General features: G+C 61.7%; 55 protein-coding genes and 2 tRNA genes (2 of these 57 cut by a window edge). 31 read left to right on the forward strand and 26 right to left on the reverse strand.

The genetic code is table 11. The features are described 5' to 3' along the window. The 4 genes from ACE3TQ_RS10010 to ACE3TQ_RS10025 all read left to right on the forward strand — a co-directional run. Positions 1-55: transfer RNA gene (locus tag ACE3TQ_RS10010), tRNA-Met, on the forward strand (it extends 122 nt beyond the left edge of the window). 24 nt (positions 56-79) lie between these two features. Then, positions 80-156 (forward strand) — tRNA-Met (locus ACE3TQ_RS10015). 62 nt (positions 157-218) lie between these two features. Then, the gene (locus ACE3TQ_RS10020; RefSeq protein WP_374581989.1) at positions 219-854 is read left to right on the forward strand and encodes an energy transducer TonB; all 636 of its coding nucleotides are present in this window, start codon (positions 219-221) and stop codon (positions 852-854) included. A gap of 68 nt (positions 855-922) precedes the next feature. Continuing rightward, positions 923-1168: a hypothetical protein gene (locus tag ACE3TQ_RS10025; protein ID WP_374581990.1), complete on the forward strand. Its 246-nt coding sequence runs from the start codon at positions 923-925 to the stop codon at positions 1166-1168. Here the strand turns inward: ACE3TQ_RS10025 and ACE3TQ_RS10030 are convergent. From ACE3TQ_RS10030 to ACE3TQ_RS10045, 4 genes are read right to left on the reverse strand one after another with little or no spacing between them, the layout of a single operon-like run. Further along, complete coding sequence (locus tag ACE3TQ_RS10030) at positions 1165-1488, reverse strand: thioredoxin family protein (RefSeq protein ID WP_374582057.1); 324 nt, start codon at positions 1486-1488, stop codon at positions 1165-1167. The two genes, ACE3TQ_RS10025 and ACE3TQ_RS10030, sit on opposite strands and share 4 nt — an antisense overlap. 31 nt (positions 1489-1519) lie before the next feature. After that, the gene (locus ACE3TQ_RS10035) at positions 1520-3097 is read right to left on the reverse strand and encodes an aldehyde dehydrogenase (NADP(+)) (RefSeq protein ID WP_374581991.1); all 1578 of its coding nucleotides are present in this window, start codon (positions 3095-3097) and stop codon (positions 1520-1522) included. Positions 3098-3139: 42 nt separating this feature from the next. Then, positions 3140-3958, reverse strand: coding sequence for a ChaN family lipoprotein (locus tag ACE3TQ_RS10040; RefSeq protein ID WP_374581992.1), 819 nt, complete (start codon positions 3956-3958; stop codon positions 3140-3142). 22 nt (positions 3959-3980) lie between these two features. Next, positions 3981-4910: a LysR family transcriptional regulator gene (locus tag ACE3TQ_RS10045; RefSeq protein ID WP_374581993.1), complete on the reverse strand. Its 930-nt coding sequence runs from the start codon at positions 4908-4910 to the stop codon at positions 3981-3983. A gap of 100 nt (positions 4911-5010) precedes the next feature. Here ACE3TQ_RS10045 and ACE3TQ_RS10050 point away from each other — a divergent pair, with 100 nt between their 5' ends. Next, on the forward strand, positions 5011-5742 hold the full coding sequence (locus tag ACE3TQ_RS10050) for an SDR family NAD(P)-dependent oxidoreductase (protein ID WP_374581994.1): 732 nt from the start codon (positions 5011-5013) through the stop codon (positions 5740-5742). A gap of 10 nt (positions 5743-5752) precedes the next feature. Beyond that, positions 5753-5962 carry a 4-oxalocrotonate tautomerase family protein gene (locus tag ACE3TQ_RS10055; protein ID WP_374581995.1) on the forward strand — a complete coding sequence of 70 codons (210 nt, stop codon included), beginning with the start codon at positions 5753-5755 and terminating at the stop codon, positions 5960-5962. Position 5963: 1 nt separating this feature from the next. On the opposite strand, the gene ACE3TQ_RS10060 is transcribed toward ACE3TQ_RS10055, so the two are convergent. The 3 genes from ACE3TQ_RS10060 to ACE3TQ_RS10070 form a co-directional block, all read right to left on the reverse strand. Next, entirely contained in the window at positions 5964-6137 is a 174-nt protein-coding gene (locus ACE3TQ_RS10060; RefSeq protein ID WP_374581997.1) for a hypothetical protein, read from the reverse strand. A gap of 91 nt (positions 6138-6228) precedes the next feature. Beyond that, on the reverse strand, positions 6229-6774 hold the full coding sequence (locus tag ACE3TQ_RS10065; RefSeq protein WP_374581999.1) for a DUF1697 domain-containing protein: 546 nt from the start codon (positions 6772-6774) through the stop codon (positions 6229-6231). A 53-nt stretch (positions 6775-6827) separates the two neighbouring features. Beyond that, the gene (locus ACE3TQ_RS10070) at positions 6828-8423 is read right to left on the reverse strand and encodes a sensor histidine kinase (protein WP_374582001.1); all 1596 of its coding nucleotides are present in this window, start codon (positions 8421-8423) and stop codon (positions 6828-6830) included. A 121-nt stretch (positions 8424-8544) separates the two neighbouring features. Between ACE3TQ_RS10070 and ACE3TQ_RS10075 the strand changes: the two genes are divergently transcribed. Together ACE3TQ_RS10075 and ACE3TQ_RS10080 are read left to right on the forward strand one after the other, a co-directional pair. Further along, positions 8545-8883 (forward strand): hypothetical protein, encoded by a 339-nt coding sequence (locus ACE3TQ_RS10075; protein ID WP_374582002.1) that lies wholly within the window; start codon positions 8545-8547, stop codon positions 8881-8883. After that, the gene (locus ACE3TQ_RS10080; protein WP_374582003.1) at positions 8880-9725 is read left to right on the forward strand and encodes an HDOD domain-containing protein; all 846 of its coding nucleotides are present in this window, start codon (positions 8880-8882) and stop codon (positions 9723-9725) included. The genes ACE3TQ_RS10075 and ACE3TQ_RS10080 overlap by 4 nt, the downstream gene beginning before the upstream one ends. A gap of 15 nt (positions 9726-9740) precedes the next feature. Here the strand turns inward: ACE3TQ_RS10080 and ACE3TQ_RS10085 are convergent, their stop codons facing one another. Then, positions 9741-10085, reverse strand: coding sequence for a hypothetical protein (locus ACE3TQ_RS10085; RefSeq protein ID WP_374582004.1), 345 nt, complete (start codon positions 10083-10085; stop codon positions 9741-9743). Positions 10086-10288: 203 nt separating this feature from the next. Then, positions 10289-10594 (reverse strand): hypothetical protein, encoded by a 306-nt coding sequence (locus ACE3TQ_RS10090; protein WP_374582005.1) that lies wholly within the window; start codon positions 10592-10594, stop codon positions 10289-10291. 93 nt (positions 10595-10687) lie between these two features. Between ACE3TQ_RS10090 and miaB the strand changes: the two genes are divergently transcribed. From miaB to ACE3TQ_RS10160, 14 genes are all read left to right on the forward strand, one after another. Continuing rightward, a complete protein-coding gene (gene miaB, locus ACE3TQ_RS10095) occupies positions 10688-12022 on the forward strand; it encodes a tRNA (N6-isopentenyl adenosine(37)-C2)-methylthiotransferase MiaB (RefSeq protein ID WP_374582006.1) in 1335 nt (444 codons plus the stop codon). Next, the gene (locus ACE3TQ_RS10100; RefSeq protein ID WP_374582007.1) at positions 12019-13089 is read left to right on the forward strand and encodes a PhoH family protein; all 1071 of its coding nucleotides are present in this window, start codon (positions 12019-12021) and stop codon (positions 13087-13089) included. The genes miaB and ACE3TQ_RS10100 overlap by 4 nt, the downstream gene beginning before the upstream one ends. After that, entirely contained in the window at positions 13073-13531 is a 459-nt protein-coding gene (gene ybeY / locus ACE3TQ_RS10105) for an rRNA maturation RNase YbeY (RefSeq protein WP_374582008.1), read from the forward strand. The genes ACE3TQ_RS10100 and ybeY overlap by 17 nt, the downstream gene beginning before the upstream one ends. 92 nt (positions 13532-13623) lie before the next feature. Further along, complete coding sequence (locus tag ACE3TQ_RS10110; RefSeq protein WP_374582009.1) at positions 13624-16869, forward strand: type VI secretion system Vgr family protein; 3246 nt, start codon at positions 13624-13626, stop codon at positions 16867-16869. Continuing rightward, positions 16866-20144 carry a phospholipase D-like domain-containing protein gene (locus ACE3TQ_RS10115; RefSeq protein WP_374582010.1) on the forward strand — a complete coding sequence of 1093 codons (3279 nt, stop codon included), beginning with the start codon at positions 16866-16868 and terminating at the stop codon, positions 20142-20144. Before ACE3TQ_RS10110 ends, ACE3TQ_RS10115 begins: the two co-directional genes overlap by 4 nt. 268 nt (positions 20145-20412) lie before the next feature. Further along, positions 20413-21468: a T6SS immunity protein Tli4 family protein gene (locus ACE3TQ_RS10120; RefSeq protein ID WP_374582011.1), complete on the forward strand. Its 1056-nt coding sequence runs from the start codon at positions 20413-20415 to the stop codon at positions 21466-21468. Positions 21469-21811: 343 nt separating this feature from the next. Next, positions 21812-22204, forward strand: coding sequence for a DUF3304 domain-containing protein (locus ACE3TQ_RS10125; RefSeq protein ID WP_374582012.1), 393 nt, complete (start codon positions 21812-21814; stop codon positions 22202-22204). After that, the gene (locus ACE3TQ_RS10130; RefSeq protein ID WP_374582013.1) at positions 22201-22824 is read left to right on the forward strand and encodes a contractile injection system protein, VgrG/Pvc8 family; all 624 of its coding nucleotides are present in this window, start codon (positions 22201-22203) and stop codon (positions 22822-22824) included. Before ACE3TQ_RS10125 ends, ACE3TQ_RS10130 begins: the two co-directional genes overlap by 4 nt. Positions 22825-22842: 18 nt before the next feature. After that, the gene (locus ACE3TQ_RS10135; RefSeq protein WP_374582014.1) at positions 22843-23388 is read left to right on the forward strand and encodes a DUF3304 domain-containing protein; all 546 of its coding nucleotides are present in this window, start codon (positions 22843-22845) and stop codon (positions 23386-23388) included. Positions 23389-23745: 357 nt separating this feature from the next. Then, entirely contained in the window at positions 23746-25185 is a 1440-nt protein-coding gene (locus tag ACE3TQ_RS10140) for a hypothetical protein (protein ID WP_374582015.1), read from the forward strand. 121 nt (positions 25186-25306) lie between these two features. Beyond that, entirely contained in the window at positions 25307-25552 is a 246-nt protein-coding gene (locus tag ACE3TQ_RS10145) for a hypothetical protein (RefSeq protein ID WP_374582016.1), read from the forward strand. A 70-nt stretch (positions 25553-25622) separates the two neighbouring features. Continuing rightward, on the forward strand, positions 25623-26720 hold the full coding sequence (locus tag ACE3TQ_RS10150; RefSeq protein WP_374582018.1) for a T6SS immunity protein Tli4 family protein: 1098 nt from the start codon (positions 25623-25625) through the stop codon (positions 26718-26720). A 389-nt stretch (positions 26721-27109) separates the two neighbouring features. Then, positions 27110-28549 (forward strand): hypothetical protein, encoded by a 1440-nt coding sequence (locus ACE3TQ_RS10155; RefSeq protein WP_374582019.1) that lies wholly within the window; start codon positions 27110-27112, stop codon positions 28547-28549. A 141-nt stretch (positions 28550-28690) separates the two neighbouring features. Next, complete coding sequence (locus tag ACE3TQ_RS10160) at positions 28691-29125, forward strand: DUF3304 domain-containing protein (RefSeq protein WP_374582020.1); 435 nt, start codon at positions 28691-28693, stop codon at positions 29123-29125. 667 nt (positions 29126-29792) lie between these two features. On the opposite strand, the gene ACE3TQ_RS10165 is transcribed toward ACE3TQ_RS10160, so the two are convergent. Next, positions 29793-30809: a transporter gene (locus ACE3TQ_RS10165; protein ID WP_374582021.1), complete on the reverse strand. Its 1017-nt coding sequence runs from the start codon at positions 30807-30809 to the stop codon at positions 29793-29795. An 85-nt stretch (positions 30810-30894) separates the two neighbouring features. On the opposite strand from ACE3TQ_RS10165, the gene ACE3TQ_RS10170 reads away from it, so the two are divergent. Together ACE3TQ_RS10170 and lnt are read left to right on the forward strand one after the other, a co-directional pair. Beyond that, the gene (locus tag ACE3TQ_RS10170; protein ID WP_374582058.1) at positions 30895-31773 is read left to right on the forward strand and encodes an HlyC/CorC family transporter; all 879 of its coding nucleotides are present in this window, start codon (positions 30895-30897) and stop codon (positions 31771-31773) included. Further along, positions 31773-33311 carry an apolipoprotein N-acyltransferase gene (gene lnt, locus ACE3TQ_RS10175; RefSeq protein WP_374582022.1) on the forward strand — a complete coding sequence of 513 codons (1539 nt, stop codon included), beginning with the start codon at positions 31773-31775 and terminating at the stop codon, positions 33309-33311. Before ACE3TQ_RS10170 ends, lnt begins: the two co-directional genes overlap by 1 nt. 59 nt (positions 33312-33370) lie before the next feature. Here the strand turns inward: lnt and ACE3TQ_RS10180 are convergent, their stop codons facing one another. Both ACE3TQ_RS10180 and ACE3TQ_RS10185 read right to left on the reverse strand, forming a co-directional pair. Then, the gene (locus tag ACE3TQ_RS10180; RefSeq protein WP_374582023.1) at positions 33371-33625 is read right to left on the reverse strand and encodes a hypothetical protein; all 255 of its coding nucleotides are present in this window, start codon (positions 33623-33625) and stop codon (positions 33371-33373) included. Further along, on the reverse strand, positions 33622-34671 hold the full coding sequence (locus ACE3TQ_RS10185) for a hypothetical protein (RefSeq protein WP_374582024.1): 1050 nt from the start codon (positions 34669-34671) through the stop codon (positions 33622-33624). Before ACE3TQ_RS10185 ends, ACE3TQ_RS10180 begins: the two co-directional genes overlap by 4 nt. Positions 34672-34843: 172 nt before the next feature. On the opposite strand from ACE3TQ_RS10185, the gene glyQ reads away from it, so the two are divergent. The 6 genes from glyQ (at position 34844) to ACE3TQ_RS10215 (ending at position 40818) form a co-directional block, all read left to right on the forward strand. Then, positions 34844-35740, forward strand: coding sequence for a glycine--tRNA ligase subunit alpha (glyQ, locus tag ACE3TQ_RS10190; RefSeq protein WP_374582025.1), 897 nt, complete (start codon positions 34844-34846; stop codon positions 35738-35740). Between the two features lie 13 nt (positions 35741-35753). Next, a complete protein-coding gene (gene glyS / locus ACE3TQ_RS10195) occupies positions 35754-37856 on the forward strand; it encodes a glycine--tRNA ligase subunit beta (RefSeq protein ID WP_374582026.1) in 2103 nt (700 codons plus the stop codon). Position 37857: 1 nt separating this feature from the next. Then, a complete protein-coding gene (gene gmhB / locus ACE3TQ_RS10200; protein ID WP_374582027.1) occupies positions 37858-38415 on the forward strand; it encodes a D-glycero-beta-D-manno-heptose 1,7-bisphosphate 7-phosphatase in 558 nt (185 codons plus the stop codon). A 68-nt stretch (positions 38416-38483) separates the two neighbouring features. Further along, entirely contained in the window at positions 38484-39224 is a 741-nt protein-coding gene (locus tag ACE3TQ_RS10205; protein WP_374582028.1) for a lysophospholipid acyltransferase family protein, read from the forward strand. 83 nt (positions 39225-39307) lie between these two features. Then, positions 39308-40108: a M48 family metallopeptidase gene (locus ACE3TQ_RS10210; RefSeq protein ID WP_374582029.1), complete on the forward strand. Its 801-nt coding sequence runs from the start codon at positions 39308-39310 to the stop codon at positions 40106-40108. 14 nt (positions 40109-40122) lie between these two features. Then, positions 40123-40818: a phosphodiester glycosidase family protein gene (locus ACE3TQ_RS10215; protein ID WP_374582031.1), complete on the forward strand. Its 696-nt coding sequence runs from the start codon at positions 40123-40125 to the stop codon at positions 40816-40818. Here the strand turns inward: ACE3TQ_RS10215 and ACE3TQ_RS10220 are convergent. From ACE3TQ_RS10220 to rfbB, 12 genes are all read right to left on the reverse strand, one after another. Then, on the reverse strand, positions 40815-41420 hold the full coding sequence (locus tag ACE3TQ_RS10220; protein ID WP_374582032.1) for a response regulator: 606 nt from the start codon (positions 41418-41420) through the stop codon (positions 40815-40817). The genes ACE3TQ_RS10215 and ACE3TQ_RS10220 overlap by 4 nt on opposite strands. After that, the gene (locus ACE3TQ_RS10225) at positions 41417-42523 is read right to left on the reverse strand and encodes a sensor histidine kinase (RefSeq protein WP_374582033.1); all 1107 of its coding nucleotides are present in this window, start codon (positions 42521-42523) and stop codon (positions 41417-41419) included. Before ACE3TQ_RS10225 ends, ACE3TQ_RS10220 begins: the two co-directional genes overlap by 4 nt. 10 nt (positions 42524-42533) lie before the next feature. Then, complete coding sequence (locus ACE3TQ_RS10230; RefSeq protein WP_374582034.1) at positions 42534-44330, reverse strand: CIA30 family protein; 1797 nt, start codon at positions 44328-44330, stop codon at positions 42534-42536. A gap of 89 nt (positions 44331-44419) precedes the next feature. Next, a complete protein-coding gene (gene waaA, locus ACE3TQ_RS10235) occupies positions 44420-45703 on the reverse strand; it encodes a lipid IV(A) 3-deoxy-D-manno-octulosonic acid transferase (RefSeq protein ID WP_374582035.1) in 1284 nt (427 codons plus the stop codon). A gap of 2 nt (positions 45704-45705) precedes the next feature. Then, positions 45706-46671, reverse strand: coding sequence for a lipopolysaccharide heptosyltransferase I (waaC, locus tag ACE3TQ_RS10240; protein WP_374582036.1), 966 nt, complete (start codon positions 46669-46671; stop codon positions 45706-45708). Beyond that, positions 46671-48050, reverse strand: a complete 1380-nt coding sequence (locus ACE3TQ_RS10245; RefSeq protein ID WP_374582037.1) for a phosphomannomutase/phosphoglucomutase — start codon at positions 48048-48050, stop codon at positions 46671-46673. Before ACE3TQ_RS10245 ends, waaC begins: the two co-directional genes overlap by 1 nt. Before the next feature lie 36 nt (positions 48051-48086). After that, on the reverse strand, positions 48087-48401 hold the full coding sequence (locus ACE3TQ_RS10250) for an H-NS family nucleoid-associated regulatory protein (protein ID WP_161025524.1): 315 nt from the start codon (positions 48399-48401) through the stop codon (positions 48087-48089). A 50-nt stretch (positions 48402-48451) separates the two neighbouring features. Then, on the reverse strand, positions 48452-49549 hold the full coding sequence (locus ACE3TQ_RS10255; RefSeq protein ID WP_374582038.1) for a glycosyltransferase: 1098 nt from the start codon (positions 49547-49549) through the stop codon (positions 48452-48454). A gap of 174 nt (positions 49550-49723) precedes the next feature. Next, positions 49724-50584 carry a dTDP-4-dehydrorhamnose reductase gene (rfbD, locus tag ACE3TQ_RS10260; protein WP_374582039.1) on the reverse strand — a complete coding sequence of 287 codons (861 nt, stop codon included), beginning with the start codon at positions 50582-50584 and terminating at the stop codon, positions 49724-49726. Further along, complete coding sequence (gene rfbC / locus ACE3TQ_RS10265; RefSeq protein WP_374582040.1) at positions 50581-51126, reverse strand: dTDP-4-dehydrorhamnose 3,5-epimerase; 546 nt, start codon at positions 51124-51126, stop codon at positions 50581-50583. Before rfbC ends, rfbD begins: the two co-directional genes overlap by 4 nt. Beyond that, a complete protein-coding gene (rfbA, locus tag ACE3TQ_RS10270) occupies positions 51123-52022 on the reverse strand; it encodes a glucose-1-phosphate thymidylyltransferase RfbA (RefSeq protein WP_374582041.1) in 900 nt (299 codons plus the stop codon). Before rfbA ends, rfbC begins: the two co-directional genes overlap by 4 nt. Further along, on the reverse strand, positions 52022-53089 hold the full coding sequence (rfbB, locus tag ACE3TQ_RS10275) for a dTDP-glucose 4,6-dehydratase (RefSeq protein ID WP_374582042.1): 1068 nt from the start codon (positions 53087-53089) through the stop codon (positions 52022-52024). Before rfbB ends, rfbA begins: the two co-directional genes overlap by 1 nt. 50 nt (positions 53090-53139) lie before the next feature. Between rfbB and ACE3TQ_RS10280 the strand changes: the two genes are divergently transcribed. Continuing rightward, positions 53140-53994, forward strand: coding sequence for a symmetrical bis(5'-nucleosyl)-tetraphosphatase (locus ACE3TQ_RS10280; RefSeq protein WP_374582043.1), 855 nt, complete (start codon positions 53140-53142; stop codon positions 53992-53994). Positions 53995-54000: 6 nt separating this feature from the next. Here ACE3TQ_RS10280 and ACE3TQ_RS10285 read toward each other — a convergent pair whose 3' ends face one another. Together ACE3TQ_RS10285 and ACE3TQ_RS10290 are read right to left on the reverse strand one after the other, a co-directional pair. Then, the gene (locus ACE3TQ_RS10285) at positions 54001-54480 is read right to left on the reverse strand and encodes a hypothetical protein (protein WP_374582044.1); all 480 of its coding nucleotides are present in this window, start codon (positions 54478-54480) and stop codon (positions 54001-54003) included. Then, positions 54477-55044, reverse strand: the 3' portion of a protein-coding gene (locus tag ACE3TQ_RS10290) for a lysophospholipid acyltransferase family protein (protein WP_374582045.1). The gene runs 245 nt beyond the window's last position; 568 of the gene's 813 nt are visible here — the last part of the coding sequence; its start codon lies off the right edge, out of view — the gene reads right to left on this strand; its stop codon occupies positions 54477-54479. The genes ACE3TQ_RS10285 and ACE3TQ_RS10290 overlap by 4 nt, the downstream gene beginning before the upstream one ends.

Below are 55044 nucleotides of genomic sequence, written 5' to 3' on the forward strand. Positions count from 1 at the left end.
GAGCATAGCATTCATAATGCTAGGGTCGGTGGTTCAAGTCCACCTATCACCACCAAATTAAGCTACAATGTACGACCGCGGTGATATAGCTCAGTTGGTTAGAGCATAGCATTCATAATGCTAGGGTCGGTGGTTCAAGTCCACCTATCACCACCAGGATTCTTCAGGAAAGCCTGAGCCGGAAACGGTTCGGGCTTTTTTGTTTTGCGCCGACCACCATGAAAATCACCCGACATATCCTGCTGGCGTGCCTGTTTGCCTTGTCCGCTGCGGCAAAGAGCGATGAAATCGATGGCATCCCAGTTTCAAACGATGCCATTTCCATTACCGAATTCTGCATGGCTTCCTGGCCCAGGGATTCCGTCGCCAATCGCGAGGAAGGCGTGGTCGGCCTGATGGTACTCGTCGATATCGACGGTACAGCGGCCGATGCCAAGGTGATTGAAACGAGCGGCTTTCGCAGCCTGGATAAAGCCAGTACCGCAACAGCGCGACTGTGCAAATACGCACCCGCAAAAAAGGACAACTTGCCCGTCAAGGCCTGGTTCAAACTGCAGCATTATTGGACCGCGGGCGCGCCTGCTTCTCCCATCACAAATCACCCCGCTTGCGTTCCTCCGCCGTGGCCACGGGAAGCCCTGCTGAACAATCACCAGGGCGCGGTCAAGCTCCAGTTCCTCGTCGACACCAATGGGGAAATCAAAGATTACGGCATCCTCAAATCGAGCGGCTACGCCCACCTGGATAAAGCGGCGGCCGAAGGGATTGCCAAATGCTGGTTCCGTCCCAAGAATGAAAATGGCCGACCGATCAAGAGCTGGCAAACCATGGAGTACCACTGGACCTTGGAGTAAGCGAGTTTGCGCTAGATCAGCACAGGATTCTACCGCCTCCATAGACTGTCCCAACGGAGGTGACAACCATGGCAGACCTGATGGCCCCAATGGCCCGTATCGTGGCCGAGCATCGCGAGACGATTGTGAACAAGCTGGGTGGCGAGGCGGCGCTGGCGAGGGCGCTGCAGAATGAGCGCGCCGTCGAGTCGGTGGCGGAGGTGTGCTACGCCCTGCTGCCGGGCGTGGTCAGGCTGGCGGTGAAGGAGCCGCAGTTCCGCGCTTTCGTGCTGGCGAACCGCGACCGGGTGACGGCGATGCTGCTGCCGGCCTAGCGGCCGGCAATCTGCGCGAAGCCTTCGCGCAGTTCGTCGGCGTCTTCGGGGCGTACCACGCGCGCGACCTCTTTCCCGTCCTTCAGGAACACCACGGTCGGCCATAGCTTGACGCGGAAGGCGCGGCCCAGCACGCGGCCCGGGCCATCCTCCACCTTGAAGTGCGGGATGTTGGCGTACTCGCGGTAGGCCTCGGCAATGGCTGGCTGGGCGCCGCGGCAATAGCCGCACCAGTTGGTGCCGAATTCCAGCACCGCCGGTCCGGTGAGCGCATCAATGTCAGCCCGGCTGGGCTGCTCTGCTTTGTAGACAGTTTCCATCATGCCCCCACCTTAGCACGGTCTGGCCGGCTTATGCGCCCGGCTGGATGGCGCCGTCGACTACGCGCGGCACCTTCTGCGGGTTGTCGTTGGCCAGGGTCGATGGCAGCGCCCACGCCGGCGCATCCTGGTAGCACACGGGGCGCAGGAAGCGGTCGATGGCGGTGGCGCCGACCGAGGTGGTGCGCGGGTCGGAGGTGGACGGGAACGGGCCGCCGTGCACCATGGCGTGCGCCACTTCGACGCCGGTCGGGAAGCCGTTGAACAGGATACGGCCGGCTTTGCGCTCGAGCGTCGGCAGCAGGCCGGCGGCGATCTCGCGGTCATCGGCGGTGGCGTGCACGGTGGCGGTCAGCTGGCCTTCGACGTGCTCGGCGATGCGGCGCAGGTCGTCGGCGTTGCGGCAGCGTACCAGCACCGAGCTGGGGCCGAAGTTCTCGTCTTCCAGCGCCGGGGTGGAGAGGAAGGTCTCGACGTCGGTGCTGTACAGGTGCGGCTGCGCGGCGCAGGCGGTGCTGCCGGCGCCGCCCTGGGCCAGCAGTTCCACCTTGTCCAGCGCGGACAGCTTGCCCACGCCGGCTTCGTACGATTTGTGGATGCCGGGGGTCAGCATGGTGGTGGACGGCTTGGCCTGCACCGCTGCCGATGCGGCGGCGGCGAATTCGTTCAGCTCCGGGCCTTCCAGCGCGACCAGCAGGCCGGGGTTGGTGCAGAACTGGCCGGAGCCCATGGTCAGCGAGTCGGCGAAGCCTTGCGCGATGCGCGCGGCGCCGGCTTTCAGGGCGCCCGGCAGCAGAAACACGGGATTGATCGAAGCCATTTCCGCGTACACCGGGATCGGTTCCTTGCGCGCCTGGGCGATGCGCACCAGGGCCAGGCCGCCGCCGCGCGAGCCGGTGAAGCCGACCGCTTTGATGGCGGGGTGCGCCACCAGGTCGGCGCCGATCTGCACGTCGCCGATCACCAGCGAGAACACGCCTTCATGCAGGCCGCAGTCGGCCACGGCTTTCTGGATCGCCTTGCCCACCAGCTCGGAGGTGCCGAGGTGGGCCGGGTGCGCTTTCACGACCACCGGGCAGCCGGCGGCCAGGGCGGAGGCGGTGTCACCGCCGGCGACGGAAAACGCCAGCGGGAAGTTGGAGGCGCCGAATACGGCCACCGGGCCGACGCCGATCTTGCGCATGCGCAGGTCGGCGCGCGGCGGCATGCGCTCTGGCAGCGCGGAGTCCAGCGTGGCGCCCAGGAACAGGCCGTCGCGCACGACTTTGGCGAACAGGCGCAGCTGGTTGACGGTGCGGCCGCGCTCACCTTCCAGGCGCGCCTGCGGCAGGCCGGATTCCTGCATGGCGCGCTCGATCAGCTGCGGGCCGAGGTCCAGGATGTTCTGCGCTACCTGCTCCAGGAACTGGGCGCGCTTTTCCAGCGCGGTTTCGCGGAAGGAGTCGAATGCCTGCGCCGCCAGTGCGCAGGCGCGCTGCAGGTCGGCGCTGGTGGCCATGCCGAACGCCGGCTCGATTTCGATATTGCGGGCCGGGTCGGTCGCCTTCATCTGGCCCGCGCTGCCTTTGACAGCGGCTTGGCCGATCAACATTTCACCTGCGATCTGCATTCTTTGCTCCTGGTTGTATTGGGGTTCGGCAGGGCCGAAAGTTTACTTGAATTTGGCGCAAGGGTCTGTGCGCTTTTGCACCGGAACTTTGCGGATTTCGTCATAGCTGCCCTGCAGGCCTTCCGGCTCGACGAAGCCGATGGCGCGCACGTTCAGCCTGGGTTCGATGGCATTCAGCCAGCGCGGCACGCCGATATCCTTGCGCACATGGCCGTTGCCGGCAATGAGCACCACGTCGCGCGGCTGCTGGGCGCGGATCAGTTTGGCCATCCAGATATCGCGCGCCACCTGGGCGTTCACCATCCCTGGCAGCATCAGGTCGGACACCATATTGCAATGGCCTTCCTGGATCGCTTTTTCCTGGCCGCGCCGCAGGTCCGGCGGCAGCGGGTCTTTCAATTTATAGGCGGCCACGGTGGCGGCATCGAAGCTGGAGGCCAGGCCGTCGCGCACCACCTTGGAGGCGTCGGCGCGCGACAGGTTGGCCGCGACCAGCGGCAGGTGGTGGGTCAGCGCCAGCTGGATCACCGGGTGGTAGTACTGCCATTCCCAGCGCTTGCCTTCCATGACCTTGATGACGCAGGAAGCATCCAGGCAGCCCTTCTGCGCGGCGTCCAGCAGGCCCTGGGTTTCGCGGTCGAACTGCTCCATGGCGATCGCCGGGCGCCAGCCCGCTTCCACGCGGCGCTGCAGGTCTTCAAAGCGCAGCTTGTGGCCTTCCTTGTTGTCGTGCACCTCGCCCAGCAGAAGCACCTGCGGGTTGGAGGCGGTGGCGGGGGCCGTGTATTCCACGGTTTTCTTGCTGCTGCATGCGGACAGCGCCAGGGCGGCCAGCAGCAGTGCGATGGTGTTTGACTTCATCGTTGCGTTTCCTCGAAAGCGGCTAGTCTAACAGGGCCGGCCCGGCGCCGCGCTGCTGCAGCAGGAATTCGACCAGGCTGCGCACGCGCAGCGACAAATGGCGCGCGTGCGGGTAGATCAGGTAGAACGGGCGCGTGGTGCCGCCATGCTGCGGCAGCACCTGCACCAGTTCGCCGCTGGCCAGTTCGCGTTCGACGGTAAAACGGTAAGTCTGCGCAATGCCGCCGCCATGCAGCGCCAGCGTGTTCAGGCCGAGGAAGTCCTCGGCGCAGACAATGGCGTCGCCCAGCACCATCTCCAGTGGCTGGCCGTCGCGCACGAAAGTCCAGGGCACCAGGCGCCCGGTGCTGGGCAGCACGAACTGGATGCAGTCGTGCTGCGCCAGCTGCTCCAGCAACTGCGGCGTGCCGCGCCGCGCCAGGTAGGCCGGCGCGGCCACCAGCACCAGCGGCGCGTCTTCCAGCAGGCGCGCGATCAGGCTCGAATCCTGCGGGGCGCGGCCGCGTATCGCCAGGTCATAGCCCTCCTCGGCGAAGTCGATATTGCGGTTGCTGATGTGGACTTCCACCTGCACCTCGGGATACAGCTGGCGGAAGGCCGCCAGCCGCGCCAGCAGGCGGTAATGGGCGTACGGCGTCGGTACGCTGATGCGCAGGCGGCCGGCCGGCGCGGCCTGCTGGCCGGTCACTTCGCGCTCGGCTTCCACCAGTTGCGACAGGGCCTGGCGGCACTGCTCGAAGTACACGCGGCCGCCGTCGGTCAGGCGGATCTGGCGCGTGGTGCGCACGAACAGGCGCACGCCAAGACGCTCCTCCAGGCGCGAAATGGAACGGCTCACCGCCGCCGGCGTCACGCCGGCCTTGGCTGCCGCCGCGGTAAAACTGCCCTGCTCCGCCGCCAGCACAAACAGCTCGATGCTGCCCAGCTGCATATCGTCAAAATGCCGCTGCATTTATTACCCCATGTATCAATTCAATTACTCAAAGCCTGATTTATCCACCTCGAAGTCATAAGTATAGTGGCATCACCTTAACTGAACCATGGAGTTCGAAATGAGCAAGACTGCAATCGTGACCGGCGCTTCCAGCGGCCTGGGTTTCGCCATCGCCAAAGCCTACCTGGCACGCGGCTATAACGTGGTGGGCAACGCCCGCACCATGGACCGGCTGCAAACCGCCGCCGCCCAGCTGGGCAATCCGGCCAACTTCCTGCCGGTGGCGGGCGACATCGCCGCACCGGCCACCGCCAAAGCCCTGTTCGCGCAGGCGGCGGCGCGCTTCGGCAAGGTGGATATCCTGGTCAACAATGCCGGCATCTTCATCGCCAAGCCGACCGTCGATTACACCGAAGCCGACACCGACGCCATCGTGGCGACCAACCTGAAGGGCTTCCTGTTCCCGGCGCAGGAAGCGGTGCGCCATATGGAGGCGCATGGCGGCGGCCATATCGTCAACATCACGGCCAGCCTGGGCGTGACCCCGGCCAAGGCCACGGCCCTGCTGCCGGTGCTGATCAAAGGCGGCCTGAACATGGCGACGCGCGCCCTGGCGCTGGAAGTGGCCGGCAAGAACATCAAGGTCAACGCCGTGGCGCCCGGCATCATCAGCACCCCGCTGCACAGCAAGGACGCCGCCACCCAGGAATTCCTGAAAGGCCTGGTGCCGACCAAGCGCATGGGGTCGGCCGAGGACATTGCCGACGCCGTGCTGTACCTGACCGATTCCACCTTCATTTCCGGCCATGTGCTGACGGTGGACGACGGCGCCGCCGCCGGCAACTGGTAAGGAGAGCGCCATGCCCTACGTGAACATCAAGGTCACGCGCGAACGCGGCGGCCCGACTGCGGAACAGAAAAGGGAACTGATCGTGCGCACCACCCGCATGCTGCAGGAAGTGCTGGACAAGGACCCGGCCACCACCTTCGTCATCGTGGACGAGGTGGACACCGACAACTGGGGAGTAGGCTACGAGTCGGTGACCGAGCGGCGCGCCCGGGGCGGCTAGCTTACAGCCCGCACACGCTGTGGATACTGGTGAACGACACACCACCGACAATGGCGCGGCCAATGCAACTGACCTTCTGCCAGCCATTGTCGGACACGGCAAAACCGCCGATCACCAGGGCCACCACCACGGCGCCGAGGATCAGGGTGCCTCTTAGCGTATCATTAATCTTCATTGCTTCTGTGACAAATTTGCGAACACACGATTCTAGACGCTGATGGCGCGCGCCGCCAAGGCGCAACCGGGCAATAGTCGCGTAATTCCAACTATGTGCAGGCCAGGGCGTGCAGCTTGCTGATCGTGGTCCAGCTGCGCGAGGTGACCGCATCGCCCAAGGCCTTGCCCATGGCGGCGGCGGCGCGGCTGGCCAGCACCCCGTCCGGGCACCAGATGTAGGCGGCGTGGCGGCCCAGGGCAAACGCTTCCGGCTGCCAGCTCAGGTGCGCCAGCGGCTCCAGCTTGCAGCGGTCTTCTTCGGGTTTGCTGAGCACGCCCACCACCAGGCGCGAATGGTCGCTGGCCACGCCCTGCAGGCTGTTCTGCGCGACGATTTCGGCCAGCTGGGCGGCGTCGATCACGGTGACCTTGGCCGGCACGCCCAGCTTCAGCACCAGCGCATCCTGGATGCGCGCCGCGCAATCGGCTGCCTCGGCCGGGCTGCAATCGAACACCACGTTGCCGCTGTTGAGCAGGGTGCGCACATCGCTAAAGCCCATCTCCGCCAGCACCTGGCGCAAATCCGCCATGGCGATGCGCTTGGCGCGCCCCGTGTTTATCCCGCGCAACAAAGCGACCAGGCGTTGCTTGCTCATGACCATCCTCCCTGCATGGCGCCAGTATGCGGCAGCTGGCGCGCCGGCGGCGCTCAGCTTGCAGTGGGGGCGTGCAGGGGGGCGTCCGGATGGCGCTCGGGGCCGGTGTCGCTCGGCGTTTCGCGCGGGATGCGCAGCACGAAGCTGGCGCCCTGCCCCAGCGTGCTGGTCACGGAAATGGTGCCGCCGAACTGCTTGACGATCAGGTTGAAGACGATGTTCAGGCCCAGGCCGGTGCCGCCCTGGCCGCGCCGCGTGGTGACGAACGGGTCGAACACCTTGTCCAGCATGTCGGGCGCAATGCCCTTGCCGTTGTCCACCACCTGCATCTCGATCCAGTCGCCGTCCGGCACCACGTTGATGTTGATGTTGCCGGCGCCTTCCGGCTCGAAGGCGTGCTCCACGCAGTTGAGCGTGAGGTTGGTGATCACCTGCGCCAGCGCGCCCGGATAGCTGTCGAGCATGATGTCGTCCGGGCAGTTGATCTCGACCACGATGCGGGTTTTCTTCAGCTTGGGCTGCAGGCTGGACACCACCTCCCCGATGTATTCCTTGAGTTCGAAGCGGCGGCGCGCCTCGCTCACCTGGTCCACCGCGATCTGCTTGAAGCTGTGGATCAGGTGCGCCGCGCGGTAGGCATTGTTCATGATCAGGCGCGCGCTTTCGCCCGCCGTTTCTATGTATTTCTGGATTTCCGATTTCTTGACCTGGCCCGACTTCATCGATTCGTCGACCGCCGTGGTGGCATCCATCAGCACCGAGGCGCTGGTCAGCGCAATGCCGACCGGGGTATTGATCTCATGCGCCACGCCCGCCACCAGCGAACCGAGCGACGCCAGGCGCTCGGCCTGCAGCAGCGATTCCTGGGTGCGCTGCAGGTCGTCCAGCGCCTGCGCCGTTTCCTGCGCCGAACGGCGCGCCTGGTCCTCCGCCTCGCGCGTGCGTTTGATGATCGATTTCACCTTGCGCTGGATGGCGTTAAAGCCGCGGATCACATCGCCCAGTTCGTCGCTGCGTTTTTCCGGCAGCTCTTCCACCTCATCACTGCCGCGCGTGGCCAGCTCGAACAGACCGTCGCGCAGCTTCTTCAGCGGATCGAACACGATGCGCAGCGACAGCGCCAGCGCCACCACCAGGATCAGGTCCAGGGTCAGCACTTCCACCACCTTGCGCCGCACTTCGGCCGCCAGCGTGGCGTCGATCTGGGCCCGGCTGAAATTGACCACCACGCGGCCGACGATGACCGGTTTCAGCGCGCTGCCGGCGGCGCCCGCGTCGCGGTAGGCCAGGTCGGCCACCACCGGCGCGCCGGCAATCGTGGTTTCGGATTCGATGGGAACGATGGAGCCGTCCTCCTGGCGGCGCTTGCCCGAGAACAGGCCGACCGAGGTGTCGTAGACGCGGATCGCCACCAGCTCGGGCGGCAGCATTTCGGCCGCCACGATATTGTCGACCTTGGCCTTGTCCAGGTCCCACAGGGCGGAAGGCAGGCTGGTTTGCAGGCGGGTCAGCACCCCCTCGCGCAGGCGCTGGTTGGCCACTTCCAGTTCATGGCCCAGGCTGTACTGCGCATAGGTGCCGGAAATGCCCAGCACAACGGTGACGATCACCACGAACAGTGCAGTCAACCGGCCTTGGATACCAAACATTCACTCCCTCCCCATATTCCCACCAATGTACGGGAAGGAGTGTCGCTTGGCAAGATTTTAAGGGTGATGCCACGCCAGCACTTTGGTAAGATTGGATTTGCTTACCAGGAGAACCAGAGAAATGACGGCCACCTACCGCCACCTGCCGCTGGCCGAAGTCCAGCCCGGCATGGTGCTATCCGACGAACTGCTCGACAAGCAGGGCCAGGTCCTGCTGCCGGCCGGCACCGTGCTGACGGAAAAAATGCTCGAACGTATGCCGGGCCACGGCATCGAATCGCTGGCCGTCGCCGATGAGACGCCGGCCGACCCGGTGCAGCTGGCCGCCCAGCGTGCCGCCCAGCTGGAACGGATCGGCGTGCTGTTCCGCCGCCACGCCCCCGACAACAGCGACGACTGGGCCGCCAATGCCCTGCGCGCCCTGGTCACTGATTTCCGCGTAGGCAAGGAGACTGCATGAGCGCGCCGCTGACGTATGACGATGTGGTGAAAAACCTGGACGACCTGCCCTCGCTGCCGGTGGTTGTGATGGAGCTGCTGAACAGCATCGACCAGGAAGAAGTCGATATCGCCGTGCTGGCCAAGAAGGTCTCGCATGACCAGGCCCTGACCGCCAAGACGCTGCGCCTGGCCAACTCCTCGCTGTTCGGCCTGCAGGTCAAGGTGACCACCATCCAGCAGGCCATCACCTTCCTCGGCTTCCAGAGCACGCGCAACCTGATCACCGCCGCCGCCGTGACCGGCTGCTTCGCCGACAAGCTGTGCCCCGGCTTCGACCACCGCAGCTTCTGGCGCCACTCGATCGCCACCGCCGCCTGCGCCAAGGTGCTGGCGCGCCATGTGCGCTTCAACCAGGATTACGCCTTCACCGCCGGCCTGCTGCACGACATCGGGCGCCTGGTGCTGGTATCGAGCTTCCCCGAGCTGTATGCGGAAGTGATCGCCTACCAGAAAGAGAACGATACCTATGCGCTGGAAGCGGAACGCGTCGTGCTCGGCATCGACCACGTCGAAGCCGGCCTGGCGCTGGCGGAGCATTGGAATTTTTCGGACACGATGCGGCTGGCGATCGCCGGCCACCACGAGCCGGAGAAGCCGGGCGCCGGCTTCCTGGCGACGATTATCCACGTGGCCGACGCGGTGGTGCATGCACTGGACCTGGTGCAGAAACCGGACGACATGGTGCCGCCCGTTTCCACCGTGGCCTGGCAGGCGCTCAACCTGAGCGAAGAAACCTGCATGCACCTGTTCCGCGAAACCGAACTGCAGTACGAAGAGATCGCGATGGTGCTGCTGGCCTGAGGCCAGCCCGCCGGCTCAGTGCGCGCTGGCTTGCGGCATGCCGTTCTGGGCCGAGGCGCCAGCCGGCTTGTCCTCTGGTTTCGGACGGCCTTGCGCGTCCGACAGGCGGTACTTGGTGCGACGGTCGCCCATCAGGTCGCGCAGTTCGCGGATGCTCATGCCTGTGACTTCGTGCATGCGGATCAGCAGTGAAGCGCCCACCGGCAGGCGGTGGTGGCGGATCTTGCTGATCACGGGCGGGGCGACTTCCAGCATGCGCGACAGCGCAGCATCGTTTTTCAATTGCATTTTGCCCAGCAGGATATCCAGCAGGTGGTTCGGGTTGTAGCTTTCCTGCGATGCGAGAGCGTGGTGTGCCATGATGAATCCTCTCTTGACAGTGGAGTGTTGAGGAAGGGCCGAGCAGTGTTGATAAATTCTCATGCTGCACTGCGGGGCGAGCCTTGTTCAACATCAAGACTTAGCGATGATTTCGCGAAAATCTTGACAACAATGCCATTTCAACACAGTCATTATTCCTGTGTCGCACGAAAGAACCTCACGGAAATAGTTACACCGAAACTTCAGGCTGTAACGGAAATGATGCTGCCGGGCGCCGGGGTGCCGGGCGTGGGACGGTTGGCCTGGGCATTTTGCGCCAGCAGGTCCTGGCGCGTCAGGAAGTCCTGCTGCTCGGCGGCACGGGCTTGCTCGGCGGCCTGGGTTTCCTGGCGCCGGGTGGCGGTCTGCTCGGTGCGCTGCGCCTGCTGCTCACGGATGCGCTGCTCCTCCTGGCGCAACTGGCGTTGCTCAGCCACGCGGCGCTCGTTGGCGGCATTGTCGACCTGCTGGAAATTGGGGGTGGTCGGCCCTACTCCATTGACAGCCATGACAGTTTCTCCGGCAAAGTTGCTTATTTAACTCTAGGACTCCACGGCCCTGATTTCAAGGGCGGCGCCGCGATTTACGGTAAACTTGAGGGTATGCAGAAAAAAGTATTTATCAAAACCTTCGGCTGCCAGATGAACGAGTACGACTCGGACAAGATGGCAGACCTGCTCGGCGCGTCCGAGGGACTGGTACGCACCGAATCGCCGGAAGACGCCGACGTGATCCTCCTCAACACTTGCTCGGTGCGCGAAAAGGCGCAGGAGAAGGTGTTTTCGGACCTGGGCACTTTCAAAAAACTCAAGCAAGCCAAACCTGAACTGGTGATCGGCGTGGGCGGCTGCGTCGCCTCGCAGGAGGGCGAGGCCATCGTCAAGCGCGCGCCGCTGGTGGACGTGGTGTTCGGCCCGCAGACGCTGCACCGCCTGCCCAGGATGATCGAACTGCGCCGCCAGTCCGGCAAGCCGCAGATCGATATCAGCTTCCCCGAGATCGAGAAGTTCGACCACCTGCCGCCGGCGCGCGTGGAAGGCGCTTTCGCCTACGTCTCCATCATGGAAGGCTGCTCCAAATACTGTTCCTACTGCGTGGTGCCCTACACCCGTGGCGAGGAAGTGTCGCGCCGCTTCGAGGACGTGCTGACCGAGGTCGCCGGCCTGGCGGCGCAGGGCGTGAAGGAAGTCATGCTGCTGGGCCAGAACGTGAACGCCTTCCGTGGTGAAACCGCCGACGGCAGCGTGGCCGATTTCGCCATGCTGATCGAATACGTGGCCGAGATCCCGGGCATTGAGCGCATCCGCTTCGTCACCAGCCACCCGAAAGAATTCACGCAGCGCCTGATCGACTGCTACAAGAACATCCCGAAACTGGCCGACCAGTTGTACCTGCCGGCCCAGCATGGCTCCGACAAGATCCTGGGCGCCATGAAGCGCGGCTACACGGCGCTGGAATACAAGTCCATCATCCGCAAGGTGCGCGCCGTGCGCCCGAACGTGGTGATATCGTCCGACTTCATCGTCGGCTTCCCCGGCGAGACGGACGAGGATTTTGAAGCCATGTACAAGCTGGTGCAGGACGTCGACTTCGACAACAGCTTCAGCTTCATCTTCAGCAAGCGCCCCGGCACTCCGGCCGCCAACCTGGCCGACGACACGCCGGCCGAAGTGAAATCGGCCCGCCTGCAGCGCCTGCAGGCCCTGTTCGATGAAAACACCAAGCGCCACAGCGCCGCCATGGTCGGCCAGACCATGCAGGTGCTGGTGGAAGGCCCGTCCAAGCGCGGCGGCAATGAACTGCAAGGCCGCGCCAGCAATACCCGCACCGTCCACTTCGACGGCGGTGCCAATGCGCAAGCCCTGATCGGCCAGATGGTCAGCGTGCGCATCACTGAAAGCCTGGATTACTCCCTGCGCGGAGAAGCGATACTTTGAAAACCAAAACCCCGGTGCAACCGCACTACTTTGTTCCAGAACCGCTGGACAACACGCGCCTGGCCCACCTGTGCGGCCCGCTCGATGAGAACCTGCGCCAGATTTCCGCCGCGCTGGATGTGACCATTTTCCGCCGTGGCGAGAAGTTCATCGTCAGCGGCACCAATGCCGAACGCGCCGTCGCCATCCTGGAGCGCTTCTACGAAGTGGCCGACAAGGTGGTGCCGGTGGAGGAAGTGCAGCTGGCCCTGGTGGAACAGCGCGCCAGCGAAGCGCCGGACGACTTCGGCCCGAGCGAAGAGGAACCTCCCTTCCACGAACCGGACATCACCAGCCCGCAGCTGAAGACGCGCCGCCACGATCTGCGCGGCCGCACGCCGCACCAGATCCGCTACCTGCGCAACATCCTGGAGCACGACATCAGCTTCGGCGTGGGCCCGGCCGGCACCGGCAAGACCTACCTGGCGGTGGCCTGCGCCGTGGACGCGCTGGAGCGCGACGCGGTCAAGCGCATCATCCTGACCCGCCCTGCGGTGGAAGCGGGCGAACGCCTCGGCTTCCTGCCGGGCGACCTGACGCAGAAAGTCGACCCTTACCTGCGCCCGCTGTACGACGCGCTGTACGACCTGCTCGGCTTCGACCGCACGCAGAAGATGTTCGAGAAAGGCGTGATCGAAATCGCGCCCCTGGCCTATATGCGCGGCCGCACGCTGAACCACGCCTTCGTCATCCTGGATGAAGCGCAGAACACCACCGTGGAACAGATGAAGATGTTCCTGACCCGCATCGGCTTTGGCAGCAAGGCCGTGGTGACGGGCGACGTGACCCAGGTCGACCTGCAGAAACACCAGAAGTCCGGCCTGGTCGACGCCACCCACGTGCTGCGCAATGTGCGCGGCATCGCCTTCAGCCACTTCTCCAGCGCCGACGTGGTGCGCCACCCGCTGGTGGCGCGCATCGTCGACGCCTACGAAAAATCGCAGGAAGCAGCGGCCGAAGTCGCGCCCCTGCTGCAACCCGTGAAACCTGCCGCCGTAAAGGCCGTTCGCAATGTCCGAAAAAAATAAGCTGACCCTCTCCGTCCAATACGCCGACCCGCGCCTGCAGGAAGAAATCACCCGCCCGATGATCCGCAAATGGGTCAAGGCCGCCCTGTTCGCGCCGGCCGAGCTGACCATCCGCTTCGTCGATGCGGAAGAAGGCCAGGAGCTGAACCGCGACTACCGTGGCAAGGACTACGCCACCAATGTGCTGACCTTCGCCTACAACGAAGGCGAAGACATCGCCGAAGACGAACCGACGCGCGCCGACATCATCCTGTGCACCGACGTGCTGCAGCGCGAAGCGGCCGAGCAGAAGAAATCGGTGGAAGAACACACCGCCCACCTGATCGTGCACGGCGTGCTGCACGCCCAGGGCTACGACCACGAAGACGACGAGGAAGCGGCCGAAATGGAAGGCCTGGAAACGGAAATCGTCACCGGCCTCGGCTACAAAGACCCTTACTAGCATATTAGTTGCCGCACGGATTCCAACTGTGTGGCACGAAAAATTCAGCTCTGCTATTGTTTGCGTTTTGATAATTTCCACGCAGACATATCATGAGCACCGACGTCCTGGCCCAGGTCTATGGCGCCCTTGCCCAGTTCGCCAGCGAAAGCCGGCTGTACGAGCTCACCCTGGAGCAACAGGGTGACTACGGCGCCGGCGGTTTGCTGGTGGAAGCGTTCTACTCCGACGACAGCCTGCAAGAGATCCTGGCGCGCGACATCATCGCCCTCTCGACCAGTGCCACCATCCGCCCCGCCGACCTGCTCGGCCAACGCGCCACCCTGCAAGCCAGCCTGGCCGACGGCAGCCGCACCAGCTTCCACGGCCTGGTCAGCCACGCCGCCATCCTGGGCAGCGAAGGCGGCTTCGCCCGCTACCGCCTGCGCCTGTCGTCCTGGCTCTGGCTCGCCACGCAAACGCGCAACAGCCGCGTATGGCAGGACAAGAGCGTGGCCGACATCGTCGATGCCGTGTTCGCCGACTACGCGCCCTACGCCGACTGGCAATGGAGCGACGACGCGCAAGCCCTGCTCAACGCCATCCCGCCGCGCAGCTACTGCTGCCAATACCGCGAGTCCGACTACGACTTCGTCCGCCGCCTGCTGACCGAAGAAGGCATCGCCTGGCGCCACCAGGACGGCGAGGACGGCCAGACCCTGGTGCTGTTCGCCGACAGCAGCCAGCAATCGGCCACGCCGGAAGACGCCAGCAGCGCCGCCGGCCACGGCCTGCGCTACCACGCCGCGCGCGCCGGCGAACAGTTCGACACCATCCAGGCCCTGCACACCACGCGCCAGCTGGTGAGCGGCGCGGTCGCCGTCATCAGCTACGACTACAAAGCCAAAGCCGCCGTCAGCGCCAGCGTGCCGACCCGCATCAACGACCTGGGCAAGCACGCCCACCAGCCGGAAAGCTTCGACTACCCCGGCCAGTACTTCTACGCCAGCGGCGCCGAAGCCGAACGCTACGCCACCCTGCACATGCAGCTGCACGAAGCGCGCAGCAAACAAAACCAGGGCCGCTCCACCGTGCGCACCCTGCGCGCCGGCACCCGCTTCGACATGCTGCATGGCCCGCTCGCCAAGGACGGCGAAGCCGAGACCTATGTCGTATTGCGCGTGCTGGGCGTCGGCGTGAACAACCTGCCGGCCACCGCCAAGCGCGGCCTGGCCGAACTGTTCGGCCCCATCCCCGAGCTGCTGGAAGAACTCAGCGCGCGCACGCACGAGCTGCCGCCCGACTTCCGCAGCACAGTGGAAAAAGCTTCCTCCAGCGGCTACGCCAACAGCTTCGCAGCCCTCGCAGCCGACGTGCCATGGCGGCCCGCCCACCACGGCGGCGAAGGCCGCCAGCACGCCAAGCCAACCGCCATGGGCAGCCAGAGCGCCATCGTCGTTGGCGAAGACGGCCAGGACCGCCCGCAAGGCGGCAAGGAAATCCACTGCGACCATTTGGGCCGCGTGCGCATCCGCTTCCACTGGCAGGAAACGGCCGACGCCACCTGCTGGGTGCGCGTCGCCCAGCGCTCCGCCGGCGGCGGCATGGGCAGCCAGTTCCTGCCGCGCATCGGACAGGAAGTGCTAGTGCAGTTCCTGGAAAACGACATCGACCGCCCCATCATCATCGGCGCCCTGTACAACGGCCAGGGCGAAGGCGGCATCGCCCCCACGCCCGGCGGCCAGACCGCCGGTGAAGCGCAGCAACCGTTCACCAGCGCGCACGACCACGCTCCTTCCGGCCAGGGCAACACCGCCGCCGGCAACAGCCCGGTATGGCACGGCCTTGCCGCCGGCAGCGGCGACCACCGCAACGCCTCGGCCCAATGGGGCGTGCGCAGCAAGGAATTCGGCGGCAGCGGCTACAACCAGCTGCTGTTCGACGACACCGACCAGCAAGGCCGCATCCAGCTGCGCAGCACGCAATCGGCCACGGAGCTGAACCTGGGCCACCTGCTGCACAACGCCGACAACTTCCGCGGCAGCCTGCGCGGCCAGGGCGCCGAACTGCGCACCGACGCCTACGGCGCCGTGCGCGCCGGCGCCGGCCTGCTGGTCACCAGCTACAAGATCGCGCACAGCGCCGCGCAACGCGAACCGGTGGGCGACAACACCGCCGGCATCGCCATGCTCAAGCAAGCCGTCAAACTCGGCGAAAGCTTCCACGACGCCGCCACCAAGCACAAGACCGTCGGCCTGACCGCCCACACCGGCCTGCCCGACGCCAAGGACGAAGAACCACCACTCAAGCAACTGCAAACCGCCGTCTCCGGCATGGTCGCTTCCGCCGGCGTGGATGCCGCGCTGGCCGATGCCGGCGAGCGCAGCACCGCCGCCGGCAAAGGCAAGCTGCCCCACACCGTCGACCCGATCATTGCCATCTCCGCCAAGGAAGGTCTGTCCATGAGCGCAGCGCGCGATGTGCAGTTTGCAGTCGGCTCCGTGGCCACGGTGATGAGCGGCAGCGACACCCAGCTCGCAACCGGCGGGCAGCTGCGCGTGCACACCATGGAAGCGATCGGCATGCTGGGCGGCGCGGTCAAGCCCGGTGCGCAGGAACTCGGCATGCAATTCATCGCCGCCCGCGACAACATAGACGTGCAAGCGCAGGCCGGCACGCTGGATGTGATGGCGCGCGATGTCGTCAATGTGAAAAGCTCGAACGCCCATATTGATTGGGCATCGGCGAAGAAGATCAGCCTGTCCACGGCGGGTGGAGCAAACATCACCATTGATGGCGGCAATATCACGGTGCAGTGCCCGGGCAAGATCGAGATCAAGGCGGGTAAGAAGTCGTTCGTCGGCCCGGCTGCTAATGAGTATCCCCTGCCTAGGTTGCCTAAGTCAGAAACTAAACCAACGCCGATGAAGTTTGACCTGATGATGACGGCCTTACCCGGACCGATGGCAACGCCTCTAGGCCAATACGATTGGAAAATCGTACGAGCCGGTGGCTCAGCCCGCGATCGTGTCATCGTCCAAGGGCGCTCCGACGATCAGGGCAAGTTGAAAATGACGCCGGCACAGGAGCTGAGGCTATCTGTCGCCGTTGCGCGCTGGCCAAACGATCTTTTGTTGATCGGTCCCGGCATAGCACGACCTTTCGATTTGTACCAGGAGAAAGAAGATTGGTCGCGTAACGAAAAAATTTTGCATGCCATGGCCGCACTCGACTTTTCTGACGTACCTCGCACTCATATTGCGACAGACCCCAGCGCACGAGAGCGATCTCGCGCAGGCGAAGAGCTTGGCGAGGTCAGTACATACGACTTTTTCCAGAAATTGAACGATCAAGCATGAGCAAGCCAATCACTCCGGTCGCCATTCGCGATAAAGATCAGACCAAGGTTGTAGGCCAGGTCGCAAGTCACGCCGAAACCCACCGCCTCGACGTCGTGGACAAGTCAGCGTTTGCCGATCTCAGTTATGGGAACACGGTCAAGTGCTTTACTACGGGCGTGGAGTACTACGACGACTTTTACAATGCGCTAAAAGGCGCGAAAAAGCATGTCTTTATCGCTGGCTGGCAGGTTGACTGGGACGTCGAGATAAAGCCTGGTGAACGCCTGCTTGATCTTCTGCGAGAAAAGATCCTGGCCTCGGAAAACTTCCGGGTCTTTGTCATGCCATGGATGTCTCCGAAAGTAGGGGTGGACACTGGGGACCTAGGTACGATGCTGGCGATTTTCCAGCTCAATGCCGGACGAAAAAACCTTCAGGCATTGTGCTGCCCATCCGCGACACAATGCGACTATCGTGGTATCGAACGGAGCATGTTCAGCCATCACCAAAAACTGGTCGTAATTGATAACGAGATCGGCTACGTCGGAGGAATCGACCTTGCGTATGGACGGCGTGACGATGCCAAGTTTTCCCTCGACCCGGGAAAGCGCCGGTTTAAAGAACGGTACAACCCTGGCATTCCCCCGATGCGTGCAATTACGCCGAAAGATGGTCGCTGCCTTAGCGCGATGGATCTGCTCAGTACAACTTTCACTTTCGGGGCATGGAATAAAGGGGGTAACACTGAACCAGGTGCGTTGCGCCGTTTGCTGACCCAAGCGATGGATCAAGCGGATCGATTATCACTAAGTTATGTGGAAACATTGAACCTTCCGTTCTATCTGAGCCTAAGAGCTGGACGTGCAATAGCACCGCACGGGGCCGCGGCCGTTAAAGCAGGTGTTAAGGCCGGAGTCAATGCCGCGAATGCAACTGCCGACGTCGCGATTGACGCGGCAAACGCTGTGAGTCGCCAATGTGCCGCAATGCAGACACCGGACCTCTATAACGGTGTGCGTCAGTACAAAGTTGGTCAGCAACCAACTTCTTCAATTCCTAATGCTCTGCGCGACGCGGAAAAGGATATCCGCGCTGAGTGGAACGCGGTCTTTGAGCAAATTCCCGAATTTTTGGCGCCGCTGAGAAGGCTGCGGGTAAGCGAAACACCATCATCAGACGTACCAGGGCAATTAGAAAGATTGGAACGTAATGCTCGCACCAAAGCAAACTTGGTCGTGGATTACGCCGCTGACGGTGCCGGCGCCGTCCAACGCGGCTTAGAGTCGACACGCCAAGTCTGCGTTGAGATTGGACCCGCAACGGCACAAGGTGTCGGGCAGGCCAAAGCAACTGCGCGGGCCGCGGTTGAGCAGGTCAACGAATATCAGAAGTTGTTGATCGATGGCATTAATAACCTCCGTGCTGAGTTTGGAAAGCAACTGGCTAAGGTGGGAGAACAAATACGCTTGGGCATCACCAACGGCGTAAGCGATATTTCGCAAGACTTTATGGAAAGCTGCGTTGAAGCGTACAGCGAATTCTGCAAGAACGTGTACGCCTCGCAACTTTGCGTGTCATGGTATGCCGCAGCCGCCCACCCTATGCTGTTCGATCGTGCCACCAAGTCGGCAACTGACGCGGTTTTAGCGGACGATCAGCCTCGTCAACCGTGGCAGGACATTCATTGCAGAATCGAAGGGCCTGCAGTGGATGACTTGGTTCGTAATTTTGTTCAACGCTGGAACGCTAGCAATACCAGCTACTTGGCACCGCAAAAAAAAGAAGGTAGCCGCGAATCCATCACCCCGATGGGCGAAGCTCGACGGCTGACGAAGAAAATCATGCTTAAGAATATTGCCTTGATGGGTAAGGAGTACCTTCCTCCGCCGCGTATCAAAAGTACTGGTGCGCCAACTGGGGTAAGGGTTCGTGTACTTCGCAGCGCACCTTTGAAGATGTGCAAGCAAGAGGCGAAGGTGATGAATAAGCGAGCACCTACTAAACCTCAGCACGAGATACAAGACGTCATGATTTCGCTGATCAAAAAAGCAACTGACTTCATCTATATCGAGAATCAATTTTTTCAGACAGAGTTCGGCGAACCATCTATAAACCCTTGGTCTCCCGAGGGTGTGCGGCAGATGTCTGCCCCCATGAGACACATGATTTCCTCTCTGACAGCCGAGCTTTCTGCGCGAATTACCAGTACCGGCGGAGCACCAAATCAGCGCACGCTTCCAGTAAATGGCATTGGCGTAGCAATCGCCGACCGCATCGCAACCGCAATATGGTTAGACCAACCCTTCCATGTTTACATGGTGCTCCCCGTTCATCCGGAAGGAAAGCTATCGGACTTGGCAATTGCAGGACAAATCCATTGGACTATGCAGAGCTTGGTTTTTGCAGAACTTAGCTTAGTGAATCTGGTTCGATGTGCCATAGCTGCCAAGAAGATCTGCAAGCGCCCTATGGACATAAACTCCTGGAAGCAGGCGTTGACGGCAGCTACTCAGAAAGACGGCATAGATAGGCCACTCGACAGAGTCCCCGATGCCGAGTGGCAAAAATATCTGACACTGCTGAATTTACGAAACTGCCAACGGATTGGGGGGAAGGTTCGTACAGAGCAAATCTACGTTCACAGCAAACTGTTGATAGTGGACGATAGACACATTGTCATGGGGAGTGCAAACATCAACGACCGCAGCTTGAATGGCGACCGTGACTCTGAAATTGCAGTACTTCTACAAGATACTGCAACAGAAAAGAAAACAATTGGTGATGCTGTCACGACGGTCAATACGCTTGCAAGGAATTTGCGGGTTGATTTATGGAAGAAGCATTTGGCACTCCTTGGAAATGGGAACGATATCGTCCATCCAGCCTCACATATGCTCGAATTAATCGAACGTCCCGCTTCACGAAGCACGATTAAAGCTATACAAAAGTTGGCTTTCGATAATGCCGAGTTCTATAAGCAGACTTTCCCGTTTGTTCCCTGGAGCGTCAACGCAACATCTCCGAAAGAACGTGCGGGATCATCGCTATGGCCTACGTTCCAAATGGGAGCTTCAATCAATACAGTCACGTCTGCAGCTAAACGTATGCCTTTTGATGAGGCATTCTGGGCGGGAAAAAGCCACGGGGATGCCGCGCCAAAAAAAATTAGCGGCTTCTTTACTGCATTGCCAACGTATTGGACAATTAATGAGAATAACCAACCAGGTAATATGAGCACTGCACTATTAACCTGGAACAATGAAGAGGCCTTCGGTGATACAAGAGTTGCTTAAGTTCCGCGTTGCTCGTACAAGCGTTAGCGTGCATTCATGCATACTACTAACACTTACTCTTTCTGCATGCACGAATGGCGTAGAACCATCTGGGGCACTAGCAGAACAAGTTAACCGTTCAGATTGGGAGACTGTTTGCCTCGGTCATTTGACTATGCAGTTACCTGCGCATACGACTTTCGGTGCACACCCGGTCGAGTTAGGCTCGGTAGCGAAGCTTGAGGGAATCGGGAATGGTGACTTTGGCGGATGGCTCCGATACGGTGGAATGGAAGTTACAGAGAGTACTCCCAATCCTGCCAAAGGATTGCGAACAGTTCAAACACAAGCGATCGCTAAAATTCCAACTTCGGAGGAATACGAGCTTAGCATCAAAGCTCGGCGAGACGAAGTTCGGAACTGGCAAGAGAATGTCGCCGAATCAAACGATGACATCGCGAGAAGCGTCCTGAGAGATAAGCAAGCAGCACTAGCCAACTCCATCACGGCATCTCGTGTCTCGGGAGAGGCGAAGGTAAACGGTTTGAACGAATTTGCAATTCGAAGGAACAACGAATTCATCGTAGGATTTCGCGATGATGTAGACAGCAGGATACGCGTCTTCAGTGGTCAACTCACGTCACTTGAGCCTGCAAATCCGAAAGCGGCTGCGCTACAGCTCCAACAGCTGCGCAAGCAGTACCAAGTGCGCCTGCCGAGCACGATTCCATCGTCTCCAGGATTTTGTACCGCGTTTGGCTTTCTCAATGAACCATCACAACCAGTTAAAGAGTTCGAGTTCCGTCTACCAATTCAACTGAGCCAATATCCCAACCTGGTTTTTTACATCGAAATGACACCCGGCCAACTAGTCAATCCCAACGAGTCAAAAGGCATCTTCGATAAGAACGCTGTTTACGCAATGATGACTCCGAGTGGAGTGAAGAAGCGCCATGGCCCCCATTCCGTAAAAATTCTTGGTATGCACGGCACAAAGATCGCGCGCGAATATGGACCAATTTGCTCCAAAGAGGGGGGCTGCGCTCCTGCCGACAGAGCTTATGCTTTTCAGGCTGAGCTTCCCGGCGAGGAAGGTCGTGCAGACCGCCCTCGCCTGACTCTTCACATGAGTGCTTTGTATGCTAATGTTCCCGAGAAAAGCGAGACGTCGAAAGAGCCAAGAAGGTGGAGCGCTGAAGCTGAGCTGGCAAACCCTGCACTGACGGGCCATACGCCCCCACCCTTTGAAGTAGGGAAAGCAATCTTCGAACGAGTCTTGAACTCTATACACGTTCGCCCGGGTGCCTTTGCAATCAGCGAAAATCGTACATACGCTCAAAAATGATAATACTCCGCCAAGAATAGAGTCTCTCTTCTCTGTCGATTAGCTGAAGGAGACCCTAACAGGCTACATGCCCACTCAATCAGAGCGGATCATGGCCGACCAAATTCACGGCCGCAAAGTGCGCACGAAACCCAAACGGATCATGATATCCAGGCCTTCCTCCAGCACAGATACATCCGATTGAGAGCGTTCAACCTGCGGACTTCCCCCAACATTCACTTTGTAAACAGGACGACTAAGCGTGCCTTACCGAGGTCTGTCAATCACTTTGGCGCGGAGGCTCTATGCCACACTCACATTGGTACTTCTCGGCGCATGTTCAAATGTAGAGTCACCGACAGAGTTGGAAGTTGTTGGCTACAACCATAGCGCAAGAGGAATTTCAAGTTTCGCCGTGGCGGTGGGTACTTCTGAACGCGAGGCAGGTTACATCGGGCCGGGGCAAGGAGGGGGATCGAATTTCTGTTGCGTTGCTGTTCCCAGCCAATGGACTCCTGGGCTGAAAGCCAAAGTGACACTGATGCGCCTCGATGGGTCGAACTATTCGACATCGGAGCAAGTGGTGGAGATTCCAAAATACGGCAAAGGTGACAATGCATTCTTTGCGGTGCATTTCCTGCGGGATGGACGGGTTAAAGTTTTTGTGACCTCCTACACCCTATGGCACAAGAATTATCCATTGAAGGGAAAAGAGGCAGAGATGAAACCTGGTGAGCCCATCGAAGTTATCAATTGAAGTGCTACAGCCTGCAAGAGGTCCCGGCGCGCGACATCATCGCCCTCTCGACCCGCGCCCCCATCCGCCCCGCCGACCTGTTCGGCCAGCGCACTACCCTGCGAGCCAGCCTGGCGGCCGGCAGGCGCACCAGCTTCCAAAACTTGGTCAGCCACCCCGCCATCCTGGGCAGCGAAGACGGCTTCGCCCGCTACCGCCTGCGCCTGTCATCCTGGCTCTGGCTGGCCACGCAAACGCGCAACAGCCGCGTGTTGCAGGACAAGAGTGTGGCCGTCTTCGCCGACTACGCGCCCTACGCCGACTGGCAATGGAGCGACGACGCGCAAGCCCTGCTCAACGCCATCCCGCCGCGCAGCTACTGCTGCCAATACCGCGAGTCCGACTACGACTTCGTCCGCCGCCTGCTGACCGAAGAAGGCATCGCCTGGCGCCACCAGGACGGCGAGGACGGCCAGACCCTGGTGCTGTTCGCCGACAGCAGCCAGCAATCGGCCACGCCGGAAGACGCCAGCAGCGCCGCCGGCCCTGGATGGAAGTCTGCCCTGGCCCGGGTAAGAACAAACGAGCTATCGCTGCAGGAAGCAATCGAAAGTATGGAACAATCTATCGAGATCAGTTAAGAACGGACGACCTAAGCAATGCAAATTTTTCGAATCTCCGTGGCAGCGGCCATGTCTTTGGTTGCGGCCGGATGCGACGCAAGTTCTTCGGTAGCTGCACCGACGCCGCTGAAGGAAGAATACGGGCTGACGATAGTCGGCTATAACTACACCTCGCGCTACATTCACAGCTTCAGCGTAGATGGACAGGGCGGAGGAAACATTCACGTAAGCAGCGCGACGAGCGGTGGCGGCGGCTCGGTTTGCTGCGCGTCCTACTTCCCCTCCGCAAAAAACACGACTGTAGCGGTTCGCTGGCAAGCGAGTGCCTGCCGCTACATCCATTCGATTCACAAGAACGGCGAGAAGGAGTGGGCTCATCACGGATTTTTCAAAGAACGCGAGGTGCCGGTGATGTTCAGGGCCGATGGCGAACCAGCATACCTTGAGGTTCACATATTCCCCGATGAGCATGTAGAAGCATTTGTCACAAGTAAATTATCGAAACCACGCTTATTGCTCAAGAAAGACCGAGCAAATGATTCCGAATATCCGAGGTGCCCGAATGACAAAGAGCCCGAATAAAGAAGCATCTATCGGCGACCTCAAAGCCCCAGCATTGAAGCCAACCGAGGACGGCCTGCGTTATGCTGCGGGTGCCGCGAATGAAGTTCCTGGGTCTTGCGCGGCTCCTGTGCGCATCGAATCAGCCATTGGATCGCTGGCTACCGCACTGAAAGAACAAGCGTCGTGACCCCGGATGGGAAGGAAAAATGGACGAACATTTTTGAATTTGAACGCGCCTTCGGCACTAGCGGCAGTGGAAACCACGTTTACAAGGAGACGTACAATCCGGACGCCAGAGAGGACTGAGACTGAAGGAGGACGACTAAATGACTACTGGCGGCGATTCACTTCGATTGATTGAGGCACTAGGATAGGATGAAAAAGATTCACTTGGTTTTTTTGTACCTGCTCTTTGCATCCGCAAAGGTGGATGCAGTTTGCTTTCAAAACAATCCACTCGTGCCTGCCGCGGCTAGCTTGAAAATTCATGTTGGGGAATCGCCAGAGTCACTCTGGGCATTTGGGAAATCCCCACATGGGTCCACACAGTCGCCATACCCGGCTGACCCACCTCCGCTATCGGATCAAACAGATTTCGTATTGCCGCAGGGATCGTCGCCGGTTCAGGTTTGGTTCTATGAGGAAAACACTAAAGCAAAGTTCAGAGTATGCCGCGTTGACAGTTGGGTCACCGTCAACAACTTTGATCGCACTGGCGAGCTAACGCGGAAACGGGGCAGCAATGTTCCGTCATCGCCCCTGCAAGAAAGTTTGGAGCGAACGAATCACGTTAGAGCCTTCAGCACGATCTACCGCTATGACGTACAAGGACGTATCGAAGCAATTGAGCAAGCAGATCTTCGGGCAGCCACAACACCAAAATTCAAAGCGTTGCATTGCCGTCGATACGACAATGCGGATCGTGTGATCCTTTGGGTGAATCCCAAACATACCGAACGCTGTCCAACCGCCGAGCCATCAGACCAGGACGAATGGCGCCAGTACAAGTATGGAATCAACAATGGAGAGGAGGTCAACCTCTTATCCCGCTGGCATATCCCTGGAAGTAACGGAAGTTGGGAAGAGCGCTGGGAACCATTCCGAACAGGCTCCGAACCGGGTGCAGCTTGGGGGAGCGCCAAGGTAGACTCACAGCGAGGGGTGCACGAAATAATTGGTTCGAACTACGGCAAGCTGGATGACAATGCCGCAAATACGGTAGTGAACGAATTCGGACACTGGACTGGCTCTAATTACTACTTTACGAAGCCCCCCATCCCTATCTCCGTTCTCGCCAATCCGGAAGAGACTTATAAGTACGATCGCCGACGCATTACAAACGTGGATGAAATGACGAGGCTTATAGAGTTCTTCAAAGCTGGCTCGCATCTGTCGACGCACCGCTACTATACGTTTGCAGGATATGTGGCCCGTCATGAGCAACTGGATAAAAACGGAAAATTAAAGCGAATCATCACGATCAACGACTGGAGGCAGCCTCGCCCGGGACCAAAACCTGACTTTGACGACAAGTTGCTTCAAGCGTCAATACCGCGCTTGATTGCACATCAGGTCTATCATCGTGTCTATGACATTGACGCGAACGGTCGCCCCAAGCTCGTCGCAGCAAGTTGGAATCGCGCAGTACGAAATCCATTGAAGAAAACGCCCTTGTCGGTAGCGGATCTTGTGTATGGCACACCTGATGGGAAAGCAAGATGGAAGAGCCGCGAAGCTTTCGAAGCTGCGTTCACCACAAGTAACACAGCCAGCCACGTGTATCCCGACTCACCGAAGAATGATGGCAATGAATAAGTGGCATTCCCCTTCCACACGGGCCACCTTCGCCTGGCGGCATTCGATCTGCGGCCATTCCTGATCCTTCGCACCGCAAAACACAAAGTGCGCCGGCCCGGAAATCTGGGAATCGGGAGAAGTGACGGAGTATGACAAGCGGTTGAAAGTCTCGCAGATCGTCAAAAAAACGAAACAAGTTAAGGGGCTTCATCTAAAGGTCGACGACATGGCCAAGAAGACCGAGGCTGCAGTTGAGAAGGAAAACGCCGGTGGGCAACTAACTGCCGATGAAGAAGCCCTAGTAGCTGAAGCAGAATACGGAACGCCTTATCCCTTGACGACGGATAAAGACACGGAAGATATGCGCAGCGCTGCAATCACGTGACAAACGTCCGCTCGGGGCGAAGGCGGGGTAATTCCCCCAGCAAACAATCTAACGAAAATCTCCATAAAACATGACACGTCTTATCAGCGCTCAACAACTGGTACTTATCTGTACGGCAGGTATCTCTCTTCCAAGCGTGGCAACAACGCCACCCACTTGGAAAACCGAATGCGTGGGTCGTACGCAATTCTCACTGCCTGTTGAAGTAGAAGTAGCTGGTCTTCCTTTCGAGAATTTTGCGGCGGCAATTGAGGGCGGAAGCAGGTCATCGGGAGCACAATTCATCGATGGACAGTGGGCCGACTACAGTCGAGTTTCCTACTTGGTAGGATTAATATTGGTATCAAATGAATTAAATGATACTCAGATTTCAGAATTGCGAGCACGCTTTAGTAAGCAACCTGAAGTTGATCGTAAGTATCTTAAAGAGCGATCAGCGCCCAGTTCAGGAGAGACCAATGTAACTGATGTGCATGACGACATGCGCCAACTACTTTCCTGGACAAGTGGCGCCAATATCTTATATCTCCAACGTATACGAAACCATCTCGTAACTGCTGAAGTATCAAGTCGGGACCAACAAATTGAGGAGTCAACCCAGATATTCAAGACACTTACCCAGCACACGATCTATCGCGATTTATTTACCGTTCCGGCCGGAAGCGGTGTTTGTTTGCCTTTTGCATTTGTTAAAGATCGTGGCGTAGAGCCGCGGTCGATAACCACGACTTATCGACTCAAGGCCCATCCAGATGTGACTATCATTGTTCAGGACGCAAGTGCACCTGCACTGGGCAAGTCGAACAGAAGGGTCGTGCCGCCCGATGAGGAAATTGATAATTTCTGGTCACAGTACGAGATCAGCCGAACGGGTAGAAAAGTAACTTCACATTGGAAAGTTAACGCAAAACGTTCCGTCCAGATCGATGGCCGTAAAGCAATAGCTTCATTTGTCGATATCGTACGAAAGGACAATAGTAAAGATATTGGCTATTTCGCTACCGTTCCAGGGAATTCCACTCCTAAAGCAGATACCCCCAAAATCACCTTAGCCGTGATTCGAGAAGCAAATCATGCTCGGGCGAAGGGAGTGCAGCCAATCGATGAGAAGGCATTTCTTGACCTCGTAGAGCGTATCGTTTTATCTATTTCGAAGCGGCCTCACTAGCCCAAACTAAACCGAGCGATCTACAATCTCGAAGACTTTTACTCGGCAATTTAGCCAGCGTCCAGCACAGCACTGAAGACCCATCGGAATATAGTTCTCTGGGAGCGAATAATTCCATTGAAGAAAACGCCCATGTCTATGGCGGACCTAGTGTATGGCACGCCTGATGGAAAAGTAAGACGGAAGAGCCGCGAAACTTTCGAAGTTGCGTTCACAACAAGTAACACAGCCAGCCACGACCTGCGGACTTGCCCGCCCATTCGCATCGTAATCAGAGCGACTAAGCGTCGAGGGATTTCAAAAGTCACCGGCAACCCTAATAAGCACTTAGCAGTTGACGTAGCGGTTAACATGAACGTTCCTGCATATCCGACAAATCAGGCTACAACATGATGCGATCAATCTCGTTCTTGGCGTTCTTTATGTTCGCGGGCGCGAACAGCAAAGCTGCGTGTTTCCAAGCTATTCCATTACTTCCTCCCTCCAAGGAGGTAAAAGCATATGTGGGTGATACTCCAGAGGGCCTCGACGTCTTTGGCGAATCGCCTTACGGTCGCGCGCATGCCCCTTATCCACCGGCACCACCGCGCGGATTGGCAAGTCCAGAGTCAATAAGGGTAGTTGCAGATCGAGCAGCAATTAAGGTTTGGTACTTCGAGCCCAAGGGCAAAATGCAGGCATCCCGTATTTGCCGAGTTGATTCGTGGGTATCGAAAGGAGCAACAGAACAACCTCAATCATTTTTTGATGAAATGGCGCGCAACGCGAGAGGAGATGTTCTTACTGAGAACCTGTTGAAGCGCGGACTCACAAAACTCTACACTAATACTTACGTCTACGACGAAAAAGGACGAATCGTACGAATCGAGCAGTCAGACTTCACTAAAGGAACGCCTTCGGCCTCGAAGGCATTGCATTGCCGCCGTTACGATGAACGAGATCGAGTGATACTGTGGGTCAAACCAGAACACACGATGAAATGCCCATCGGGTGAACCTTCCTTAAAAGACCAGTGGCGCGAGTACCGATTTGCCACTGTCGATGGAAAAGACGTTCAGTTGCGCCACCGCTGGCATTTCCCAGATGAGAAGGATCAGTGGCGCGAAGAGTGGGCGCCGTTCCAGATCGACAGTACGCCGGAATCTGTACGCGGACACGCGTATGTTGATGCGCCTCGAGGAGTGAAGGAAATATTCGGTTCGAATTATGGCAAGCGGGACAACAATGCCGCGAATATGGTGTTGGATGTGTTCGGGCGCTGGCAAGGGTCGACGTATTACTTTACGAAGCCTCCTGTGCCGCTTTCTGTACTCGAAAACCCCGACGAGATTTATAAATACGAACGCCGCCGCATGACCCGGCTGGATAATCAGTACCGCATGTACGAACTATTCAAGCCGAATGAACATATCTCAACGCACCGGATCTATATGCTGGAAGGATACGTGCTCAGGCACGAGCAACTAGACGCACAAGGTAAGATCAACCGGATCATCACGGTAAATGACTGGCGGCAGCCACGTCCTGGACCCAAACCTGACTTCGACGATAGCCGACTAAGCTCAAAAGTACCACGTCTGCTCGCCCATCAAATTTACCACCGCGTCTACGATGTTGATGCTAAAGGGCAGCCGACACTGGTAGCCGTAAGCTGGAATCGAGCCGTGTTAAATCCGCTAAAAAAGACCCCATTGTCAGTTGCTGATCTGGTTTTCGGTACACCCGATGGCACCCCAAGTTGGAAGAACCAAGATGAGTTCGATGCTGCTTTCAACACCAGTGGAGATGCGCGCCAAGTCTTCCCTGACATGCCAGATGATGAGCAATAAGCGCATGCAATGCCAGACACCGTTCGATACGTATTCGACCAGACTCAGTTACGGCCACTGATCGGCAGTCAGCTTAGAAACCGGAGCAGTAGCTACCGCTAACCTAGAGATAAAAGGCACTTGATTAAGGAAGGAGAAGTCATGAGGTACTTGGTAATCATCGTATGTTGCCTGGCACTTTCGGGATGTGCATCAAAGCCAAAGCAGGATGATTCGAACTACGGCGCTAGTATTGGGATAGTCAATCATACCGACAAGTTCATATACTCCGCAGCCGTAAATGGTGCAGGTGGAGGCAACATGGCCGCATATGGAGCCGGGTACGGCAATGTTTGCTGCGTAATGCTCCCCACCAAATGGCGCCCGGGAATGATGGTCTCGGTTCAATGGGATATGCCCGAAGGTAGCAAGCATGTCCCTCGCGAGAAGATAGTTGAGGTTGAAAGGTACGACGAGCCGGGCAGCATATATCTGCACTTCTTTCCTGAAGAGAAAGTGAGAGTTGTCGTATCACGATACTACGGGGGCACCCAAAAGCATCCCATTCCAGGCCCGATTGCCCCTACCCAGAAATAACTGAATATATGGTGATCTCTACTCCGCCTCTGGCTGGTTTTCCTGTAACCGATTTTCTTAAGCCAACACTACAAGAGCGATCGCAGATTGCGATGAAAAGCGCATCGTCGCATAAAGCACGAGCGGCAAGTCGGCACCGTTAAACCGAATGCGGACCGCTGTGAGCGTGAACAATTCACCCATACCAGTTGGTTCGCCGAGCACCCGGATCAGCTAGCGAAGAAGCAATCGAGCGCGTTAAAACCGTCGTGCCGTCCGTTACCTTGTCTGTTTTCGGCTTTCCTCGCGGTGCGGCTGAAGCAGCAGCGTTCTGCCATATGTTCGATGATCTACGCACGGAAGGCAGTCTCGCCAGGATCCCAACAGAAATCTGTTTCCTTGGTGTTTTCGATACCGTGGCGTCGGTTGGCGGCTCATCCTGCGGCATTCTTCGAAAACATATGCAGCTCTATTACCGTTGGCTGGCTGTACGAATGGAATCCTTTGAAGAGACCGCTAGTTTTAACGCAGCGTCTCCCCTAGGGCAGCAAGACGTCCGAGACTCATACTGTATGCTAGCAGGCGACCTGGACCCATCAGACAACACACGAAATGAAAGAAATGATGACTGCTTAAAAAGAGTTTCGAACGCAGAACGAAGTAATTTCTGCGGCAAAGGGGTCGCAGTTCATTCACTCCGCTGCCGCATCAGCCAGGCGCCGGCAACCACGGTGAACAGCATGACGATGCCGGCAATCACCCAGAACCCGCCAGCATCGTCCGCCAACGGGATGCCGCCCACATTCATGCCCAGCAAGCCGGCGATGATGTTGATCGGCAGCGCCAGCACGGTGACGATGGTCAGCACGTAGAGGCTGCGGTTGTTCGCTTCGCTGGCCAGCGCCGCGATCTCTTCCTGCAGCAGCTTGATGCGTTCCTGCAGCGCGGCCATGTCGTTCAGTACCACGGCAAATTCCTCGGTGGACTCGCGCAGCTCCTGGCGGTCCGCTTCGCTGGCCCAGGTGGGAGGACGCTGCAGCAGGCGGAACAGGGCTGCCGGTTCGGGCGCCAGCAGGCGTTGCAGTCGCACCAGCACCCGGCGCAGGGCGCCCAGGTCAGCACGCTTCAGTTTGAGCTTGCCAGACAGGAGGTTGTCCTCGATGCGGTCGACCTTGGCGGTCGCGTCGCGCACGATGCGGGTCAGCACGTCGGCCTGGTCGCGCAGCAGGTGGGTTAGCAGCACCACGCTGGAGGCCAGGTTCTCGCCGCCGCGCACGGCCTGGCGCAGGCGCTCGACGGCCTGCAGCGGCTTGCGGCGCGCGCTCACCACCAGGCGCCGGTCGACGCTCAGGCAGACGCTGGAGATGTCGGAGGGCTCGAAGCTGAAGTCGCGCAGCACGTCGTTGACCACCGCCACCAGGGTGTCGTCGGCCTGCTCGATGCGGGTCGAGCGCGCGCCTTCTTCGTGCAGGCTGTCGTAATATTCATTGGCCAGCGTGGCATGTTCGCGCATCCACTTTTCGCTGGCGGTGTTAGCAAGATTGAAATGCAGCCAGACGAATTCTCCGGCCGGGCTGGCTGGATCGCGCAGCCATTGCTCGGCTTCCGACGCTTCGATCGGGATCGCCTGGGCCGCGCGGCCGAACAAATAACCGCATACCAGGCCGCATTGGTCGGAGCCGTAGGTGACTGCATTAATTTGCATGAAGTTTCCAATCTGACAAAAAGGCCGGGGCTCGGCGGTTTAGTGTATGCTATAGCACTTCGGAACAACGGCTTTCATGCCAATTATGCAAGAGCACTCTAGTAGCGTCAGGAATGACGCTAAACCACACCGGTCGCTGTTCGAGCGACTCACCGCCCTGATTTCCCCTGAGCCCGAGAGCCGCTCTGAGCTGCTCGAAGTCCTGCACGATGCCCATGAGCGCAACCTGATCGATGCCGACGCGCTGTCGATGATCGAGGGTGTCTTCCAGGTGTCGGACCTGTCTGCGCGCGACATCATGATCCCGCGCTCGCAGATGGATGTCATCGACATTACCAAACCGATCGAGGAATGGATTCCGCTGGTGCTGGAGACGGCCCACTCGCGCTTCCCTGCCATCGAAGGTGAGCGCGACAAAGTGGTCGGCATCCTGCTGGCCAAGGACTTGCTGCGCTACTACGCGGAAGAAGAATTCGACGTGCGCGATATGCTGCGCCCGGCCATCTTCATCCCTGAATCGAAGCGCCTGAATGTGCTGCTGCGCGATTTCCGCGCCAACCATAACCATATGGCCATCGTGGTGGATGAGTACTCCGGCGTGGCCGGCCTGATCACCATCGAGGACGTGCTGGAGCAGATCGTCGGCGATATCGAGGACGAGTACGATTTCGACGAGGAAGAAGACAATATCCTCTCCATCAAGGAAGGCCGCCTGGGCCCGCGCTGGCGCGTCAAGGCGTTGACCGAGCTGGACCAGTTCAACGAGGAGCTGGATGCCGACCTGGCCGATGAGGATGTCGATACCATCGGCGGCCTGGTGGCCAAGCACCTGGGCCGCATGCCGCATAAGGGCGATACCTTCGACATCGCCAACCTGCGCTTTGAAGTGCTGCGCGCCGATGCGCGCCAGGTCCATGTGCTGACGGTGGAACGCCTGCCAGCCTCCATGGACGAGCAGGACTGATGCGCTGGCGTAAGACCAAGGCAGGCGAGCCGCCTGCCGCGCCCCGCTCTACCCGTAGCCGCATGCTGATCGCCGCCGTTGCCGGCGCGCTCGGCGTGTTTGCGTTCGCGCCGTTCGGCTGGTGGCCGCTGCAAATCCTTGCGCTGGCCCTGCTTACGTACCAGGCCTTGCGCGCGGACTCCATTCGCGCGGCGGCGCTGGTGGGCTGGGCGTTCGGCTTTGGCTGGTGCCTGGCGGGGTTCCATTGGCTGTACATCACGCTGAACAGCTTCTTCTACCTGCCGGCATGGCTGGCCGGTCCGGCCATCGCGCTGCTGGCGGCCGGCATGGCCTTGTATGCGGCGGGGGCCATGGGCGCTACCGCCTGGCTGCGCAAGCGCTGGCCACTGCCGCTGCCGGCGGCGACCTTGCTGGTGCTGCCCGCGTTCTGGGCTGTCTTTGAAGTGTTGCGCGGCTGGCTGTTCACCGGTTTCCCTTGGGTGACGGCGGGCTATGCCCACAATACTTCGCCGCTGGCCGGCTATGCGCCGGTGCTGGGCGTGTACGGCGTTAGCTGGCTGGCCGCCATCACCGCGGGCGCCCTGCCCTTGCTGATGCATCCCTTCCGCTACAAAGCCATTGCGCTGGTGGCGTTTATCTGGGTAGGCGGTTTTGCGCTGGGGCGCGTGGAATGGACGGCGCCAGCCGGGCAAGCGCTGTCGGTGCGCCTGGTGCAAGGCAATGTCGCGCTGGAGAACAAATTCAATATTGAACACATCGGCAACACCTTGCGCATGTACCAGCAGGTGGTGACCTCGGCCCCGGCCGACCTGATCGCCATTCCGGAAACCGGCGTGCCGCTGTTCCCGTCGCAACTGCCGCCCGGCTACCTCGATACTTACGGCAAGTTCGCGCGCCGCACCGGCAGCCATATCGTGCTGGGCATGCCGATGACTAACGGGCCTGAGTATTCCAACAGTGTGCTGGGCCTGGCGCCAAGCCTGGCTGCGAGCACTTACCGCTACGACAAGCACCACCTGGTGCCATTCGGCGAGTTCATCCCGACCGGTTTCCGCTGGTTCACCAACCTGATGCAGATCCCGCTCGGCGACCAGACGCGCGGCCCGGCCATCCAGGCGCCGTTTGCGGTGAAAGACCAGAAGGTGTTGCCGAACATCTGCTACGAGAACGTGTTCGGTGAGGAGATTGCCGAGCAAATTTCGCTGACCGGTGCGACGATCATGCTGAATGTGTCGGAGCTGGCCTGGTATGGCGAATCGATTGCCATCCCACAGCACTTGCAGATGTCGCAGATGCGGGCGCTGGAGATGGGGCGGCCGATGCTGAGCGCGACCAATACCGGGGCTACCGTGGTGATCTCGCCGCGCGGCGAGGTGACGCATGCGCTGCCTTATCGCCAGCCGGGCGTGCTGAGCGCGACGGTGCAGGGCATGTCGGGCGACACGCCCTACATCAAGCTGCAGAACAAGCTGTTCCTGGCCCTGGCAGCCCTATCAATCGCCGCCGCCTGGCTGTGGTCGCGCTTGCCTCGGAAGTAGAAACACGTCGTCGATGGTCTTGCCGGTAGCAGCCAGCAAGATCCATCGATCCAACTGCTTCAAGGTCGCCATCCCAGTTTTTCGTGGATGATTTCCTGGACATTTGCGTCCAACGTGCCAAAGCGTGCTGTGACGATGCTTTCGAGCGCCGTTCGTTTGGCGGAAAAAAGTCCATCGAGTCGGTCGATTTCGTTGCCGAGCTTAAGCCACACTCGCCGCCGCTCATCGGACGCCGTTTGTCCATTGGGTTTCAGGCCCAGGTTTTCCGCCAAGTCATCTGCATGACCTTTTGTGCGAGACATATCGCCAATCACGGCAAACTCCCAAAAACTTCATTAATTCCCTTTGCTTCAATCACCGCCAACGTCCACTTCTCAAGGTCCGGCAGTGCTCCCTCCGCTATGCGCAGCCTGGTGCCTTCGTCCAACGGTCCGAACCGCAACGCCAACTGGGACTCGAGCATGTGGCGCATTGCTGCCGAGCGACCCTCATCCCTGCCCTTCTCAAATCCCTTCTCAAGTCCCTTCTCGAGTCCCTTTTCAAGTCCCTTCTCAAGCCCCTTCTCCATTCCCTTTGCAATTCCCTGCTCAAGCCCCTGCGCCATCCCTCGCTCGAGCCCACGTTGCTCCGCGCGCTGCTCAATTAACATTACCCAGGCCATTTGATGTCTCCCCGCTAAAAGATTTTGCTGCTTCTCCAGTTCCACCTGTAATGCCTCAGGCAAACTCATCATCCGATCGATCAGGTCATAAACGTTAAGGAATTTCTCCCGGCTCCAGTCGCAAGTGTTGAGTCCCGTTAGCAAACTAGCTTTGACATTGAACCTGTCCATTGGTTCCCGGCGCGTGTGCAGCGTGCATAGGTGCGCGGAGACGAGCCAGGCAAAGACATTGTCGCTGAGCAGAAGTTCCGCAATGCGCGCCTCGAAATCGCGCAGCTTGACGACCTCGAATTCAAACGTCGTGTGAGTTTTACCGACAGTCAAATCGAAGTGATCATGGCGCCATGTCGGGCTGGGGTCGCCAAGGATGGCGATGCTGCGCACGGGCAAATGGAAGTGGTCGTACAGGCGATACTGGCAAACGTACATGCGCTCGGCAAACCCGCGCTGGCGGGCCACCTGGATCTCGATGTGCCACAGGCATGGCAGGCCATCGGGTCCCAAAGTCCGCAGCAGCTTATCGACGCGGAACAAGCCAAGTTTGCCGTCGCGCGAACAGCGATGCAACTCCTGGTCCTGGCTTTCAGGCGCGCCCAGGCCATCCCAGCGCTCGCACAGGAAAAGTTCAAGGAAATCAGTCCAGTAGCGTTCGATCGCCTGTTTCCAGACCGAATCAAAATCGGCATTCGTGGAGTTCATGCAGCTTGGACGCTGCGGCGGACCAGCGGTTCGTGGCCAACGCAGCAGGTTTGATACAGATCAAACCCGTGCCCGAAGGGCCGAAACTCTACAGGTTCCCGGCAAAAACCGCTAAAATGAGCCGTTTTAGCGATCCGATAACGCTCGCGCCCACGGCGCCACCAAGACCAAGATGCTGACATTTCAACAAATTATCCTGACCCTGCAATCCTACTGGGACAAGCAGGGCTGCGCACTGCTCCAGCCCTACGACATGGAAGTCGGCGCGGGCACCTTCCACACCGGCACCTTCCTGCGTGCCATCGGCCCTGAGCCTTGGCGCGCGGCCTACGTGCAGCCTTCGCGCCGCCCGAAAGATGGCCGCTACGGCGAGAACCCGAACCGCCTGCAGCACTACTACCAGTACCAGGTGGTGCTGAAGCCGGCCCCGGAAAACATCCTCGACCTGTACCTGGGTTCCCTGGAAGCGCTGGGCCTGGACCTGAAGCAGAACGACGTGCGCTTCGTGGAAGACGACTGGGAAAGCCCGACCCTGGGCGCCTGGGGCCTGGGCTGGGAAGTCTGGCTGAACGGCATGGAAGTCACCCAGTTCACCTACTTCCAGCAAGTGGGCGGCCTCGATTGCAAGCCTGTGCTGGGCGAAATCACCTACGGCGTCGAGCGCCTGGCCATGTACCTGCAGGGCGTGGAAAACGTCTACGACCTGATTTGGACCGAATGGGAAGAAGGTGGCGTCAAGAAGCAATTGAAGTACGGCGACGTGTTCCACCAGAACGAAGTGGAACAGTCGACCTACAACTTCGAGCACGCCAACACCGACCTGCTGTTCGCCCAATTCGCCAACCACGAATCGGAAGCCAAGCGCCTGATTGAACTGCAACTGGTACTGCCGGCCTACGAGCAGATCATGAAAGCCTCGCACAGCTTCAACATGCTGGATGCGCGCGGCGCCATCTCCGTGACCGAGCGCGCCGCCTACATCGGCCGCGTGCGCACCCTGTCGCGCATGGTGGCCCAGGCCTACTACGAGTCCCGCGAACGCCTCGGCTTCCCGATGGTCGCCAAATAAAAGAATACCGAACATGAATCAGACCCTGCTCATCGAACTGCTGACCGAAGAACTGCCGCCGAAAGCCCTGTCCAAGCTGGGCGCCGCTTTCGCCACCGGCATCGTCAACGGCCTGAAAGCGCGCGACTTCCTGGAAGAAGACAGCGTCGCCACCACCTACGCCACCCCGCGCCGCCTGGCCGTGTCCATCACCAAGGTGCGCGCCACCTCGCCGGACAAGCAGGTGCGCGAAAAGATCCTGCCGGTCGCCATCGCGCTGGACGCGGACGGCAACCCAACCGCGCCGCTGACCAAGAAGCTGGCCGCCATGGGCCTGTCGCACATCGGCGTGGCCGATATGGAGCGCGCCCAGGACGGCAAGGCTGAGAGCTTCTTCTACACCAAGCTGGCAGCCGGCTCCGCGCTGCAGGCAGGCGCCCAGGCCGCGCTGGAAGAAACCATCGCCAAGCTGCCTATCCCCAAGGTCATGAGCTACCAGCGTCCGGACGGCGAGACCGTGCAGTTTGTGCGTCCAGCCCACGCGCTGGTCGCCCTGCATGGCGCCAGCGTGCTGCCACTGACCCTGCTGGGCCTGACCGCCGCCAACAAGACCGAAGGCCACCGCTTCCTGACCGCACCGGGCAAGCGCGAAGTGACCATCGCCGACGCCGACAGCTACGCCGCCACCCTGGCCGAAGCGGGCAAGGTGGTTGCCGGCTTCGATGCGCGTAAAGACGCGATCCGCTCCGCCCTGCTGGCCAAGGCCGGCGCCGACCAGGTGCTGATGCCGGAAGCGCTGCTGGAAGAAGTGGCCTCCCTGGTCGAATGGCCGGTGGTGTACGAATGCCACTTCGAGGAAGAATTCCTGGCCGTGCCGCAGGAATGCCTGATCCTCACCATGCAGACCAACCAGAAGTACTTCGCCCTGACCGACGCCAACGGCAAGCTGCGCTCGCGCTTCCTGATCGTGTCCAACATCGCGACCGACACCCCGGCCGCCATCATCGGCGGCAATGAGCGCGTGGTGCGCCCGCGCCTGTCCGACGCCAAGTTCTTCTTCGAGCAGGACAAGAAGAAGACCCTGGAATCGCGCCTGCCACTGCTGAAGAACGTGGTCTACCACAACAAGCTGGGCACCCAGGCCGAGCGCTCCGAGCGCGTCACCTCGCTGGCCGCTGCGATTGCCGGCCGCCTGGGCGGCGACAAGGCGCTGGCCGAACGCGCCGCGCGCCTGTCCAAGGCCGACCTGCTGACCGATATGGTGGGCGAATTCCCTGAGCTGCAAGGCATCATGGGCACCTACTACGCGCGCCACGACGGCGAGCACGAAGAAGTCGCGCTGGCCGCCTCCGAGCACTACCAGCCGCGCTTCGCCGGCGACGCCCTGCCGTCCACCGCCACCGGCACCGCCGTGGCGCTGGCCGACAAGGTGGAAACCCTGGTCGGCATCTGGGCCATCGGCCTGCAGCCGACCGGCGACAAGGACCCGTTCGCGCTGCGCCGCCACGCACTGGGCGTGCTGCGCATGCTGGTGGAAAAGCGCCTGCCGCTGTCCATCTCCGCCCTGCTGGGCGACGCCGTGGCGCAGTTCGCGGCCGTGCCGAACTTCAAGGACCCGACCACCGAAGTCACCGCCTTCATGCTGGACCGCCTGCGCGGCATGCTGCGTGAGCGCGGCTTCAGCGTGAACGAGATCGAAGCCGTGGTGGCGCAGAACCCGGACCGCCTGGACGACATCGTGCAGCGCCTGGAGGCGGTGCAAGCCTTCGCCGCCCTGCCGGAATCGGTCTCGCTGGCTGGCGCCAACAAGCGCATCACCAACATCCTGAAGAAGAACGAGGAAGCGCTGGCGCAAGCGACCACCGTCAAGGCCGAACTGCTGCAGGACGCGGCCGAGAAGGCCCTGCACGCCGCCATGGGCCGCGTGGCGCCGGAAGTGGACGCCGCCTGGGCCAAGGGCGACTTCGCTGCCACCCTGAAGACCCTGGCGCAGCTGAAGGAGGAAGTCGACGCCTTCTTCAACGACGTGATGGTGATGGCCGAGGATATCGCGCTGCGCAACAACCGCCTGGCGCTGCTGTCTTCCCTGCACGGCATGATGAACCGCGTGGCGGACATCTCCAAGCTGGCCGCCTGACATGCCGCAAGCACTGCAAAAGCTGATCATCCTCGACCGCGATGGGGTCATCAACCACGACTCGCCGGACTTCATCAAGTCCCCCGACGAGTGGATCCCCATCCCCGGTTCGCTGGAAGCGATCGCCCGCCTGAACCAGGCTGGCTACCGCGTGGTGATTGCGTCGAACCAGTCGGGCATCGCCCGCCAGTACTTCGACATCAACACCCTGAACGCGATCCACCAGAAGATGCACCGCCTGGCGCAGCAGGTCGGCGCCGACATCGACGCCATCTTCTTCTGCCCACACGCGGCGGCCGACAACTGCGACTGCCGCAAGCCCAAACCCGGCATGTTCACGGAGATTTCGAAACGCTTCGAGATTTCCCTGAAGGGCGTGCCGACCGTGGGCGACTCGCTGCGCGACCTGCAGGCGGGCTTCATCAGCGGCTGCGTGCCCTACCTGGTGCTGACCGGCAAAGGCGAAAAAACCCATGCCACCGGCGGCCTGCCGCCCGGCACGCAGGTCTTCCCCGACCTGGCCGCCACTGTCGACCACATACTGAAATCAGAAAGCTAACATCCGGGTGCCAGCGCCGGATTTGCGCAGCATGTCCGGACCTGGCACCGCTAACTAGGAGACTGTCGTTGCGTAATTTCGTTTTGTTCCTGCGTTCCCTTTTGTTCACTGTGCTGATGGTCGTCGCCACCGTCATTTGGTCGGGAGTCTGCATGCTGGCGGCGCCGCTGCCATACAACAAACGCTATTACGTCACGTCGCGCTGGAATGTCTTCATGATCTGGTGCGCCAAGCATATCTGCGGCATTAACTACCAGTTCAAGGGCTACGAGAATTTCCCGGACGGCCCGGCCATCATCCTGTCCAAGCACCAGTCGGCGTGGGAAACCATCTTCCTGCTGGCAAACCTGCCACGCCCGCTGGTGTTTGTATTTAAAAAAGAAATCCTGTACATCCCCTTCTTCGGCTGGGGCATCGCGCTGCTGCGCATGATCCCGATCGACCGCAAGCAAGGCAAGAATGCATTCAAATCTGTTGTTGCGCACGGCAAGCGTCGCCTGAAAGACGGCCAATGGATTATCATGTTCCCGGAAGGGACCCGTATTCCGGTCGGCCAGCAAGGCAAGTACAAGAGCGGCGGCACGCGCCTGGCGGTGGAAACCAACACGCAGGTGGTGCCAATTGCGCTCAACTCCGGCGAATGCTGGCCAAAGAATTCCTTTATCAAGAAGCCGGGCACCGTGACGGTCTCGGTGGGCAAACCGATTTCGGCCGAGGGCAGGTCTCCGGACGAACTGATGGAACAGGTGGAACAGTGGATCGAATCAGAAATGCGCGTCATTTCGCCCCACGCCTACAACGCTGGCTAGCCGAAAAGGCTGAAGCGCAACAGGAGGCGCCGCCGCCAGCGGCCGCGCCTTCTTCCCCGTTTCCCGTTCCCGCTCCCGCGGCAGTGAACCTGCTGCGTCCTCCGGTGCAATTGCGCCGCCCCGATCCCGTCACCCCGCCGGTCACCGGCGACCAGGACAAGCGCCAGCTGCTGGTCGGCGAATACATCCTCGAATATGTGCTGAAGCGCTCCACCCGCCGCTCGATCGGCTTCACGGTGGACGATACCGGCCTGTATGTGACCGCGCCCAAGCGCTGCTCGCTGGCCGATATCGACAACGCCATCCGCGCCAAGCAGCACTGGATCCTGTCCAAGCTCGACGAAAGGCGCCAGCGCCGCGCCGCGCGCCTGGAAAAGCCGCCCATCGTCTGGGAGGACGGCGCCCGGCTACCCTACCTGGGCGGCGAAATCACGCTGCGCCTGTACCAGGCGCCGCGCAACCGCACCGAGTTCGATCCGGTGGCCATGGAACTGTCCATGGGGCTGGTGCAAGGCGCCACCGAGCAGCTGCTCAAGGAACGCGTGAAGAACTGGTACAAGGCGCAGGCCGAGGGCCTGTTCCAGCAGCGCCTGGACCTGTACGCGGCGCGCCTGGGCGTGCAGTACGCCGGCTTCTCGCTCTCCTCCGCCGACACGCGCTGGGGCTCCTGCACCGCGCAGCGCACCATCCGCCTGAACTGGAAGCTGATCCACTTTTCGCTGCCGCTGATCGACTACGTGGCGGCGCACGAACTGGCGCACATCCTGGAAATGAACCACAGCCCGCGTTTCTGGGCCAATGTCGGCCGCATCTACCCGCAGTACGAGGAAGCCAAGCAGCTGCTGCGCAAACGCGCCGCCGAACTGCCGCCGCTCTTCACCTGATGCGGCGCCTGGCCATGGCGATGGCACTGCCGCCACTGCTGGCCGCTTGCGCGCTGGTTCAAGCGGTGCAGCCGCGCTATACGGTTGTCACAGTCGATCCGGCCCGCGCCCGCCTGCAACTGTTCCTGAAAGACCCTCAAGGCCACCCATACAAGCGCCTGCATCATGTCGCGGCCGACGTGGCGAAGCGTGGCAAACAACTCACGTTTGCCATGAATGCCGGCATGTACCATGCGGACTTTTCCCCGGTTGGCCTGTACGTGGCGGACGGCATCGTGCATTCAGCGCTCAACCTGGAGCGCGGCAAAGGCAATTTCTTCCTGCGTCCCAATGGCGTGTTCTTCGTCGCAGGCTCCGCTGCCCACGTGGTGGAATCCTCGGAGTTTCCTGCGCTGGCCGGCAAGGCACGTATCGCAACGCAATCCGGGCCCATGCTGCTGACGCGCGGATTGATCAACCCTCTCTTCGACCCCGGGTCGCGGTCGGTCCATATTCGCAATGGCGTTTGCACAACGCAGGGCGTGGCGAAATTCGTGATCAGCAATGAGCCGGTCAATTTTTACGAGTTCGCCCGCTATATGCGCGACGACTTGCAGTGCCGCGATGCGTTGTACCTCGATGGCTCGGTCTCGTCGCTGTATTCGCCCGCGCTTGGCCGCAACGACAGTCGCAGCGACCTGGGCCCCATCATCGGGGTGGTGGCCGATTAAAGCCAGCCCGCTTCGCGCGCCAGGCGGAAGGCTTCGACGCGGTTGCCGGCGTTGAGTTTGCTGATCGCTTCCGACAGGTAGTTGCGCACCGTGCCTTCGGACAGGCTCAGTTGGCGCGCAATGTCGGCGCCGCTGCGGCCCTCGCCGGCCAGGCGCAGCACCTGGCGTTCGCGTTCGCTCAAGGGGTCTTCGCCGCCGCTCCAGCTTTCCAGCGCCAGCTCGGGGGCGATGGCGCGGCCGCCGGCGTGCACGCTGCGGATGGCGGCGGCCAGTGATTCGGATGGGGCGTCTTTCAGCAGGTAGCCGCGCACGCCGGCTGCCATGGCGCGCCGCAAATAGCCGGAGCGCGCAAAGGTGGTGACGATCACCACGCGCGCCGCGGCGCCGCGTTCAGCCAGGGCGGCGGCCAGCTCCAGGCCGGTCATCAGCGGCATTTCAATATCGGTCAGCACGATGTCGGGCTGCAGCTCGGCGCATAGGGCCAGCGCTTCCTGCCCGTTGCGCGCCTGGCCCACCACATCCAGGTCGGGCTCCAGTTTCAGCAGCGCGGCCAGCGCGCCCAGCACCATCGACTGGTCTTCGGCAATCAATACCCGGATCATGCAGCAGCTCCCATCGGTAAATAGAGTTCCAGCGCCAGCCCGCTTTCCGCGTGCAGCGTCAGGCGGCCGCCAGCGGCGGCGACGCGCTCGCGCATGCCGCGCAGGCCGTTGCCGCGCGCCAGCGCCGCGCCGTCGACCGGGGCGCGGCCGTCGTCGCTGATGTGGCAGACGATCTGCCCGCCCTCCTGCCGCACGCTGACCTGGCAGCGCGTGGCGTTGGCGTGGCGCAGGATGTTGGTGACCGCTTCGCGCAGGGCCAGCGCCAGCACGTTTTCCGCCGTGGCGGGCATGGCGAAGGGCTGCACCTCGGCCTCCAGCCTGACATCGGCGGCGGCCAGGGCGGCGCGCGCCTGCGCCAGCTCCTGCGCAAAGCCGGTCTGGCGGTAGCCGGTGACGGCGCTGCGCACTTCGGCCAGTGCGTGGCGCGCGGTGGTTTCGATATCCTTGATTTCCTTCGCCGTGGCGGCCGTATCGCGCTCCAGCAGGCGCCCCGCCAGTTCGGCCTTGATGGCGATCAGCGACAGCGTGTGCCCGAGCAGGTCGTGCAGGTCGCGCGAGATGCGTTCGCGTTCGGCGATACGGGCGATGTGCTCGACCTCCTCCTGCTTGCGCAGCAGCAGCTGGGCCGAGCGGCGCACGCGCGCATCCATCACGCTGGCGATGCCGACCGGCGCGCCAACTGCCAGCGTCGGCAGCAGGAAGCTGAGCGGCAGGCCGCGCAGCGCCGCCATCAGCGCGGCGCCGCCCAGGATCAGGCCGATGGCCAGGTAGGCCTGGCGCGGGCGTTCCAGCGCAGCGCACATGGCGCAGGCGAAAATGAAGAAGGTGGAGGCGCCGAAGTTATGCGGCGCCCAGGCCACGCCCAGCGCCACCGTCGCCAGCAGCACCGGCACGGCGCGCCGGTTGCGCAGCCAGTAGCTGGCGAAATACATCGGCACGAAAACAAGCACCGACAACAGCAGCAGGCCGACCTCCAGCGGATCGGGCCGCACATAGAAGAACTTCCACACGAAGAAGTTCAGCGACAGCAGCCACAGGTACGGCGCCTTGCCCAGGTACGGCGGCACCCAGGGTCCGGCCAGCAGTCGCCTGAACTTCTCCATCCTTGCTCCCTTATTGCGGCATCAGGCGCACGTCGGCGATCTGGAACTGGTAGTCGCCCGGCTGCGGCCCTGCGTTGAAACCGATCATTGTAATCGTGCTGGTATCGACACCCTTGAAACTGGCCAGCGGCAGGCTCACTTCCTGCCAGTCGGCCGCCGCCTCGAACGGCACGTTGACCGGGATCGATCCCGCCTTCGACATGATGGCCACGGCATAGCGCTTGCCATCGCCCTTGACGCGGAAGCGCAGCACCTTGGCGTTGCTCAGGTCCGCCGCCGCCATCGGCCCATTGCCCGGGATGAAGGCCAGGCCGGCCCAGGGGAAGGCAAAGCCGGGCTGCACGCTGGCCGTCACGCTGACCGCCGCTTCGTCGGCATATTCAACCTTGACGGTTGATTTGCCGCCCAGGAAAGCGTCGTTGGACGGCATCCAGCCGGTGCCGAAGGGGCTGGCCAGCTTGTCCTTGCTGAACAGGCTGATGCGGCCGTCGGCCGGCAGCGCCAGCGGCACGCTCTTGCGGCTCAGCTCCTGCGCCACCAGTTCCTGCTTTTTGGCACGCGCCGGCGACACCAGTTCGCCGTCCTTCCACACTTCCACAATGCGGCGCGTGGCCAGGATATCGGTGGTCGGGTCGCCCTCCACCAGCACCAGGTCGGCCTTGTAGCCCTTGGCCACCTGGCCGCGCTGGCCCAGGCGGAAGGCCTTGGCCGGGACCGAGGTGGCGGCCGCCAGCACCGCCAGCGGACTCATACCGGCCTTGGTCATGGACAGCATTTCGTGGTGCATGCTGGCGCCGTACTGCGTGCCCGCGTTGCCGGCATCGGTGCCGGCCAGCACCGGCACGCCGGCCTTGTGCAGCGCCGCCACCACCGCGTTGGGCGCCGTCATGCGCTGCGGCTTCGGCTCCGAACCGTAGCTCGAATGCAGGGTCATCATCTGCTCCTTGTCCAGCAAGGCGGCCATCGACTTGTCGTCGATGATGTCCTTCTCGCGCAGGCCGGCGATGCTCTCCATCACGCTGAAGGTCGGAATGACGAAGGCCTTGCGCTCGCGCGCCAGCTTGACCAGCGCCTTCAGGTCGGCGTCGCCGATCGCGTCGCCGGTGAACAGGTGCACCAGGCCGTCGGCGCCGGTTTCCAGCGCCGCGCGCGCGTCTTCCAGCGTGGAGATGTGGACCACCGCCAGCTTGCCGCGCTTGTGCGCCGCGTCCACCAGCGCCTTCACGGTCGGCATGTCGAGCGAGTTGAATTTGCGCGTGCCGATGCCGCCGCTCTCGACGATGATCTTGATGAAGCTGGAGCCCTCGGCGATGCGCGCGTCGACCCAGGCCTGCGCCTCGGCCGGCGTGGTCAGGGTCGGCACGGGGATGCCGTATTCGGCGCCGTGGCCGCCCGGTGCGGTGGCCAGCATGCCGGCCGAGAAGATGTCGGTCGAGGCCTGGTTCTCGCCCTTCGCCATGCGGCGCTGCACCTCCTGCATGGCCGGCACCGGCATGAACATATCGACCTGGGTGGTCACGCCGAACAGCAGCGGCAATTCCTGGAAGCGGTAGGCGTGGACATGGGAATCGATCAGGCCCGGCATCAGGGTGCGGCCGGCGCCGTCGATCACCCGGGCGCCGGCCGGCGCCTTGCCCTTGAAATCGGCGCTGGCGATCTTGCCGCCTTCCAGCAGCACGCTGCGCTTGGCATGCACCTTCTGGCCGTCGAACACGCGCACGTCCTTGACCAGGGTGGTTTCGGCAGCGAACGCCGGCAGCGCGCAGGACAGCGCGGCAGCGGCGGCGGCAACTAACAGTTTTTGCATTGCGGTCTCCTTGTGGTGAATGACCGCAGTATCCGGCGCGCGGGCCCTGCGCGCCAGAATGAATTGCCATGACTTGCGCATGACATTTGTCACTTCAAGTCTGGCAGCAATGCAATCGTGCGCGCGGTCGCGCCGCGGTGGGTGTTGGCAAAGGTCAGCGCGTGCGCGCCCATGGCGGCGCGCGACTGGCGGTCGGCCAGCAGGATCGCCGCCTGGTGCATCAGGCCGTCGCTGTTGTGGACGCGCACCGCGCCGCCCTGCTGCAGGCAGTCCTCGGTGGCTTGCGCGAAGTTGAAGGTGTGCTCGCCGACGATGATCGGCTTGCCCAGCGCCGCCGGCTCGATCAGGTTCTGGCCGCCCAGCGGCTGCAGGCTGCCGCCGATGAAGGCCAGGTCGCAGGCCGAGTAATAGGCGAACATCTCGCCCATGGAGTCGCCCAGCAGCACCTCGGTGTGCGCCGCCACGGCGGTGCCCGCGGCGGCAAGTTCGGAACGGCGCTGCAGCGCCAGGCCGCGCTCGGCCACCATGGCCGCCACTTCGTCAAAGCGCTGCGGGTGTCGCGGCACGATCAGCAGCAGCACGTCCTGCGGCATTTCCGCGCGCGAGGCCTGGAACGCTTCCAGGATCATGCCCTCCTCGCCTTCGCGCGTGCTGGCGCACAGGAACACCGGGCGCGCGCCGATCTGGCGCCGCAACGCGGCGCCGGTGTCGAGCGCCGCCTGCGGGATCATCACGTCGAACTTGATACTGCCGGTCACGCCGACATTGGCCGCGCCCAGCTCGCGGATGCGCAGGGCATCGGCTTCGGTCTGCGCCGCCACCAGGGTGATGCCCCGCGCGGCGTCGCGGATCATCTTGCCAAGGCGCAGCGCCTTGCCCAGCGAGCGCTCGCTCAGGCGTGCGTTGGCCAGCACCACCGGCACCTGGTCGCGCCGGCATTGCACGATCAGGTTCGGCCACACTTCCGTCTCCATCAGGATGCAGATGCGCGGCTCGAAGTGGCGGATGAAGCGCGCCACCAGCAGCGGCATGTCGTATGGCAGGTAAGACTGCACCACGCGCGCGCCATGCTTGCCGAACAGGCTCTTGCCGGTGGCGCGGCCGGTCGGCGTCATGCAGGTCAGCACGATGCGCGCCTGCGGGTATTTCTTCAGCAGGGCGTCGACCAGCGGCTCGGCGGCGCGTGTTTCGCCGACCGATACCGCATGCACCCACAGCGTCATCGGCTCATCGTTGGCGGCGCGCGGGCCGTAGAAGCCCAGGCGTTCGCCCCAATGCTCGCGGTAGCCCGGTTCCTTGCGGCCGCGCCACCACAGGCGGCCCAGCACCAGCGGCAAAGCCAGCCACCACATGAAGGTGTAGAACAGGCGCATGGTCAGAGCAGGCTCCGGGCCGCGGCCAGCACTTCGGCCACGCCGGGCGGCGCGCCTTTGTCGCCCAGGTTGATGATGCGCGGCGACCAGTTGCCCTCGGTCTTCCAGCGCGGCGAGTCGGCGTAGATTTCCACCACCGGGCGCGAGAAGGCGGCGGCGATGTGGGTCAGGCCCGTGTCCACGCCCACCGCCAGGTCGGCGCGGCGCGCCAGCATGACGGCGTCGGCCATCGACAGCCTGGGCAGCACGCGCGCGTTCGGGATGGCGGCGGCCAGCGCCTCGGCCTCCGCCTTTTCCTTGTCCGAGCCCCAGGGCAGCAGCACCGGCATCGGCGCCAGCGCCTGGCCCAGCGCTATCCAGTTGGCCGGCGCCCACTTCTTGGCGTCGCGCGCCGTGCCGTGGAAGAACACCGCATACGGGGCGGCGCCCATCCACTCCGGGCGCGGTTCGCTGGCCGGCACTTCCGGCAGGCCGAAGTCGGCCGGATAGTCGACATTGAAGCCGAGCGCCGCGCCCACCACCAGGCGGCCGCGCGCCACCGCGTGCGTGCGCGGGTGGGTCGGGATGCTCTTGCTGTGGAAGATGCGCGAAATGCCTTCGTAGCCCGAGCCTTCGCTGCCGTTGGCCAGGCCGACCTTGTGCTTGCCGCGCGCAGCGCCCATGATCACGCCGGTCTTGAGCAAGCCCTGGGTGTCGAACACATAGTCGTACTGCACTTCGCGCAGCTTGCTGAAGAATTCGCCGACTTCGTTGCGCACTTCCTTGCTGCGCAGGTTCTTGCGCCAGCGGCGCAGGCCCCATGGCAGGATATTGCGCACCATCGGGTTCAGGCGCACCAGGCTGACATAGCCCTCCTCCACCACCCAGTCGATGTTCGCATCCGGGAAGTGGCGCTTGATGTCGGCCACGATGGGCATATTGTGCAACACGTCTCCCAGCGAGGAGACGCGGACCAGGAGGATATTCATCAGAACGGCAGCTGCGCGTCGGGCTTGGCAGCCAGGATCACGTCGCGGAACTGGCCCTGGATGCGCGCCAGCGCGGCCGGCGATTCGGCCTCGAAGCGCATCACGATCACCGGCGTGGTGTTGGACGAGCGCGCCAGGCCGAAGCCGTCGGCGTATTCCACGCGCAGGCCGTCGATATCGATGATGCGCTCATTGCCAGGGAATTTGGCGTCGGCCACCAGCTTGGCCATCAGCGCGAAGTTCTCGCCTTCGTTCAGGTGCAGGTGCAGTTCCGGCGTGCTGTCCGACTTGGGCAGCGCGTTCAGCAGCGCGGAAGGGTCGGCGTGCCTGGTCAGGATCTCCAGCATGCGCGCGCCGGCGTACAGGCCGTCGTCGAAACCGTACCAGCGGTCCTTGAAGAAGATATGGCCGCTCATCTCGCCGCCCAGCGGGGCGCCAGTTTCCTTCAGCTTGGCCTTCACCAGCGAGTGGCCGGTCTTGTACATCAGCGGCTTGCCGCCGGCCTTCTCGATGTAAGGCGCCAGGTGGCGCGTGCACTTCACGTCGTACAGGATTTCCGCGCCCGGGTTACGCGACAGCACGTCTTCGGCGAACAGCATCATCTGGCGGTCAGGGTAGATGATCTGGCCGTCCTTGGTGACGATGCCCAGGCGGTCGCCGTCGCCGTCGAAGGCCAGGCCGATTTCGGCGTCGGTGTCCTGCAGCGCCTTGACCAGGTCCTGCAGGTTTTCCGGGTGCGCCGGGTCCGGGTGGTGGTTGGGGAAGGTGCCGTCCACTTCGCAGAACAGTTCGACCACCTCGCAGCCCATGCCGCGGTACAGGTCGCCCGCGAAGGCGCCGGCCACGCCGTTGCCGCAGTCGACCGCGATCTTGATCGGGCGCGCGATCTTCACGTCGCCGATGATGCGCTGCAGGTACTGGGCGCGGATATCGTGCGTGCCGTACTGGCCCGGCGTGGCCGCCGGCAGCAGGCCCGCTTCGATCGCGTGGTACAGCGCGGTGATCGCCTCGCCGTGGATCGCCTCGCCCTTCAGCACCATCTTGAAGCCGTTGTAGTCCGGCGGATTATGGCTGCCGGTGACCATGATGCCGGAACGGGTATCCAGCACCTGGGTGCCGAAGTACACCATCGGCGTGGCCACCACGCCCAGGTCGATCACGTCCACGCCGGCGGCCTGCAGGCCCTGCGCCAGGGCGGCGATCAGTTCCGGGCCCGACAGGCGGCCATCGCGGCCGATCACGACACTGCGCTCTCCCTTGGCGACGGCCGCCATGCCGAAGGCATGGCCGATCGAACGGGCAACGCCGGCGTCCAGCGTTTTACCGATGATGCCGCGGATATCGTAAGCTTTGAAGATGGATTTGGAGAGAGCGACCATAGAAATACAAAAACGTAGGTTGAAGATAGGGGCGGGTCAGATGCGCAGGCCGTCCAGCGGCTTGCCGCCGTCGACCCAGTCCTTGACCCATTTCGGCTGGCGGCCACGGCCGGTCCACTGTTCGGCCGCATTGGCCGGGTTGCGGTAGCGCGCCTCGACCTTGCCGCCCTTGTTGCGGGTGCCCGGATAGCCGATCAGCAAATCCTTCAGCGGCAGGCCGACTTGCTGGGCGATGGCAAAGATCTGTTCCCGCGCTTTCTGCTTGTCCTGGCCTTCACGCTGTTTTAATTCACGCTTAATCTGCTCCTGCAGATTGCGCAATTCAGGGGACGACATATTCGACAGATCCATATTCCTATCCTTTATTGGGTTCGACGTATTGCAATATACACGAAATCCGGTCAATGGCTTTTCTTATGTCGAATCATCCAGCGCGGCGCTTTAAATCGGACGATCCGCACATAAAGCCAGACATAACTCGCAATAAATAACAGGCAGAACAGGATCAGGACCCAGGTATAGCGCCAGAACACGGTGGCGGGAATCACCGCCATCAGCGAAAACATCCACAGGTAAGGCGAGGTCAGCGAATTGCGCCGCACCAGGGCGCGCGCATCCTTGCGGCCGACGGCCCACTGCACCACGCGCCGGAAAATCAGGCTATGCAGGTGGATACCATCCGGCATGGCGGGCGATTTCCCGCGGATAAACAGGCGGCGATAAACACTGAACAGGGTTTCAAAGGCGGGATATATTAATAGCAATACCGCATACCAGGTAGAAACTTGGGGATTGCGCATTACCAGCAGCAGCGCCAATTCGCCCAGCATAAAGCCAATAAAGTAAGCGCCGCCATCGCCCAGGAAAATCAGGCCGACCGGGTAATTCCAAATCAGGAAACCGGCGGTGGCGCCCGCCACCATCAGCGCTGCCACCAGCACGAACATATCATTGACCTGCAGCGCGACATAACCGAGCGACAACAGCATGCAAATGGTGACCACGCTGGCCAGGCCATTGAAACCGTCGATGATATTAATGGCATTGGCGATCCCGGCCACGGCCAGCACCGTGAGCGGCAAGGTCAGCCACAAGTACGGCAGCGGCCAGGCCGATGTGAGCCAGTCGATACGGTCGATGCGCGCATCGAGCAGGAAATAGCCGAGCAAGGCGGCGAACATGGTCAGCAGCAGGCGGCGCGTGGCGCTGACCTTGCCTGTGTAGTCTTCGACAATGCCGCCGGCAAAGGCAAACAGGGCGCACACCATGAGCGACAGCATCCAGCTGGTCATGGCCGGCACGCGCCACACGGAAATGCAGGCGCTCAGCGCCACCGCCAGGAAGATGGACAGGCCGCCGATGCGGGCCACGTGGTGCACGTGCACCTTTTGTACGCCGAGGAAATCAGTGTCCAGCGCAGGGCCATGCAGCCGCACTTCCTTGATGACCCACAGGGTCAACAGTGCAGACGCGACAAAGCTCACGAGGAAGGAAAACATTTGTTCTTATCAGTATAGGGAGCCAGCCGCTGGTTCTAAGCGCAGCGCAGCAAGAAAGATTGCCCGCGCGCTAACCGGGCGATTGTACCGGATTCATGCGGGCCGACGGGAAATTCTAGCCGAGGGCGTTGCGCCATCGGCATTTACTTACCAATTGATACCTTTCTGAACTATTCAGCTACTCATGCATAAACGCAAAGACTCTTGCCATGTCGGCAAATTGCAGAAGCGTCCCATCAATTTTCCGGAATCGAGCACCGAATACTGCGGCCGCCGGGCCGGCACCGGGTATTCGGACGAGGCGATCGGCACCAGGCGGCAATCGATGCCGGCCTGCGCCAGGATCGCTTCGGTAAAGCCGTGCCAGGTGGTTTCGCCCTGGCTGGCCAGGTGGTAGATGCCGCCGTTGTCCTGCCACCAGCGCTCGCCGCCGCCGCGCGCCTGCGCCAGCACCAGGGCCGTGCTGTCGGCAATGGTGCGGCTCCAGGTCGGGGCGCCATGCTGGTCGGCCACCACGCGCAGCTCCTCGCGCTCCTGCGCCAGGCGCAGCATGGTGAGCAGGAAGTTCTTGCCGCGCATGCCGTACACCCAGCTGGTGCGGAAAATCAGGTGCGCCACGCCGGAGGCGATGATGGCCTGTTCGCCGGCCAGCTTGCTGGCGCCGTACACATTGGCCGGGCCGGTGGCGTCACCCTCGCGCCGCGCGCCGGGCTGGTCGCCGGGGAAGACATAATCGGTTGAATAGTGGACCAGGGCGGCGCCCAGGCGTTTGGCCTCCTCCGCCATCACGGCCGGTGCTTCGGCGTTGATGCGCTGCGCCAGCTGCGGCTCGCTTTCCGCCTGGTCCACCGCCGTGTAGGCGGCCGGGTTGACGATCAGCTGCGGCTGCTCTTCGCGGATCACCTGGCGCACCAGGTCCAGCTGGTCGAGCGGCATGCGGCGGCGGTCCACCGCCACCACCTGGCCCAGGCCTTGCAGGCTGCGCTCCAGTTCATGGCCGACCTGGCCGCTGGCGCCCGTCAACAGGATTTTCATGGGAATACTTCGGCCTCCGCCAGCGGCAGGCCGGCCTTGTCCTTGGCCGACAGCAGGGGTTCGCCATCCAGCGGCCATTCAATGCCGATGGCAGGGTCGTTCCAGATCACGCTGCGCTCATGCGCCGGCGCGTAGTAGTCGGTGGTCTTGTACAGGAATTCGGCAACGTCGCTGGTGACCACGAAACCGTGGCCGAAGCCGGCCGGGATCCACAACTGGCGCTTGTTCTCGGCCGACAGCTCCAGCCCATACCACTGGCCAAACGTCGGCGAGGACTTGCGCAAGTCGACCGCCACATCGAACACGGCGCCGGTGGTCACGCGCACCAGCTTGCCCTGCGACTGCTGCACCTGGTAATGCAGGCCGCGCAGCACGCCTTTGGCCGAGCGCGAATGGTTGTCCTGCACGAACTCGGTGCGCACACCGGTCAGTTCTTCGAAACGGCGCGCATTGAAACTCTCGTAGAAGAAGCCGCGCTCGTCGCCGAACACGGTCGGCTCGATCACCAGCAAGCCCTCGATCGGGGTAGGCAATACTTTCATCGGTTGATCACTTTGTCTTCAAGGATGCGCAGCAGGTATTGGCCGTAGCCGTTCTTCTTCAGCGGTTCGGCCAGCTGGCGCAGCTGGGCGGCGTCGATATAGCCTTTGCGGTAGGCGATCTCTTCCGGGCAGGCCACTTTCAGGCCTTGCCGGCGCTCGATGGTGGCGATGAACTGCGACGCGTCCAGCAGCGAATCGTGGGTGCCGGTGTCGAGCCAGGCCATGCCGCGCCCCATCAGCTCCACCTTCAGCTTGCCCGCTTCCAGGTAGGCGCGGTTGACATCGGTGATTTCCAGCTCGCCGCGCGCGGACGGCTTGATGTTGGCGGCGATGTCGCACACGCCGGTGTCGTAGAAGTACAGGCCGGTGACGGCGTAGTTCGATTTCGGCACGGCCGGCTTTTCCTCGATGGTCAGCGCGCGCCGCTCATCGTCGAACTCCACCACGCCGTAGCGTTCCGGATCGGTCACGTGGTAGGCGAACACGGTGGCGCCGTCGGCGCGCTCGGCGGCGCTGCGCAGCATGGCGTCCAGGTCGTTACCGTAGAAGATGTTGTCGCCCAGGATCAGGGCCGACGGGTTGTCGCCCACGAATTCCTTGCCGATGATGAAGGCTTGCGCCAGGCCGTCCGGCGACGGCTGCACCGCGTACGACAGCTTGATGCCCCACTGGCTGCCGTCGCCCAGCAGCTCCTGGAAGCGCGGCGTATCCTGCGGGGTGGAGATGATCAGGATATCGCGCATGCCGGCCAGCATCAGCACCGTCAGCGGATGGTAGATCATCGGTTTGTCGTGGATCGGCAGCAGCTGCTTCGATACCGCCTTGGTGATCGGGTACAGGCGCGTGCCCGAGCCGCCGGCCAGGATGATGCCCTTGCGGTCGCTGACAGGATTCATTATTGCTCCCGGTTGTTGTAGTTGGTCTCGACCCATTTGGCGTAGGCGCCGGACTGCACGTCCGCCACCCACTGCGGGTTGTCCAGGTACCACTGCACGGTCTTGCGGATGCCGGTTTCGAAAGTCTCGGCCGGTTTCCAGCCCAGCTCGCGCTCCAGCTTGCGCGCGTCGATGGCGTAGCGGCGGTCGTGGCCGGGGCGGTCCTTCACATAGGTGATCTGGCTGCGGTAGCTGCTGCCGTCGGCTTTCGGCTTGAGCGCATCGAGGATGTCGCACAGCGTATGCACCACATCCAGGTTGGCCTTCTCGTTCCAGCCGCCGACGTTGTACGTTTCGCCCAGGCGCCCTTCCGCCAGCACGCGGCGGATCGCGGTGCAATGGTCGCTCACGTACAGCCAGTCGCGGATCTGCTGGCCGTCGCCATAGATCGGCAGCGCCTTGCCGGCTTGCGCGTTGGCGATCATCAGCGGGATCAGCTTTTCCGGGAAATGGTAAGGGCCGTAGTTATTCGAACAATTGGTGGTCAGCGTCGGGAAGCCGTAGGTATGGTGGTAGGAGCGCACCAGGTGGTCGGAGGCGGCCTTGGACGCGCTGTACGGGCTGTTCGGCGCGTACGGCGTGGTTTCGCTGAACGGCGCATCGTCCGGGCCCAGGGTGCCGTACACCTCATCGGTGGAAACATGCAGGAAGCGGAAGGCGGCCTTGCCGGCGTCGTCCAGTTCGTTCCAGTAGGCGCGCGCCGCTTCCAGCAGGCTGAAAGTGCCGTTGATATTGGTCTGGATGAATTCACCCGGCCCGTGGATCGAACGGTCCACGTGCGATTCCGCCGCGAAGTGCACCACCGCGCGCGGTTTATGCTGGCGCAGCAGGGCCAGCACCTGGTCCTTGTCGCAGATGTCGCCGCGCACAAACACATGGCGCGCATCGCCCTGCAGCGATGCCAGGTTTTGCAGGTTGCCGGCGTAGGTCAGCTTATCGTAATTCAATACGGCTTCATCCGATTGCGCCAGCCAGTCCAGCACGAAGTTGGAACCGATGAAACCAGCACCGCCAGTGACGAAAATCATGCGTTATCCTTACGAGTAAATGACACCATGATTGTATTTGATAATCCCAAATGAAAACATATGTAGTGGGCGACCTGCAGGGCTGCCACGGCGAGACTGTAACACTTGTTGAAAAGATCCTGGAAACAGAACATGCCGCAGGGAACGAGCCGCCGGCCATCCTGTTTTGCGGCGACCTGATCAACCGCGGCCCCGACTCGCTCTCCACCTTGCGTTATGTGCAAGCCCTGAGCCAGGGCAGCGACGGCCGCATCGACGCCGTGCTGGGCAACCACGACCTGCATTTGCTGGCGGTGGCCAACGGCATCCGCCCGGAATCGAGTTCCGACACGATTGAACACATCCTGGCCGCCGCCGACCGCGAGGCGCTGCTGCACTGGCTGCGCCTGCGTCCGATGGCGCTGATGCGCCAGGGCCACCTGCTGGTGCACGGCGGCGTGCTGCCGCAATGGACGGCGCAGCAGACCATGGCGCTGGCCGGCGAAGTGGAAGCCGCGCTGCGCGGCGAGGAATGGGTCGCGTTCCTGCGCGATATGTACGGCAACCAGCCCGACCGCTGGGACGAGTCGCTGGACGGCACCGCGCGCCTGCGCTGCATCGTCAACGCGCTGACGCGCATGCGCTTCTGCAGCGCCGAGGGGGTGATGGATTTCAAGATGAAGGAAACGGCGACGGCCGACCCTTCCTCCGGCCTGATGCCCTGGTTCGAGGTGCCGGGCCGGCGCACGGCCGATACCACGGTGGTGTTCGGCCACTGGTCGGCGCTGGGCTTGCAGATCAAGCCGGGGCTGATCGCGCTCGACAGCGGTTGCGTGTGGGGCGGCAAGCTGTCGGCCGTCTGCCTGGACGACCGCAGCCTGCTGCAGGTGGACTGCCCGGAGTACCGCGCGCAGAAAGCGCGCTGACGCGCCTTAGTGCGCCGGGGCGGATGCCGGCGCGGCCTGCGCCTGCTGGCCATCCGGCTTGGCCTCGCCGCTGGCGGCATCGGCCGCAGCGGCGCCTTCGGCTGGCGCCGCGCCTTCGCCCGGCGCCGGCGTGAAGCTGGCCGCCATCAGTTCCTTGTACGCTTCGGCATTGCGCAGCGGCGCCAGGTTGACGTTGCCCTTGATCGCTTCCTCGTCGGTAAAGCCGTTGGCGATGGCCGTTTCCAGCGAAGCCATGGCGGCATTCTTGCGCCCCAGCTGCGCCTGGGCCTGGGCCAGCAGGAAGAAGCCCTCGGCGTCCTTGGGCGACTTCAAGGTGGCGGCATAGGCCTTGTCCATCGCAATGCCGTAGTTCTTCTGCGCCAGGCTTTCGCTCGCCTGCGTGCGCAGGGTTTTGGCGTTGGCGAACAAGTCGCCGCTGCACGCTGCCAACAGCAGGCAGGCTGCCAGCACACTGATCCTGGTCATGCTGATTGCTCCTGTAAAGTTTCCGCCTGCGGCGCGGCGGCCTGCGGCAGGACGCCGAGCGCCCGGCCAATGGCATTATGCGCCGCTTCCGCCAGTTCGCGCCGGTGCGCGCCCTCGCCTTCCATCGGCGGCAAGACGGACAGGCGCGCCCGCACCGGTTTGCCGTCCAGGATATTGACCACGCTTTGCACGAAAGTCATATCGCCGATAAAGTCCACCGAAGGGTGCGGCTGGCCGACCGCATCCACATAGGATAGCGCGAAAGGCTGCACCTGCACCTTGCCATCCACCGCCGCCTCGAACAGGTTGGCGTGGAACGGCAGGATGGTGCCCTGCGCCGCCGTGGTGCCTTCCGGGAAGAAGGCCACGCGCTGGCCATCCTGCAGGGCATGCACCAGCCCCTTGAAGATATTGCGCAGCTCGCGCTTGTTGCCGCGCGCGATGAACACGGTGCCGGCCTGCGCCACCAGCCAGCCGGCCAGCGGCCAGGCGCGGATCTCGGCCTTGGCCACGAAACGGCACGGGTACAGGGCGTTGATGACGAAGATGTCCAGCCACGAAATG

Origin of the sequence: Pseudoduganella sp., from assembly GCF_041914865.1 — a bacterium.
GTDB lineage: Bacteria > Pseudomonadota > Gammaproteobacteria > Burkholderiales > Burkholderiaceae_D > Rugamonas.

What these genes read in the sequence shown, in the direction of transcription:
- ACE3TQ_RS10020 (WP_374581989.1), top strand. Translation starts at nt 219, where the DNA reads ATGAAAATCACCCGACATATCCTGCTGGCGTGCCTGTTTGCCTTGTCC.
- ACE3TQ_RS10025 (WP_374581990.1), top strand. Translation starts at nt 923, where the DNA reads ATGGCAGACCTGATGGCCCCAATGGCCCGTATCGTGGCCGAGCATCGC.
- ACE3TQ_RS10030 (WP_374582057.1), bottom strand. Translation starts at nt 1,488, where the DNA reads ATGGAAACTGTCTACAAAGCAGAGCAGCCCAGCCGGGCTGACATTGAT.
- ACE3TQ_RS10035 (WP_374581991.1), bottom strand. Translation starts at nt 3,097, where the DNA reads ATGCAGATCGCAGGTGAAATGTTGATCGGCCAAGCCGCTGTCAAAGGC.
- ACE3TQ_RS10040 (WP_374581992.1), bottom strand. Translation starts at nt 3,958, where the DNA reads ATGAAGTCAAACACCATCGCACTGCTGCTGGCCGCCCTGGCGCTGTCC.
- ACE3TQ_RS10045 (WP_374581993.1), bottom strand. Translation starts at nt 4,910, where the DNA reads ATGCAGCGGCATTTTGACGATATGCAGCTGGGCAGCATCGAGCTGTTT.
- ACE3TQ_RS10050 (WP_374581994.1), top strand. Translation starts at nt 5,011, where the DNA reads ATGAGCAAGACTGCAATCGTGACCGGCGCTTCCAGCGGCCTGGGTTTC.
- ACE3TQ_RS10055 (WP_374581995.1), top strand. Translation starts at nt 5,753, where the DNA reads ATGCCCTACGTGAACATCAAGGTCACGCGCGAACGCGGCGGCCCGACT.
- ACE3TQ_RS10060 (WP_374581997.1), bottom strand. Translation starts at nt 6,137, where the DNA reads ATGAAGATTAATGATACGCTAAGAGGCACCCTGATCCTCGGCGCCGTG.
- ACE3TQ_RS10065 (WP_374581999.1), bottom strand. Translation starts at nt 6,774, where the DNA reads ATGAGCAAGCAACGCCTGGTCGCTTTGTTGCGCGGGATAAACACGGGG.
- ACE3TQ_RS10070 (WP_374582001.1), bottom strand. Translation starts at nt 8,423, where the DNA reads ATGTTTGGTATCCAAGGCCGGTTGACTGCACTGTTCGTGGTGATCGTC.
- ACE3TQ_RS10075 (WP_374582002.1), top strand. Translation starts at nt 8,545, where the DNA reads ATGACGGCCACCTACCGCCACCTGCCGCTGGCCGAAGTCCAGCCCGGC.
- ACE3TQ_RS10080 (WP_374582003.1), top strand. Translation starts at nt 8,880, where the DNA reads ATGAGCGCGCCGCTGACGTATGACGATGTGGTGAAAAACCTGGACGAC.
- ACE3TQ_RS10085 (WP_374582004.1), bottom strand. Translation starts at nt 10,085, where the DNA reads ATGGCACACCACGCTCTCGCATCGCAGGAAAGCTACAACCCGAACCAC.
- ACE3TQ_RS10090 (WP_374582005.1), bottom strand. Translation starts at nt 10,594, where the DNA reads ATGGCTGTCAATGGAGTAGGGCCGACCACCCCCAATTTCCAGCAGGTC.
- miaB (WP_374582006.1), top strand. Translation starts at nt 10,688, where the DNA reads ATGCAGAAAAAAGTATTTATCAAAACCTTCGGCTGCCAGATGAACGAG.
- ybeY (WP_374582008.1), top strand. Translation starts at nt 13,073, where the DNA reads ATGTCCGAAAAAAATAAGCTGACCCTCTCCGTCCAATACGCCGACCCG.
- ACE3TQ_RS10110 (WP_374582009.1), top strand. Translation starts at nt 13,624, where the DNA reads ATGAGCACCGACGTCCTGGCCCAGGTCTATGGCGCCCTTGCCCAGTTC.
- ACE3TQ_RS10115 (WP_374582010.1), top strand. Translation starts at nt 16,866, where the DNA reads ATGAGCAAGCCAATCACTCCGGTCGCCATTCGCGATAAAGATCAGACC.
- ACE3TQ_RS10120 (WP_374582011.1), top strand. Translation starts at nt 20,413, where the DNA reads ATGGAAGTTACAGAGAGTACTCCCAATCCTGCCAAAGGATTGCGAACA.
- ACE3TQ_RS10135 (WP_374582014.1), top strand. Translation starts at nt 22,843, where the DNA reads ATGCAAATTTTTCGAATCTCCGTGGCAGCGGCCATGTCTTTGGTTGCG.
- ACE3TQ_RS10140 (WP_374582015.1), top strand. Translation starts at nt 23,746, where the DNA reads ATGAAAAAGATTCACTTGGTTTTTTTGTACCTGCTCTTTGCATCCGCA.
- ACE3TQ_RS10150 (WP_374582018.1), top strand. Translation starts at nt 25,623, where the DNA reads ATGACACGTCTTATCAGCGCTCAACAACTGGTACTTATCTGTACGGCA.
- ACE3TQ_RS10155 (WP_374582019.1), top strand. Translation starts at nt 27,110, where the DNA reads ATGATGCGATCAATCTCGTTCTTGGCGTTCTTTATGTTCGCGGGCGCG.
- ACE3TQ_RS10160 (WP_374582020.1), top strand. Translation starts at nt 28,691, where the DNA reads ATGAGGTACTTGGTAATCATCGTATGTTGCCTGGCACTTTCGGGATGT.
- ACE3TQ_RS10165 (WP_374582021.1), bottom strand. Translation starts at nt 30,809, where the DNA reads ATGCAAATTAATGCAGTCACCTACGGCTCCGACCAATGCGGCCTGGTA.
- ACE3TQ_RS10170 (WP_374582058.1), top strand. Translation starts at nt 30,895, where the DNA reads ATGCAAGAGCACTCTAGTAGCGTCAGGAATGACGCTAAACCACACCGG.
- lnt (WP_374582022.1), top strand. Translation starts at nt 31,773, where the DNA reads ATGCGCTGGCGTAAGACCAAGGCAGGCGAGCCGCCTGCCGCGCCCCGC.
- ACE3TQ_RS10185 (WP_374582024.1), bottom strand. Translation starts at nt 34,671, where the DNA reads ATGAACTCCACGAATGCCGATTTTGATTCGGTCTGGAAACAGGCGATC.
- glyQ (WP_374582025.1), top strand. Translation starts at nt 34,844, where the DNA reads ATGCTGACATTTCAACAAATTATCCTGACCCTGCAATCCTACTGGGAC.
- glyS (WP_374582026.1), top strand. Translation starts at nt 35,754, where the DNA reads ATGAATCAGACCCTGCTCATCGAACTGCTGACCGAAGAACTGCCGCCG.
- gmhB (WP_374582027.1), top strand. Translation starts at nt 37,858, where the DNA reads ATGCCGCAAGCACTGCAAAAGCTGATCATCCTCGACCGCGATGGGGTC.
- ACE3TQ_RS10215 (WP_374582031.1), top strand. Translation starts at nt 40,123, where the DNA reads ATGGCGATGGCACTGCCGCCACTGCTGGCCGCTTGCGCGCTGGTTCAA.
- ACE3TQ_RS10220 (WP_374582032.1), bottom strand. Translation starts at nt 41,420, where the DNA reads ATGATCCGGGTATTGATTGCCGAAGACCAGTCGATGGTGCTGGGCGCG.
- ACE3TQ_RS10225 (WP_374582033.1), bottom strand. Translation starts at nt 42,523, where the DNA reads ATGGAGAAGTTCAGGCGACTGCTGGCCGGACCCTGGGTGCCGCCGTAC.
- ACE3TQ_RS10230 (WP_374582034.1), bottom strand. Translation starts at nt 44,330, where the DNA reads ATGCAAAAACTGTTAGTTGCCGCCGCCGCTGCCGCGCTGTCCTGCGCG.
- waaA (WP_374582035.1), bottom strand. Translation starts at nt 45,703, where the DNA reads ATGCGCCTGTTCTACACCTTCATGTGGTGGCTGGCTTTGCCGCTGGTG.
- waaC (WP_374582036.1), bottom strand. Translation starts at nt 46,671, where the DNA reads ATGAATATCCTCCTGGTCCGCGTCTCCTCGCTGGGAGACGTGTTGCAC.
- ACE3TQ_RS10245 (WP_374582037.1), bottom strand. Translation starts at nt 48,050, where the DNA reads ATGGTCGCTCTCTCCAAATCCATCTTCAAAGCTTACGATATCCGCGGC.
- ACE3TQ_RS10250 (WP_161025524.1), bottom strand. Translation starts at nt 48,401, where the DNA reads ATGGATCTGTCGAATATGTCGTCCCCTGAATTGCGCAATCTGCAGGAG.
- ACE3TQ_RS10255 (WP_374582038.1), bottom strand. Translation starts at nt 49,549, where the DNA reads ATGTTTTCCTTCCTCGTGAGCTTTGTCGCGTCTGCACTGTTGACCCTG.
- rfbD (WP_374582039.1), bottom strand. Translation starts at nt 50,584, where the DNA reads ATGAAAATCCTGTTGACGGGCGCCAGCGGCCAGGTCGGCCATGAACTG.
- rfbC (WP_374582040.1), bottom strand. Translation starts at nt 51,126, where the DNA reads ATGAAAGTATTGCCTACCCCGATCGAGGGCTTGCTGGTGATCGAGCCG.
- rfbA (WP_374582041.1), bottom strand. Translation starts at nt 52,022, where the DNA reads ATGAATCCTGTCAGCGACCGCAAGGGCATCATCCTGGCCGGCGGCTCG.
- rfbB (WP_374582042.1), bottom strand. Translation starts at nt 53,089, where the DNA reads ATGATTTTCGTCACTGGCGGTGCTGGTTTCATCGGTTCCAACTTCGTG.
- ACE3TQ_RS10280 (WP_374582043.1), top strand. Translation starts at nt 53,140, where the DNA reads ATGAAAACATATGTAGTGGGCGACCTGCAGGGCTGCCACGGCGAGACT.
- ACE3TQ_RS10285 (WP_374582044.1), bottom strand. Translation starts at nt 54,480, where the DNA reads ATGACCAGGATCAGTGTGCTGGCAGCCTGCCTGCTGTTGGCAGCGTGC.